Here is a 44,301-nt window from a genome sequence, read left to right on the forward strand (position 1 = left end):
CAACTCACTGGTTCGCGCCGGTCACCTGCGCGAAGGCGGCCTGATTAATGGTGGTCCCGATGTCGGTTTCAAGCTTGTTGACGTAGGAAGCGACCTGCTCCTCGGTCTGGGCGCGGTCGAGGCTCTCCTTCAGCTTCTTGACCGCGTCGGAGGCAAAGTCGACCGCGGGATCGACGATGTCGGTGACGCGGAAGACGATCACCTCGCCGCCGCCGCTCACGGCCGTCTGTCCGATGCCGTCCTTGGCGGTGCGGAAGGCCGCCGCCACGACGGTGCCGGGCACGCCGGCGGGCGAGTCGTCGCGCTTGAAGCCCGTCGCGGTCTCGACCTTGGCGCCGACAGCGGCGGCCTCGTCGGCGAGCTTGCCGCCCGCTTCGAGCTTCTGCACCATCTCGGTCGCCTTGGCCTTCAGCTTGGCCGCGATCTGGTCCTGGCGCCAGCGCCCCTCGACCTGGTCGCGGACCTCGTCGAGATTGCGGTCGCGCGAGGGCGTGATGGCGAGCACGTCGTACCAGACATAGCCACCCTTGAACGAGATCGCGTCGTTGTCGACGCCGACGTCGGTGTTGAAGGCCTGCGACACCACGTCGAGGCCCTGCGGGATGTTGGCGATCGGCTGGCCGTTCGGGGCGCGGCCGGAGCGGTCGACGGCCTCGATGGTCACGGCGGTGAGGCCGAGCTTCTGCGCCGCATCGATCACGCTGGAGCCGCCGCCGCGCTCGTCTTCCATCTTGTCGCGGAGGTCGGCGACCTTGACGCGCGCACGCTCAGTCGCGATCTCGCGCTTGATGTCGCCGACAAGCTTGGTGTAGTCGGCCTCGGCGCCCGGCTCGATCTTGTCGACCCTGACGATTGCGACGCCGAGTCCGCTCTGGATCGGCTGGCTGATCTCGCCGGCAGGCAGCGCGAACGCGGCATCGCCGACGGCGGGCGTGAGCGAAGACTTGGTCACCAGTCCCAGGTCGACGTCGGAGGCGCTCAGCCCGCGTTCCTTGCCGATGTCCTCGAACGACGTCCCGCCGACGAGGCGCTCGCGAGCGGCTTGCGCTTCGGCAACGTTCGGAAACACGATCTGCTGGATCTGGCGCTTTTCCGGCGTGCCCAGCCGATCCTTGCGCTGCTCGAACGCCTTCCGGGCATCCTCGTCCGAGACCTCGGTCCATTTGCCGATCTCTTCCGGCGAGACCACGACGAAGGAGATCTTGCGATATTCGGGCGCGCGGAACTGGACCTTGTGATCCTCGAAATAGGCGGCAAGCGCCTCGGGCGAGGGCGGGTCGATCGGACCGGCCTGCGCGGCGTCGAGCCGGACGAATTCAATCGAGCGTTGTTCGTTCTGGTAGCGCGTCAGGACGTCGACCATGGCCTTCGGGGGCTCGAGGCCGGCGCCGACCGTGCCGGTGATCTGCCGGCGCAGCGATACCTTGCGCTGTTCGGCGACATAGCGCTGCTCGGTGTAGCCGAAATTGCGGATCAAGGCTTGGAAGCGATTGGGGTCGAAATTGCCGCCGATACCCTTGAAGTTGGGGTCGTTCATGATGAGCTGGCGGATCTGCTCGTCGGATTGGCCGAGGCCGAGCCGGCGCGCCTCTTCGTCAAGCGCGGCCTCGGCAATGGTCTGCTGCAGCACCTGGCGGTCAAGGCCGAACGCGCGCGCCTGGTCGGACGTCAACGGACGGCCGAACTGGCGGCTGATCTGTTGCAGGCGGTCGGTGTAGATCTGGCGGAACTCGTTGAGCGAGATCTCGGTGCTGCCGATCTTGGCGACCGTGGACTGGCCGAAGCCCTTGAAGATGTCGGCAATGCCCCAAATGCCGAAACTGATGATCAACACGCCCATCACCACGGCCATAATGATCTTGCCGAGCCAGTTCGATGAGGCCTTGCGTATTCCTCGGAGCATTTGGTCCAACTTGTTTGGTCAGGAGGGGAACGGAGCGCGTCTTAATGCAGATTCCGCAAAAGCGCGTCACCAAATTGATAGATCATCATAAAGTGGCGGCTTTCCCCCCGCAACCTCGCCCCGGGCGACCACTTGAAGCTGCGGCGAAAGGGCCTCTGGTCTCTGGAACTGCAGGAGCACCTCTGCTAGCGCATGAACAAACCTCATTCTGCTGGACATTGACATGACCGACGCCATCCGACCGCTGATCGCGGGCAATTGGAAAATGAACGGCCTGAAAGCCCAGGCTGCTGAATTCGACGCCATGCTCAACGGCGCGGCAGACGCGGCTGGCAAGGCCGACCTGCTGGTCTGCCCGCCGGCGACCCTGGTTGCGGCGTTCGCCGAGAAGGCGCGCGGCAAGAAGGTCGCGGTCGGGGCCCAGGACTGCCACCCCAAGGCCTCCGGCGCCCACACTGGCGATATCGCCGCCGAAATGCTCGCCGATGCAGGCGCGACCGCCATCATCGTCGGCCATTCCGAGCGCCGCGCCGACCACGGCGAGGGCGACGCGCTGATCCGGCAGAAGGCCGAGGCGGCCTGGCGCGCCGGGACCGTTGCGATCGTCTGCATTGGCGAAACGCAGGGCCAGCGCGACGCCGGCCAGACCTTGGACATCCTGCGCGGCCAGCTCGACGGCTCGCTGCCGGATGGATCGACGGCGGCCAATCTGGTCGTGGCCTATGAGCCGGTCTGGGCGATCGGCACCGGGCTGACCCCCACAGCCAAGGATGTCGAGCAGATTCATGGCTTTATCCGGGAACTCCTGACCATCAGGTTCAAGGCTGAGGGCGCGAAGATGCGAATCCTCTACGGCGGCTCGGTCAAGCCCTCGAACGCGGCCGAACTGATGGCGGTGAAGAACGTCAATGGGGCTCTGGTCGGCGGTGCCAGCCTGAAGGCGGCCGATTTCCTTGCGATCGCCAAGGGCTGCCCCTAGCTAAGTCCAAACCGCGGGACCGGGCCCGATCGGGGGTGGCATTGCCACCTCCGATCGTGTAACACCGCGCAACTTCAGGAAAACCCGCGAAGCGCGATCGGCCGCCGTCAGGCGCCGCCCGCTTGTGACGGAAGGATATCATGCAGACCGTTGTCATCGTCATCCACCTCATGATCGTCGCCGTCATGATCGGTGCCGTCCTGCTCCAGAAGTCGGAAGGCGGCGGCCTCGGCATGGGCGGCGGCGCGGGCTTCATGTCGAGCCGCGGCACGGCGAACCTTCTGACGCGGACCACCGCGATCTTGGCCGTCGGCTTCTTCCTCACCAGCCTGTTCCTGTCCTGGTATGCCGGTTACGACCGCAAGCCGTCGTCGATCATCGGCCAGCCCTCGCAGACCCAGCCGGCCGGCGGGTCGCCGATCGCGCCGCCGACCTCGGGCGGCATCTTGGATTCGCTGAAGAAGGCTGACGAGCAGCAGCAGGCACCGGCTCCGACCGGTCCTCAGGTGCCGCGCTCGCAATAAAGCAGGGGGGCCATGCAGGGCGGTGGCTACCGTCCTGCATCAACAATCCCCATCAAGGCACTGTCATCACTCTTCGTTTCGGCTCACCCACAGGCCCGCAAAATCTTTGGGGCGGAATACGAATCGCTTTGGCGAATCGTATTTAGGGGATTAGAGGTTAAGTCCCATGGCGCGGTACATATTCATCACCGGCGGCGTGGTTTCTTCGCTCGGCAAGGGTCTGGCTTCGGCGGCACTGGGTGCCCTGCTGCAGGCCCGAGGCTACAAGGTCCGCCTCCGCAAGCTCGACCCCTATCTCAACCTCGATCCCGGAACGATGTCGCCGTATCAGCACGGCGAAGTGTTCGTGACCGATGACGGCGCGGAGACCGATCTCGATCTCGGTCACTACGAGCGCTTCACCGGCCGTCCCGCGACCAAGGCCGACAACATCACGACCGGGCGCATCTACCAGGACATCATCTCCAAGGAGCGCCGCGGCGATTATCTCGGCGCGACCATCCAGGTGGTTCCGCACGTCACCAACGCCATCAAGGAATTCGTCCTAGACGGCAACGACGATTACGACTTCGTGCTGGTCGAGATCGGCGGCACCGTGGGCGACATCGAGGGCCTGCCGTTCTTCGAGGCGATCCGCCAGCTCAAGAACGAGCTGCCGCGCGATCACGCCGTCTACATCCATCTGACGCTGCTGCCCTATATTCCCAGCGCCGGCGAATTGAAGACGAAGCCGACGCAGCACTCCGTGAAGGAACTGCGCTCGATCGGCATCCAGCCGGACATCCTGCTCTGCCGCACCGATCGCGAGATCCCGAAGGAAGAGCGGCGCAAGCTCGGGCTGTTCTGCAACGTGCGCGAAAGCGCCGTGATCGAGGCGCGCGACGTCGACAACATCTACGCGGTGCCCGAGGCCTATCACAATGCGGGCCTCGACGATGAGGTGCTCGCCGCCTTCGGCATCGGCTCGCGGATTCCGCCGGAGCTGCGCAGCTGGCAGCAGATCAACGAGCGCATCCGCAACCCCGAGGGCAACGTCACCATCGCCATCGTCGGCAAGTACACCGGCATGAAGGATGCGTACAAATCGCTGATCGAGGCGCTCTCGCATGGCGGCATCGCCAACAAGGTGAAGGTCAATCTCGACTGGATCGAGAGCGAGATCTTCGAGAAGGAGGATCCGGCGCCGTTCCTCGAGCACGTCAACGGCATCCTGGTGCCCGGCGGCTTCGGCCAGCGCGGCGCCGAAGGCAAGATCAAGGCGGCGCAGTTCGCGCGCGAGCGCGACGTGCCGTATTTCGGCATCTGCTTCGGCATGCAGATGGCGGTGATCGAGGCCGCGCGAAACCTCGTCGGCATCGAGGACGCCAACTCCACCGAGTTCGGCCCGACCAAGGAGCCGCTGGTCGGCCTGATGACGGAGTGGCTGCGCGGCAACGAGCTGGAGAAGCGCTCGCAGGCCGGCGACCTCGGCGGCACGATGCGGCTTGGCGCCTATCCGGCAACGCTCAACCGCGGCAGCCGCGTCTCGCAGGTCTATGGCGGTGCAACCGAAATCTCCGAGCGTCACCGCCATCGCTACGAGGTCAACACTGCCTACAAGGACCGCCTCGAGCAGCACGGCCTGAAGTTCTCAGGCCTCTCGCCCGACGGCGTGCTGCCTGAAATCGTCGAGTACGAGGACCACCCCTGGTTCATCGGCGTCCAGTTCCACCCCGAACTGAAGTCGCGCCCCTTCGAGCCGCATCCGCTGTTCGCTTCGTTCATCGAGGCAGCGGCGAAGCAGAGCCGGCTGGTGTAGCCGGCTCGGTCTGCCCTGACCAAAGTCTTGCTCGCACGTCCGGTTACGCGGCCGCGATGTCCATCCTGCGGCAGAAGCAAGATGCCTCGATCGGCACCTCCGCCCGCGACTGGGCGAGGTCAAGTCGCTGCTTGATCAGCGGCCTCTCGGCCTTGTCGCCACGCCGCATGAGACATTCGTGCAAACCGTGAAGCGACCACAGATTGTCGGGATGCTGGCAGGCCCGGCTCAGCTTTCCATCGAGGCCGAGATCGGAACGGTACACTGCCTCGGCTTCCTCGACCCGTCCCTGCTCCAGCAGCAGCGCGCCGAGTGCGTGACGCGGTGGCTGCATCCATCCCCACGGCTCGTCATAGGGCAAGGCGTCGCTGAGCGCGACCGATCTGCGCAGCTCAGCGAACGCGAAGTCGTAATTGGCTTTGCGATATTCCAGTTCGCCATTCAACATGGCTTCGGCCACGCCGAGCAGGGCGACGACCTTGTTGTTGTGCACGAGCCGGCTCTCCGGCACGCGCGTCTTCGCCTGTGCGAACAACGCTTTCTCGGTTTCGGCCTCAGTGACGTGGCCAAGCGCCGAATGAGCCACCGCCTTGGCGTAGTGGATCATCGCCGTCACAGAGCAGTATAGCTCGCGATCCTCCGGCAGCTGTTGGGCAATGATGTCGTGCCATTTGCCGAAACGCACGAGAACGTGCTGCTTCATCGTCAAATAGCCTTCCAGGAAGTCCGCCATGGGGGGCGATTGAATGCGCAGCACTGGCTCGGGCACGGTGGCAATGAGTTCCTCGGCCGCTGCGATAGCGGGGGCGTATTGACCCAGGAACATCGCGCCGTAGATGGCGAAGTGGAAGTTGTGGATGACATAGACCAGGTAGACACCCGGATCGTCCGAATAAGCGAGGAATCTGCGGTCGGTCGCCAGCGCCTTCTGATTGTAGAGCAGGACGTCGTTGTACTGCCCGCACAGCACGTCGAGATGCGTCGGCATGTGGATCAGATGGCCGCTATCGGGGGCGATCCCGCGCAGCCGGTCCCCAGCCCGCATCGCCCGTTGCGGGAAGGGCGACATCTCCATGAGGTGGACGTAGAGATGGAGCAGCCCCGGATGATTCCACGCAGCCGGCCATCCATCGAAAGCTTGTTCGAGCACGGCCCTGCATTCCTCGGTGCCAGCGCCCTTGGTGGGTTCTCCAGACTCAAGGTCCCACATCAGCCACGGCGTCTCATTCATGATCGATTCGGCAAAGATGGCTCGGACATCGAGATCTTCGGGATACGTGGCGAAGACCTTTCGCATCTCTCGCGTGAAGGCCTTGTCCCACGGCGCCATGTCCTCGATCGCTTCACGCTGCGGATAGCGCACCGACAAGGCGCGGATCAGCGCTTGCTCGACCGGGCTCGCCTTATCCGCCTGCGCGAGCGCGTCCTGCGTCGCATCGTATGATGCCGCCAGCGCCAATTGACGGCCTTGTGCGTCATAGCGGACCCAGGGCAGGTTGTAGTTGGGACCCGCGGCGTAGCCGATGCCCCAATGCGCCATGGCGCAGCTGCTATCGAACTCGAGCGCCTTGCGAAAACATTTGATTGCCTCGCCGTGGTTGAACCCGAACACCCAGTTGAGCCCTCGGTCGAACCAGAGCTGCGCATCGGGCGAGGTCGTCGTGATTTTGCGGCTGTAGGGTCCGAGATCAAAATAGGTCATTGCCTCTGCCCCCCTTTGATCGCTTCGGTCGTTTTGCCGATTGCTCGGGCCGTCGGCGGCTGATCCGTCCGGACCGAGCCTGCACATTATCAAGAGCGCCGGCTCCGCGCTATCGAGCTATGCGCGAAACGCCATGAGGTCGCCCGGGTGAGGCTCAAGACAGAGTTGTGGCCAGCGGGTATAACCGCCGCTCCTGCCAGGGAGGGAGCAAGAATGATTTACGAAATGCGTATCTATCGTTGCGTGCCCGGCCGCCTACCGGCATTGCTCAAGCGCTTCGAGACCGCCACGCTAAAAATCTGGGAGAAGCACGGCATCAAGCAGGCCGGGTTCTTCACCACCCTGATCGGCGAATCCAACCAGGACCTGACCTATTTCCTCGCCTGGGACTCGCTTGCCGAGCGCGAGAAGAAGTGGGGCGCGTTCATGACCGATCCGGACTGGATGAAGGCGCGCGCCGAGAGCGAAGCCGACGGCCAGATCGTCGCCAACATCGTCAGCCAGATCCTGACCCCGACCGCCTTCTCGGCGGTGAAGTAGCAGGCGGCGGGCAGGGAACCCTGGCGCAACCCTGATATTCGGACCGCCCGGGCGGAAGAGGGTTGATCCGACCCTCGTGGCGGCTATGGTCGCGCCGAAACGAGGGATTTGCCTTGAGCTCTTCGAATTCAGCGGCGCCGGTCGTCACCATCGGCAGGGTCAAATTCGGCAATGATTTGCCGATCTCGGTCATTGCCGGGCCCTGCCAGCTCGAGAGCCGCCAGCATGCGCTGGAGGTCGCCTCCGCGCTGAAGGAGATCGCCGCGCGGCTGAACTTGGGCCTCGTCTACAAGACCTCGTTCGACAAGGCCAACCGCACCAGCGCGGCGGCGGCGCGCGGGCTGGGCCTTGCGCAGTCGCTGCCGATCTTCGCCGAGATCCGATCCTCGCTCGGCCTGCCTGTCCTGACCGACGTGCACGAAGCCACGCAATGCGCCGAGGTGGCGCAGGCCGTGGACATCCTGCAGATTCCAGCCTTTCTGTGCCGGCAGACCGATCTGCTGCTGGCGGCGGCCGCGACCGGCAAGGTCGTCAACGTCAAGAAGGGCCAGTTCTTGGCACCCTGGGACATGGCCAACGTCGTGACCAAGATCACGAGCGCCGGCAATCCCAACGTGCTCGTCACCGAGCGCGGTGCCTCGTTCGGTTACAACACGCTCGTCTCCGACATGCGCGCGCTGCCGATCCTGGCGCGCACCACCGGCGCACCCGTCATCTTCGACGCCACCCATTCGGTGCAGCAGCCGGGCGGGAAGGGGACGTCCTCGGGCGGTGAGCGCGAATTCGTCCCGGTGCTGGCGCGTGCAGCTGTCGCGGTCGGCGTTGCCGGCGTCTTCATCGAGACCCATCCCGATCCCGATCGCGCGCCTTCCGACGGTCCTAACATGGTGCCGCTGCGCGAGTTCGAAGGGCTCATCGCCCGGCTGATCGCGTTCGACGCGCTGGCAAAGAATCCGCGCTGATGCAGCAGAGCGAGGCGCGGCCGCCAGATCCCGGCTTGCCGACGGCGCTCTACGTCATCTCAGGCGCAAGCTTCGCCGCTGCCTTGTCGGCCCGTGCACTCGATCCGGTGCTGCCGCACGTCGCCGAGGATTTTGGCGTCAGCATCGCGACCGCCGCGGGCTTTGCCGCGGTGTTCGCCTTCACCTTCTCGATCATCCAGCCGATTATCGGCGCCGCCGCCGATCTGTTCGGCAAGACGCGGCTGATGATCGGCTGCCTCGCGCTGCTCGGCCTCGCCAACATCCTGGGCGCATTCTCGACGTCGTTCTCGGTTCTGTTTGCGACCCGCATCCTCGCGGGCATCGGCTCCGGCGGCGTATTTCCGGTGGCGCTCAGCCTGACCAGCGATCTCGTCGGGTCCGAGAAACGCCAGGTTGCGATCAGCCGCACGCTCGCCGGCGCCATGACCGGCAATCTGCTCGGCGCCTCGGCCTCCGGCCTGATCGGCGATTTCCTCGGCTGGCGCGGCGTGCTGGCGGTGCTCGGTGTGCTCGTGATCGTCGCGTCTATCGCAGTCGCTGCCGGCTTTCGTGGCGCCAAGGTCAAGCATCCGCCGAAGACGAGCCTGTCGGCGCTGAAGGCCGGCTATCGCACCATCTTCACCAACCCGAATGCCTATGTCTGCTATTCGGCTGTGTTCATCGAAGGCTGCTGCGTGCTCGGCCTGTTTCCCTACATCGCTTCGTTCCTGTTCGAGCTCGGCCAGACCTCGTTGTCGATCGCCGGCATCGTCATCGCCGGCTTTGCGGTCGGCGGCCTGTTCTACACGCTCACGGTGTCGCGCCTGCTGCCTTGGCTCGGCGTGAAGGGCATGATGATCGCAGGGATGACGCTGGTCGCCTCACAGCTCATCGCCGTCGCCTTCGGTCCACGCTGGGAAGTGCAGGCGCTGAATCTCGTCGTGATGGGCTGGGGCTTCTACATCGCCCATGGCTGTCTCCAGGTCTTCGCCAGCGAGCTCTCGGTCGAGGCGCGCGCCACAGCAATGTCGCTGCATTCGTTCTTCTTCTTCATGGGGCAGACGGTGGGGCCGCTCGCCTACGGATTCGGGCTCCAGCATGCCGGCAAGATGGCGACCTTGTCTGCAAGCGCCGCGATCATGGTGCTGCTCGGCCTCGTCTGCGCGCGGCTGCTCAAGCAGCGGGCGCCGTCAGACGCCCGCGTCTGAGCGCGCGTCCGGAAGAAGCGCCCTCTCAAAAAGCTTCGCGAGCAGTCTTTGTGGTGCTCAGGCGCTCGCGTGGGCCTCCCGCCAGAGGTCAAGCACCTCGTGGCGCGTAATGCCACGGGTGATGAACACGATGCGTGAACGGCGGTCGGCATTGGGCCATTTTGCCAGCGCCACCGGCGGATGGAAGACGTGGTGGACGCCATGGACCGCGACCGGTGTGGCTTCATCGCGAAGATTCAAGATGCCCTTGACCCGCAAGAGGTCCTCGCCCCGGGTGGCACGCAGATGTGCGAGCCAGCGCGATACGGCCATCCAGTCAAGGGGATCGTCGAATGCGATCATGAAGCTGAGGATCGACGCGTCGTGGCTATGATGCTCGTGATGGGCATGACCGTCATCGTGATGATGGCCGCGCTCATGCGCAGCCTTGGCGATGTCGGCGAACGCCTGCTCGTTGAGCCAGCGCTCGATATCGGCTGTCTTCTTTTCGGGGTCAATGAGGGCGGCGCCGAACAGTTGAGCCGGATCGACCTCGCCATGCGCCACGTTCTCGATCCTGGCGCTGGGATTGAGCCGACGAAGCCGCAAGTCCAGTGCGTCAGTGTCATTGACCAAATCGCGCTTGGTGATCAGCAGCCGGTCAGCGAGCGCGACCTGCTTCACCGCCTCGTATTGGCGGTCGAGCTGCCGCGCTGCATTGACCGCGTCGACGGTGGTCACCACGGTGTCTAGCCGCAGGAAATGCGAGACCAAGGGGTTGTTCAGCAGCAGCTGAGCGATGGGAGCGGGGTCAGCCAACCCCGTCGTCTCAACCAAAATCCTGCGGAACGGCGGGACCTCGCCACGATCGCGGCGCACCAGCAGCGCGCGCAGGGTCTCTTCCAGATCGCTGCGAATAGTGCAGCAAATACAACCACTCGCAAGCACGGCGACTTCGCCGTCCACGCGTTCCACGAGGAGGTGGTCGAGGCTGACCTCGCCATATTCGTTGATGATGACGGCGCTGTCCTTCATCGCGTCGTGGCGCAGCAGGCGGTTGAGCAATGTGGTCTTGCCGCTGCCAAGAAAGCCGGTGATCAGTGACACCGGAGTCCGCTCGGCGGATTTGTCGCTCTCGAACAGGCTCATCGGCGTCCTCAACCCTGGTCTTATTTTTGTCGCTGGACAACAGCCTAATGGAGGACGAGCATTCCGAAAACAGGATCTTAAGCCCGATCTCAGCGGGCACACCCCGGGAGGAAGCGATGGACCATACCAAAGGCGATGAAGAGAAGGGCGGTGCGGCGACCGATCGGCGGACCTTGCTCCGCACGGCAGGTCTTGCTGGTGCGGCTGGGGCGGCGTTCGCAGGTGCGATGCACGGCAAGTTCTCACTCGCACCGATCACCGCGGCCCAAGCCCAAACCCCGGCGATGCCAAAGGGCGTGGACAAGCCTTGGTGGCCCTCGAAATGGGGCAAGGACGACGAGGCTGGCGCGTCGAACCACATCACGCCAGCGAAGGTTCTCGATGCCGTGAAGTGGATCAAGGATGGCAAGATCTACAAGATCGGCCGCGTTTACGAGCAAGGCATGCCGTTGTTCGGCGCCCGCGCATTCTCGTTGCGCATTCCCGGCGGGCCGACTGGCGGCCCGTTCGGCGACAACAAGCTCGTCTATCACGACGAGTTTCTCGCCACCGAAATCGGCCAGACCGGCACACAATTCGACGGACTCGGCCATATCGGTATCCAGCTGGGCAAGGACGGCGACAAGAGCGAGATGCGCTTCTACAACGGCTTCACTGCCGCTGAGATCGGCGACGCCTACGGCCTGAAGAAGCTTGGCACCGAGAAGCTCAAGCCGCTGTTCACACGCGCCCACCTGATCGATATGGTCGCGCTGAAGGGCGGCATGATGGATGCGGGCCAAGAGATCACCTCGGCCGATATCAAGGCGGCGCTGGCGAAGCAAAGCATCGCGGAGAGCGACATCAAGCCAGGCGATGCGATCATGTTCCACACCGGCTGGGGCTCCCTGTGGATGAAGAACAATGATCGCTACAATAGCGGCGAGCCCGGGATCGGCCTCGATGCCGCGAAGTGGATCATCGAGAAGGATCTCGCGCTGACTGCGGCCGACACCTGGGCGGTCGAAGTGGTGCCCAATCCCGACAAGTCGCTCGCTTTCGCGGTTCATTCCGAATTGCAGACCAAGCACGGCATTCTCAACCACGAGAACCTGATCTTCGACGAGTTGATTGCCGACAAGAAGTACCAGTTCGTCTACTGCTTCACGCCGTCGCCGATCAAAGGCGCGACCGGCAGCAATGGCTGTCCGATCGCGATCACCTGAGGCGGATAAAACGCGGGTGGGCGGGCTTCCCCGCGCACCCGCGAAAGGCCGCCCGATCTGCCCCGCCCGCGATAGGCGCGAGGCCGGGAGGCATTGCTCCCCATCCTGACCGCGCTCGGCAATGCCGGCCTCACCACCATCCTCTCCGGTTTCGAGACTACTTCCACGGTAGGGGAGCGCGATCGCCGTCCGGACCGACGAGCCGCGCCGGCTGCGCCGCTTCGCGCTGTTCCGGTGTCGCGGGTGCTCAGAAAATATGCAAATTTTTGTTGCTCGACAAACACATCGCGCCGAAAATCGTTCAGCCATGCGTGATGACACCGATCATCGATGGTTCGCGGGTGGCGAAGCAGCTAGATATTCGCTGTTTGAATTATCTGACAATCGAGGGCAGCTGCAGCGCAGGGCCCAGCGGAATTTTCAATGATCCGGGCGGACGGGGTTGGGCCCACGCGTGGGGCGCTCTTGAAGGCTTTTCTCGCCGGCACAGCTCTTGCGACGGTTGCCTTGGTGCCGTCCCTGGCGCGAGCGCAGGTCTGGCAGGACGGTGGCATCGACAACGGCAATTACAACGCGCCGTCCAATTGGTCGACTGGTACGGTCCCCGACACCGCGGGTGAAACCGCGACCTTTTCCTCGACTGGCACGACGGCCGTCACAGTCACCCTTGGCCCCATCGCGCCCCAGTCCTGGATTTTCGACGCTGCCTCACAAGGCTACACAATCAGCGGTCAGGCGGTGAATTTTGTCGCCGGCATCACCAACAATGCCGTCGGTGTCGGTACTTTCATCTCGATCAGCAACAACATGACGGGCGCGACGATCTCGCAGGCAGGGTCGAGCCGGTTGACGCTGTCCGGCACCAACTCGTTCACCACCACCAGCGTTACCGCCGGAACCTTCGTCAACACCGGCAGCCTGACGACGTCGCTGACCGTCAGTGCGATCGCGAGCAATCAAGGTACCCTGATCGGCGACATCACCACCACCACCGGTTTCTCCAATCTTCCAGCCGGCATCATCTCCGCGACGACGATTGCCAACAACGGTGGCACGTTCTTCAACAATGGCTCGATCACGACGACCGGAGGCACGACCAATGCCGCCGGCGCCACCTTCAACACGACGGGCACGGTCAACGGCGGACTGACGAATGCGGGCACGGCCAACGCGAGGGGCGTGTTCAATGACGGCATCACCAACCAGGGCAGCGGCGCCTTCGCGCTGAGCGGCGACCTGACCACCAATGGTGCGGTGACCAACAACGGGACATCGAGCCTGGCCGTGCAGTTCGGCAGCTTCACCGGCATCACGACGCTGACGAACAATTCGACCTCGGCCACGGCGGTCCAGGTGGCGGCAGGCCGGACGCTGAGCGCGACCAGCATCGTCAACAACGCCGGTTCCTTCACCAACGCAGGTACGGTGACGACGACCGCCGGGACGACGAACGCAGCCGCCGGTACCTTCACGACGACTGGAACGGTCAATGGCGGACTGACGAATTCCGGCACGACGAACGCAGCCGGCACGATCAACGGCAACGTCGACCATCAAGGCGGTACCTTCACGGTGACCGGTGCGCTCACCGTCAACGGGACCCTGACCACCGGTGCAATATCCGACCTTTTTGTCTCAGGCGGCGATCTCACCGTAACGACGCTGATCAACCAGGCCAGCGCGATGATTCACGCCACCTGGATCGACGCCGGCCGGACGGTCAATGCGACGACCGTGACCAACGACGGCAATCTTGGAGTCACGGGAACGCTGAATGCGACAAACACGATCAGCAACGCCATCGGCGCCAATATCGTCGTCGACCCCACCGGGACGATCAATGGATCGATCAACGCCGCCGGCGGATACACGCAGCTCTATGGGACGATCAACGGCAACGTGACACTGTCCGGCGGTCTCGCTTCGATGAACACCTATGGCGGCACCGTCACGGGGCGGGTGGACATGACGGCTGCCGGTGCGAATGTCTACTCGACCTCGGGCGGCGCGACCTACGGCTCACTCGCCGGCGTGGCGGGCACCCAGCTCAATACGGGCGCATTTGCCTTCACCGTCGGGGGCGACAATTCGACGTCTGTGTTCGCCGGATCCATCATTGGCACCGGCAGCTTCGTGAAGACCGGGTCCGGCGCCCTGATCCTGTCCGGCGATAGCAGCAGTTACACCGGCACCACCACGGTTGACGGCGGCACGCTCGTCGTGTCGGGATCGATGGCGTCGTCGGCTCTCACCACCGTCAATTCCGATGGATACCTGACCGGAAACGGTGCAGTCGGAGCCGCCCTGATCGCGGGAGGCTATTTCTCGCCGGGTGCGCCGGGTAGCCCGGGAACCTCGATGGCAGTGACAAGCCTCGTGATGCAACCTGGGGCGTACTTCAATGTCTTCGTCAATCCCACAACCTCCACCTTTGCCAATGTTGCCGGCAATGCATCGCTTGGCGGCGCCACCGTTAGTGCAAATTTTGCGGCCGGCTCTTACGTCGCCAAGCAGTACACGATCCTGAATGCGACCAGCATCACCGGCGCGTTCAGTCCTACGGTGACCAATATTGGCCTGCCGTCAGGTTTTCACACCAGCGTGAGCTATGACACCACACATGCTTATCTGGACCTCGCGCTGAACTTCGTGCCCCCGTCCGGCAACCTCAACGGCAATCAGCAGAACGTCGGCAACGCGATCATCAACTATTTCAACGCCAACGGCACCATCCCGATGGTGTTCGGTAGCCTGACGCCCGCCGGCTTGACCCAGCTCTCCGGCGAGGTCGGCAGCGCGCCGCAGCAGGCGACCTTCAACGCGATGAACCAGTTCATGGGCGTGATGACCGATCCATTCATCGCGGGCCGCGGCGATCCCATCAGTGCGGGCGGCACGCCGAATGCTTATGCGGATGAGACCGCCTTGGCGTACGCGCGCAAGCGCAAGCCGGACGACGCATTGGCTGCGATCTACACCAAGGCACCGGTTGCACCGTCGTTCGAGCAGCGCTGGAGCGTCTGGGCGGCAGGCTTCGGCGGCGCGCAGCAGACCGACGGCAACGCCATCGTCGGATCGAACACCACCACAAGCAACCTCTATGGCACCGCCGTCGGTGCGGATTATCGCATCTCGCCGGATACGCTGGTTGGCTTCGCGCTCGCCGGCGGCGGCACCAACTTTACCGTGGCGAACGCGCTCGGCGGCGGCCGGTCCGACCTGTTCCAGGCCGGCGCCTTCCTCCGGCACATCGTCGGCCCTGCCTACATCACCGGTGCGCTGGCCTATGGATGGCAGGACATCACCACAGATCGCACCGTGACGGTTGCCGGCGTCGATCGCCTGCGCGCTGAGTTCAACGCCAACGCCTATTCCGGCCGCCTCGAGGGCGGCTACCGCTTCGTCACGCAGGGCGTCGGCCTTACGCCTTACGCCGCAGCGCAGTTCACGACGTTCGACCTGCCGGCTTACGCCGAACAGGCCATCGTCGGCGGCAACCTGTTCGCGCTGGCCTATGGTGCCAAGAGCGTCACTAACACCCGCACCGAGCTCGGCCTGCGCACGGACAAATCCTTCGCCCAGGCCGACGGGATCGTCACCTTGCGCGGGCGGCTCGCCTGGGCGCACGACTTCAATCCCGACCGCGTCATCGGAGCCACGTTCCAAGCTCTGCCCGGCGCGAGCTTTGTCGTGAACGGCGCGGCGATGGCCGCCGATTCCGCGCTGGTGACGGGATCAGTCGAGAAGAAGTGGCTCACCGGCTGGTCGGCTGCCGGGACGTTCGAGGGTGAGTTCTCGAACGTCACGCGCTCCTACGCAGGCAAGGGCGTGGTGCGGTACGCGTGGTGAAACGGATCCTGTCGGGACAGGACCTGGACAGACGCACTGAGAGAGGCGTTATTTCGCCCCGCCGGTCGCGATGGGCTCCATCCCGCTCGCGATGATGGCGTCGTGCGCGGCGGGGGAGGCGAGGAAGTTTATCAAGGCGCGGCCAGCCTCCGGCTCCTTCGCGCCCGTCGCAATCCCAGCCGAGAAGATCGTGATCCTCTGCAATTCGTCCGGCAGGGGACCTACGATGTCGATGCCCTTGACGGGCTTCAACTCGCTGATCTGCTGAAAGCCGAGCTCGGCCTCGCCGTGCGCGACGATCTCGCCGACCGGCGTCGCCGGAATCTTGCGCGCCTTGTCCTTCATGGACTCAGTAATGCCGAGCTTGTCGAACATCTCGGTCGAGACGTAGACGCCACTGGCGCTATCGGAATAGGCGATCGTCTTCGCCGCCAGCAGCGCGCGCTTGACCGCATCGGCCGAGCTGATGTCCGGCTTCGGCGCGCCCGATTTCACCGCGATTCCGATCGGCGACTTCGTGAGATCGACCTGGCTGCCGGCGACGACCTTGCCTTTGCTCGCGAGGTCGCTGAGGGCATAGCCCACCATGATCAGGACGTCGGCCGGCTCGCCGCGCTCGAGCCGGACCGGAATCGCGTTCGCGGTCATTCCCATCGACGGCCCATATTCGGTGAGCACCTTGTGGCCACTGGTCTTTTCGAATTCCGGCACGAGCGCCTTGTAGGCCGCCGTCAGCCCGCCCGAAATCATCACCCGCACCTCAGCGGCATCTGATGTGCCGGTCAGCAAGAGGAGGCCGAAGAGGCCTAGCGCCAAATTACGGAATGTTGCCGAGATTGATGTCATCGTCTTCGCCTCTAACTAGCCCCGTCCGCGATAGGGCGCGACGCCTTGCTCGGGCACCCAAAGGCCCTTCGGCACGCGGCCGGTCTGCCAGAACACGTCGATCGGGATGCCGCCGCGCGGATACCAATAGCCGCCGATGCGCAGGAATTTCGGCTTGATCTCCGACGCGATACGCTTGCCGATCATCACGGTGCAGTCCTCGTGGAACGCGCCGTGATTGCGGAAGCTCGCGATGTAGAGCTTGAGCGATTTCGATTCCAGCAGCCAAGCGCCTGGCGCGTAGTCGATCATCAGATGCGCGAAATCCGGCTGGCCCGTGACCGGGCAGAGCGAGGTGAATTCCGGCACCGTGAAGCGGATCAGATAATCCGTGCCTTTCTGCGGATTGGGCACGCGGTCGAGTTGGGCCTCTTCCGGCGTGTGCGGCCATTCGACCGCGCGGCCGAGCTGGAGGGACTTTTTCGCCATCGTCGTCAACATCCTGTTTCGGATGCCGGGATGGACGCAAACGGGCTCGTCGTCAACCGGCGGCGATTGTCTGGATCATGACGATGCGATCGTTGCCGGACTCGCAGCCCCAAAGCTCGCCCGGCCGGCCGTCGAGCTGGCGGACATTGGCGTTGGCCTTGTCGCTGGCGAAGACGTTGAACTTCTCGGTGGCGGGATCGAAGCGCACAATGGCATTGGCGGAGAAATCGGTCAGCCAGACCTTGTCCTTGTCGTCGACGTACACGGCATAGGCGCGGGGACGTTCGCCCGGCAGCTTCCAGGTCCTCCACGAGCCGTCGGCGGGATCATGCACCGAGACGTGGCCGCTGTTCCACTCGCTGACCCAGATCCGGCCCCTCGAATCCGACCAGACGCGCCGCGACCCCTGGTTCGGGGTCGGCGGTTCGACCACGGTCGCATTGCCGCCCGCGCGGTCGATCTTCGCGATATGGCTGCCGCCGAGGGAGGCGTACCAGACATCACCGTTGGGCGTGACCGTGATGCCGTAGGGGCCGACCCCCTTCGGCGCCTTGAACACATTCATCTCGCCGGTCTTCGGAGACAGCCGCCCGTAATAGCCGGATTGGCCGGTGAACCAGTAGGTGCCATCCTTGTCGAACACGCCGGTGTTGAGATTGGCGGAGGCGAACCTTTCCGGCAGGCGGAACAACGTCACCTTGAGATCGGCAGGGTCGACCCGCGCAATCGCGTTCTGTCCGCCCTCGGTGATCCAGGGCGCGCCGTCGGGCCCGATGGTCACGCCGTGTGGGGCCGCGCCTTGGCCGAGGCTGACCGTCTTGAAGCGGCCATCGCGTGGATCGAGGCTGCCGAGCAGGCCCTTGCCCTGCGCCGTGAACCAGATCGTGCCGTCAGGGGCGGGCGTGAGATCGTGCAGGCCGATACCCGGGCTGATGGGGTAGTATCTCGTCCGGAACGCGCCTTCCTGCGCAAAACCTGGGCGGGCGGCGAGCAGCGCGGCGCTTGAGGCAAGAAATTGGCGGCGATTCATGGCGTTACCCCGACTGTTTGAGATTGAGGTTGGGCACGCGGACCAAATGCGGTCGAGCATATTCTGAGGCGCCTTGCGCGTCAGGCGGAGCGGTGCGTCCAAGCGTTCACATTTGCTTGCGGCCCGTGTAAGACCCGCGGCACCGATCAGCCCTAACGAACGGAAGTGGACATCATGACCGCCATCATCGACATCATCGGCCGCGAAATTCTCGATAGCCGGGGCAATCCCACCGTCGAGGTCGATGTCGTGCTGGAGGACGGGGCGCTTGGCCGCGCCGCGGTTCCGTCCGGCGCCTCCACCGGCGCCCATGAGGCCGTGGAACTGCGCGACGGCGACAAGACCCGCTATCTCGGCAAGGGCGTGACCAAAGCGGTCGGCGCCGTCAACGGCGAGATCTTCGAGGCCCTGAGCGGCCTCGACGTCGAGCAACAGGCCCAGATCGACCAGATCATGATCGACCTCGATGGCACGCCGAACAAGAGCCGGCTGGGCGCCAACGCCATTCTCGGCGTCTCGCTGGCCTGCGCCAAGGCGGCCGCGAACTCGCTCGACATGCCGCTCTATCGCTACGTCGGCGGCACCTCCGCGCGCCTGCTGCCGGTGCCGATGATGAACATCATCAATGGCGGCGTGCACGCCGACAACCCGATCGACTTCCAGGAATTCATGATCCTGCCGGTCGGCGCATCATCGTTCGCCGAAGGTCTCCGCTACGGCGCGGAAGTCTTCCATACGCTGAAGTCCGAATTGAAGAAGGCCGGCCACAACACCAATGTCGGCGACGAGGGCGGATTCGCCCCGAACCTGCCGTCGGCGGACGCCGCGCTCGACTTCGTCATGAACGCGATCGGCAAGGCCGGCTTCAAGGCGGGCACTGACATCATGCTCGGCCTCGACTGCGCCTCGACCGAGTTCTTCAAGGACGGCAAATACGTCTATGAGGGCGAGGGCAAGACCCGCTCGATCTCCGAGCAGGCGAAGTATCTTGCAGACCTCGTCGCGCGCTACCCGATCGTGACCATCGAGGACGGCATGTCGGAAGACGACATGGACGGCTGGAAGGAGCTCACCGACCTGATCGGCAAGAAGTGCCAGCTGGTCGGCGACGACCTCTTCGTCACCAACGTCAAGCGCCTCGCCGAAGGCATCAAGACCGGCCGCGCCAACTCGATCCTGATCAAGGTCAACCAGATCGGCACGCTGACCGAGACGCTCGCCGCGGTCGAGATGGCGCACAAGGCCGGCTACACCTCGGTGATGTCGCACCGTTCCGGCGAGACCGAGGATTCCACCATCGCCGACCTCGCGGTCGCCACCAATTGCGGTCAGATCAAGACCGGCTCCCTTGCAAGGTCCGACCGCACCGCCAAATACAACCAGCTCCTGCGCATCGAGCAGCAGCTCGGCAAGCAGGCGCTCTATGGCGGCAAGGCGGCACTGAAGGCGCTGGCGTAAGCCGGCGTCTCGATCCGCGCAAACGGAAGGACAGGGGAGGATCGACATGAGTGACGGCAAGACCGGACTGGAATTGCGTTCGCTGCTGAAGAAGAGCGGCGAGCTGGAATTGTCTCTCGTGACGGTCCCGACCGCGGAGCCGGCCGACGATGAGGTCGTGGTTCGCGTCGAGGCCACCCCGATCAATCCATCCGACCTCGGGCTCCTGATCGGTCCCGCCGACATGTCGGCCGCCAAGGCCTCCGGCACCAAGGAGATGCCGGTCATCACCGCCACGATGCCGGAGGCGGCGATGCGGATGATGGCGGCGAGATTCGATCAGTCGCTGCCGGTCGGCAACGAGGGCGCCGGCACGGTGATAAGGACCGGATCGTCGGATGCGGCCAAGGCCCTGATGGGCAAGACGGTGTCGATGATCGGCGGCGGGATGTACACGCAGTACCGCGTGCTCAAGGTCCGCGACGTCATGGAGCTGCCGCCGGGCACCACGGCGGCGGACGGCGCCTCCTGGTTCGTCAATCCGCTGACCGCACTCGGCATGACCGAGACGATGCGGCGGGAGAACCACAAGGCGCTCGTGCACACGGCCGCAGCCTCCAATCTCGGTCAGATGCTCAACAAGATCTGCATCAAGGACGGCATCGGCCTCGTCAACATCGTCAGGAACAAGGAGCAGGCCGACATCCTGCACAAGATCGGCGCGAAATACGTCGTGGATTCCAGCGCGCCCAGCTTCATGGACGATCTCACCAACGCGCTGGTCGAGACCGGCGCCACCATCGCCTTCGACGCCATCGGCGGCGGCAAGCTGGCGAGCCAGATCCTGACCGCGATGGAGATCGCGGCCAACAAGACCACGAAGGAATACAGCCGCTACGGCTCCAACGTGTACAAGCAGGTCTATATTTATGGCAGCCTCGACACCCGGCCCACGGAGCTGAACCGCTCGTTCGGGCTCAGCTGGGGCGTCGGCGGCTGGCTGCTCACGCCATTCCTTCAGAACATCGGCCCGGCCGAGATCGGCCGCCTGCGCCAGCGCGTGGCATCCGAGCTCAAGACCACCTTCGCCAGCCACTACACCAAGGTGGTGTCGCTCGCCGAGGCGCTCGATCCCGCCAACATCGCGGTCTACGCTAAGCGCGCAACCGGCGAAAAATTCCTGATCAACCCGAACAAGTGATCGGCTTGGACGGTTATCGTGACACATCGGGCCGCCGCTTGGCGGCCTGATTCCTTTTTGTATCGGCCCGGATGGAGGGCACGCGGACCCATTTCCAGAAACGCAGCGTTTCCAAATCGGACCAGTTCATGCACTTGCATCTATTGGCCCGGATGGCTTAAGTGCCGTCCCGGCATTCCCGCTCAAGCCTTCAAGGACACCCAATGGCCTACAACATCGTCACGATCGCTGGCAGCCTGCGCAAGGACAGCTTCTCGCTCAAGATCGCCAATGCGCTCGCCAAGCTCGCGCCTGCCTCGCTCAAGCTCGAGGTGATCACGCCGGCGGGCATCTCGTTCTTCAACCAGGACCTAGAGGGCGCGCCGCCCGCGGACTGGCTCGCCTTCCGCGAGAAGCTCAAGACGTCGAATGGCGTCCTGTTCGTCACGCCCGAATACAACCGCTCGATCCCGGGCGTTCTGAAGAATGCCATCGATGTCGCTTCGCGCCCCTATGGCAAGAGCTCGTTCCTCGGCAAACCGGTCGGCATCGTCTCCAATTCGCCGGGGCTGCTCGGCGGCGTCAGCGCGGCCAAGCATCTGCAGAACATTCTGCCGGGCATTTCTGGTCCGGTCCTCCAGCAGCCGGAAATCTACCTCAGTGGCGTCGGCGATGCCTTCGATGCGGAGGGCAACCTGACCAAGGACTCCCTCAAGACGGTGCTGCAGCAATATATCGACGCCTTCGCCGCGCATGTGGCGAAGAATCAGGGTTGAGCTTCCGGCCAAGCCGACGCTCCGTCAGGCCCGGGCTTGTCTCGGGCATCCACGTTCTTCGTTATCGCCGGCAAAGCACGTGGATGGCCGGGACAAGCCCGGCCATGACGCGTCGTGGGGATAGTGCCTCGTTCTGGCAATTAGCACTCCCTTAACCAACCTGTCCCATCTTCCGAAGATGGTCTCCCGCGCGCGCCTGAAATCGATCCTGACCGGTCTTGCCCTCTATGCGATGGCGGCGGCGATCGTCGGCTATTTCGGCGTCAACGCCTATACCGGCAAATACGGCCTCAACGCCCGCCAAGAGCTCGACCAGGAGATCATCGCGCTGACCAGTGAGCTGGCTCAGCTCAAGCGCGAGCGCGCCAGGAGCGAACAACGGGTGTCGCTGTTGCGGTCCGAGAAGATCGACCCGGACATGCTGGACGAGCGGGCGCGCTTCCAGCTCGACTATGTCCATCCGCGCGATCTCGTTCGGATGATCCCGGCGAATTAGCGCATCCGCAGCTTCCGAAAGCCGCTGCTGGGATCCGGCAACCTGCCTCCTCCTGCGAAGGTCGTAACTCCGGAACCGGGCGGTCGCCTTGACGGCGGCGCCGCGGCGGGCTCATGCCATTTGCAGGCGCTGGCTGAAGTTGACGTAGATCAACCGGGGAGCAGCGGCGCGTCCTACAATCGATATCCGGAGGAAACTGTGGTGAATGGGACAATGCCCCGGCATCACGCGGCCCGCGTCGAGGCCGCCATCGCGTCAGGCCAGGCGGCCCGGTCCGCGCTCGTGGCCTCGTGGCGCCGTTCCTCCCGATTGCATCATCTCGATCCCGGCGGCCACGCCGCGCCGATGCGGCTGACCGAAGCCGAGCTGCAGCAGGCGCGCGAGCGCATCGCGCCGCTTCTGGCGGCCGCCCAGGGCGCCATGGACCGGCTTTACCAGGCGGTCGGCGCAGCGGGCTGCTGCGTGCTGCTCGCCGATCGCGAGGGCGTGCCGGTCGATCGCCGCGGCACGGTGGCGGACGATGCGACGTTTCAGTCCTGGGGCCTTTGGACCGGTGCACTCTGGAGCGAGGAGCACGAGGGCACCAACGGTATCGGCACCTGCCTCGTCGAGCAGCGTCCGCTGACCATCGATCGCGACCAGCACTTCTTTGCGCGCAACACGCTTCTGAGCTGCACCGCCGTTCCGATCTACGATCACGAGGCGGCGCTCGCGGGCGTGCTCGACGTCTCCTCCTGCCGCGCCGACCGCACCGATGCCTTCGCCAGCCTGATCGCGCTCGCGGCAGGCGAGGCGGCCAGGCGGATCGAGGCCGACCTGTTTCGCAAGGTCTTCGCCCATGCCCGCATCGTGCTGACACAAGCGGCGGATGGAAGCTGCGGCGGCCTCGTTGCGGTCGATGCGGACGATCTGGTGATCGGCGCAACGCGCTCCGCGCGGGCAGCGCTCGGCATCGTGCCCGGCGGTGCGTTGCGGCCGGTGCCCGCGGCCGATCTTCTCGGCGGCGATGCCGCGCGCGATCATCTTGTCGGTGGCCAGCGTGCGGTGCTGCAGCGCGCGCTGCTGCGCGCTGGCGGCAATGTCTCCGCAGCCGCCAAGGCCCTCGGCGTCAGCCGCGCCACGCTGCACCGGAAGCTCAAGCGGTTCGAGCTGAACCACTGAGCGGCGCCGCGCCACGACTGTCGCAGAACTGCGACAGGTCCGCTCCGCGATCGCGTCCACCCGGGCTGACAGAAAACGCCTCCCGCATCATCGTCTGCGCAAGTCGCGAACAGGCGACGACAAGCGCAAACAGCAACATCGGGAGTGATCAATGAACAAGGTGGAATTCCTCAGCGTCACCAAAGTGCCCTTTGCCGAACGCTACGACAACTTCATCGGCGGCAAGTTCGTCGCGCCGATCTCCGGGAAATATTTCGACAATGCCTCGCCCCTGACTGGCCAGGTCGTCTGCAAGATCGCGCGGTCCGACGCGCAGGACATCGAGGCAGCGCTCGACGCGGCGCATGCCGCCAAGTCCGCCTGGGGCCGCACCAGCGTCGCCGAGCGCGCCGCGGTCCTGAACCGGATCGCCGACCGCATGGAAGAGAACCTCGAGCGCCTCGCGATTGCCGAGACCTGGGACAATGGCAAGCCGATCCGCGAGACGCGTGCCGCCGACCTGCCGCTCGCGATCGACCATTTCCGGTATTTCGCCGGTGTGGTGCGTGCGCAGGAAGGCTCGATCGGCGAGATCGACCACGACACCATCGCCTACCATTTCCATGAGCCGCTCGGCGTGGTCGGCCAGATCATACCCTGGAACTTCCCGCTTCTGATGGCCTGCTGGAAGCTGGCGCCGGCGCTGGCCGCCGGCAATTGCGTGGTGCTCAAGCCCGCCGAGCAGACCCCGGCCTCGATCATGGTCTTCGCCGAGATCATCGCCGACCTGCTGCCGGCAGGCGTGCTCAACATCGTCAACGGCTTTGGCCTCGAGGCCGGCAAGCCGCTGGCGTCGAGCCCGCGCATTGCCAAGATCGCCTTCACCGGCGAGACAACGACCGGCCGGCTGATCATGCAATATGCCAGCCAGAATCTGATTCCGGTCACGCTCGAGCTCGGCGGCAAGTCGCCGAACATCTTCTTCAAGGACGTCACTGCCGAGGACGACGATTTCTTCGACAAGGCGATCGAGGGCTTCGTCATGTTCGCGCTGAACCAGGGCGAGGTCTGCACCTGTCCGAGCCGGGCGCTAGTCCACGCCGACATTTATGACCGCTTCATGGAGCGGGCGCTCAAGCGCGTCGCCGCGATCAAGCAGGGCGATCCGCGCGATCCCACCACCATGATCGGCGCACAGGCTTCCAGCGAGCAACTCAGCAAGATCCTCTCCTATATCGACATCGGCAAGCAGGAGGGTGCCAAGGTGCTGGCCGGCGGCGGACGCGCCGATCTCGGTGGCGATCTCACCGGCGGCTTCTACGTCCAGCCGACCGTGTTCGAGGGCCACAACAAGATGCGAATCTTCCAGGAGGAGATTTTCGGCCCCGTCGTCTCGGTCACGACCTTCAAGACCGACGAAGAGGCGCTCGCGATCGCCAACGACACGCTCTACGGCCTGGGTGCCGGCGTCTGGAGCCGCGACGCCAATCGCTGCTACCGCTTCGGCCGGGAGATCCAGGCCGGCCGGGTCTGGACTAACTGCTACCACGCCTATCCCGCCCATGCGGCGTTCGGCGGCTACAAGCAGTCGGGCGTCGGGCGTGAGACCCACAAGATGATGCTCGATCATTACCAGCAGACCAAGAACCTCCTGGTCAGCTACAGCCCGAAGAAGCTCGGCTTCTTCTGATCGGGAAGCCGCACTCACGAGGTCGTCATGCCCGGGCTTGTCCCGGGCATCCACGTTCTTCGTGCGCGGGGCGAGGCGTGGATGGCCGGGACAAGCCCGGCCATGACGTCGTGGAAGCTGTAGCGCTCAATTTATGAGATTTGGCGGCAGGATGACTGCGCAGCACTTCTTGATCCGGTCACGAATCTGCGCGCACGTTGACGCGCATAGATTTGTTGCCCGATCAGCGCCAAAGATTTTGCAATATTTCGATCACGTTGCAGTGCGGCATAATGAAAGTCGTGCCATGCCGCCGCGGTGCTTTCCAAGGGCGTTTGACTTGGGTTAGAGAGGGCGAAAGTTTTCTCTGACCCGGAATTCCCATGGCCGCACCCAAGAAAGCCGCCGCAAGCGCTGCACAGGACAAGACCGACGGCGGTTCGCCCCCGGAATTCACGAAGGAGCAGGAACTCAAGGCGCTCCGCGACATGCTCCTGATCCGGCGCTTCGAGGAAAAGGCCGGCCAGCTCTACGGCATGGGCGCCATCGGCGGCTTCTGCCACCTCTATATCGGCCAGGAGGCCGTGGTGGTCGGCATGCAGATGGCCCTCAAGGAGGGCGATCAGGTCATCACCGGCTATCGCGACCACGGCCACATGCTCGCGACCGGCATGGATGCCAATGGCGTGATGGCCGAGCTGACGGGACGCCGCGGCGGCTATTCCAAGGGCAAGGGCGGCTCCATGCACATGTTCAGCAAGGAGAAGCACTTCTACGGCGGTCACGGAATCGTCGGCGCCCAGGTCTCGCTCGGCACGGGCCTCGCCTTTGCCAACAATTATCGCGGCAACGGCAATGTCAGCGTCACCTATTTCGGCGACGGTGCGGCCAACCAAGGCCAGGTCTATGAGAGCTTCAACATGGCGGAGCTCTGGAAGCTGCCGGTGATCTACGTCATCGAGAACAACCGCTACGCCATGGGCACCTCGGTCTCGCGCGCCTCGGCGCAGCAGGATTTTTCCAAGCGCGGGGCGTCATTCAACATCCCGGGCAAGCAGGTCGACGGCATGGACGTCCGCGCCGTGAAGGCGGCGGGCGAGGAGGCGGCGGCCTGGTGCCGTGGCGGCAAGGGTCCCTTCATCCTGGAGATGCAGACCTACCGCTATCGCGGCCACTCGATGTCCGATCCCGCAAAATATCGCACACGCGAGGAGGTCGAGAAGGTTCGCCACGACCAGGATCCGATCGAGCAGGTTCGCAATCGCCTGCTCGCCGCCAAGGTCAGCGAGGCCGATCTCAAGGCGATCGACGCCGAAGTGCGCGACATCGTCAACGCCTCCGCCGATTTCGCCCAGCATGATCCCGAGCCGGATGCCGCCGAGCTCTGGACCGACGTGTACCGCTGAACGCGCGCAAGCTTTCTTTGGAGAAGATATGCCAATTCAAGTGCTGATGCCCGCGTTGTCGCCCACGATGGAGAAGGGCAACCTCGCCAAATGGCTGAAGAAAGAGGGCGAGACGATCAAGTCCGGCGACGTCATCGCCGAGATCGAGACCGACAAGGCGACCATGGAGGTCGAGGCGACCGACGAGGGCACGCTCGGCAAGATCCTGATCCCCGAGGGCACCGCCGACGTCGCGGTGAACACCCCGATCGCGACCATCCTCGCCGACGGCGAGAGTGCGGCTGATCTCGCCAAGGCACCCGCAGCGGCGGCGAAGGCTGCGGAGTCCGCGCCGCCGGCCGCAGCAAAGGCCGAGGCGCCCGCGCCGAAAGCCGCGCCTGCTCCGCAGGCCGTCGCCGAGCCCGATCCGGAAGTCCCCGCCGGCACGGAAATGGTGACGCAGACCATCCGCGAAGCGCTGCGCGATGCCATGGCCGAAGAGATGCGCCGCGACGCGGACGTGTTCGTGATGGGCGAAGAAGTTGCCGAATATCAGGGCGCCTACAAGGTGACCCAGGGCCTGCTCCAGGAGTTCGGCGCCAAGCGCGTGATCGACACGCCGATCACCGAGCACGGCTTTGCCGGCGTCGGCGTCGGCGCCGCGATGACCGGCCTCAAGCCGATCGTCGAGTTCATGACCTTCAACTTCGCCATGCAGGCGATCGACCAGATCATCAACTCGGCGGCCAAGACGCTCTACATGTCCGGTGGCCAGATGGGCTGCTCGATCGTGTTCCGCGGACCGAACGGTGCGGCCGCGCGCGTCGCCGCCCAGCATAGCCAGGACTATTCGGCGTGGTATTCGCACGTCCCGGGCCTCAAGGTGGTGGCGCCGTATTCGGCCGCGGACGCCAAGGGCCTGCTCAAGGCTGCGATCCGCGATCCCAACCCGGTGATCTTCCTCGAGAACGAGGTGCTGTACGGTCACACCGGCGAAGTGCCGAAGCTCGACGATTTCATCATCCCGATCGGCAAGGCGCGCATCGTCCGCGCCGGCAGCCACGTTACCATCATCTCCTGGTCGAACGGCATGACCTATGCGCTGAAGGCCGCCGACGAACTCGCCAAGGACGGCATCGAGGCCGAGGTGATCGACCTGCGCACGCTGCGCCCGATGGATACCGAGACCATCATCAACTCGGTCAAGAAAACGGGCCGGGCCGTCACCGTGGAAGAGGGCTGGGCCCAGAGCGGCGTCGGCGCCGAGATCGCCGCGCGCATCATGGAGAACGCCTTCGACTATCTTGATGCGCCGGTGACGCGCGTGTCTGGCAAGGACGTACCGATGCCCTATGCCGCGAACCTGGAGAAGCTCGCGCTGCCCTCGGCGGCGGACGTCATCGAAGCCGCCAAAGCCGTCTGCTACAGGTAGACCATGGCAGGCCCCAAGGAGCAGCCACTGCCGCCAGACGTCATGACCCGCGACGACGCGGTCGAGATCCTGCGCGTGTTCGTGCTGGACGGCGGGCTGTCGATGGCGTTCCAGCGCGCCTTCGAGGAGCCGGACATGTGGGGTCTCCTGCTCGTCGATCTCGCCCGTCATGCCGCGCGCGCCTATGCGCGCGAGAGCGAATATACCGAGGAGGACGCGCTGAACCGGATCCTCGACATGTTCCAGGCCGAGATCGAGCGTCCCACCGACACCGGCACCACCACGCCGCGCGGCAAGGGGCACTGACCATGGCGATCGAAGCCCATCATTACGATTTCATGCTGGAGGCGATCCGCGAGGCGGAAGCCTCGATCGCGCAGGGCGGCCTGCCGATCGGCGCGGTGCTGACGCGCGACAACAAGATCATCGCCCGCGGCCACAACAACCGCGTGCAGGAGAACAATCCGATTCTGCATGGCGAGATGAGCTGCCTGCGCGAGGCCGGCGCGATCTCGTTCCATGACACCGTCATGTACACCACGCTGTCGCCTTGCTCGATGTGCGCCGGCGCGCTCGCGCTGTTCAAGGTCAAGCTGGTGGTGATCGGAGAGTCCATCACCTTCCCCGGCTCGAAGGACATCCTCGACAAGTTCGGCATCCCCTGGATCGACCTTGCCGACGACCGCTCCATAACCATGATGAAGAATTGGCGCTCCATCCCCGCCAATGAGCGCCTGTGGCAGGGCGACATCGGCAACTAAACCTGGTCTGTTCGTCTTCGCTGTCGAAAGACGACGTTTTGCAAAGTTCTTCTTGAGGTCAGCATGCCCATCAACATCCTGATGCCCGCTCTCTCGCCGACGATGGAGAAGGGCAACCTCGCCAAGTGGCTGAAGAAGGAGGGCGACAAGGTCAAGTCCGGCGACGTCATCGCCGAGATCGAGACCGACAAGGCGACCATGGAGGTCGAGGCGATCGACGAGGGCACGATCGCCAAGATCCTGGTGCCCGAGGGCACGCAGGACGTTCCGGTGAACGACGTGATCGCGGTGCTCGCCGGCGAGGGCGAGGATGTGAAGGCTGCAGGGAGCGCCAAGCCCAGCGCTTCGGCCGCGCCGCCGAAAGCTGCTGAAGCACCTGCTGCTGCGCCGGCGCCGGCGCCTGCTGCGCCCAAGGCCGCGGCGTCGCCGGCAGCTGCGCCCGCGCCGCAGCCCGCAGCTCCGGCCGCGCAGGCCAATGGCCACGGCGGTCGTGTGTTCTCATCGCCGCTGGCGCGGCGTCTCGCCAAGGAAGCCGGCATTGACGTCGGCATGGTCAACGGCACCGGCCCGCACGGCCGCGTGGTCGCGCGCGACGTCGAGCAGGCCAAGTCCGGCAAGGGTCTGAAAGCGCCCGCTGCTGCGCCGTCAGGCGCGCCCGCGATCGCGCCGACCATGTCGGACAAGCAGATCCTGTCGCTGTTCGAGCCTGGTTCCTACGACATCGTCCCGCATGACGGCATGCGCCGTACCATCGCGCAGCGCCTGACCGCGTCGATCCAGAACGTCCCGCACTTCTACCTCACCATCGACTGCGACATCGGCAAGCTGCTCACGGCCCGCGAGGAGATCAATGCCGCCGCGCCGAAGGACAAGGAGAAGAAGCCGCTCTACAAGATCTCGGTCAACGACTTCGTCATCAAGGCGATGGCGGTCGCGCTGCAGAAGATCCCGAACTGCAACGTCAGCTGGACCGAAAGCGGCATGGTCAAGCACCACCATTCCGACGTCGGCGTCGCCGTCGCGATGCCCGGCGGCCTGATCACGCCGATCATCCGGAAAGCGGAGACCAAGACGCTCTCGACCATCTCCAACGAGATGAAGGATTTTGCCGCGCGGGCCCGCTCGCGCAAGCTGAAGCCTGAGGAATATCAGGGCGGCACCACCGCCGTCTCCAACCTCGGCATGTACGGCATCAGCCACTTCACCGCGGTGATCAATCCACCGCATGCGACCATCCTTGCGGTCGGCACCAGCGAGGAACGTCCCGTGGTACGCGGCGGCAAGATCGAGATCGCGCACATGATGAGCGTGACCCTGTCCTGCGATCACCGCGCCATCGACGGCGCCCTCGGCGCCGAGCTGATCGGCGCGTTCAAGCAGCTGATCGAAAACCCCGTCATGATGATGGTCTGACGCGGCGGCAGAGGGGGCAACCTTGCATGTCCGGACCCGCTGGCCATGGATATCGCTATTGCTCGGAGCCATCGTCGCGCTCAACCCGGTCGAGCTCGATTTTCTTCACTCTGCGTTCTTTGCCGGCGAGCAGCTGGCACGAAACATCGCCCAGCCGATCGTGCTCACTGCGCTTGCCATCATAGTACTGGTGGTGCTGCTCGAATGGCTGGTGAGGTCTTTTCTGGTCAAGCGCCGCGCCCGCGGCGCTTCTTGAGTTGAACGGGAGCCGCTATGGCCGACACATCCTTCGACGTCATCATCATCGGCTCCGGCCCCGGCGGCTATGTCACCGCCATCCGCGCCGCGCAGCTCGGCTTCAAGACGGCGATCGTCGAAAAGTCATATCTCGGCGGCATCTGCCTGAACTGGGGTTGCATTCCGACCAAGGCGCTGCTGCGTTCAGCCGAGATCTACCACTACATGCAGCACGCCAAGGACTACGGGCTCTCCGCCGAGAAGGTCTCGTTTGATCCGAAGGCGGTGGTGCAGCGTTCGCGCGGCGTCTCCAAGCGCCTCAACGACGGCGTCGGCTTCCTGATGAAGAAGAACAAGGTCAGCGTGATCTGGGGCGCCGCCTCGATCGACGCGCCCGGCAAGGTCACGGTGAAGAAGTCCGACGTCGAGGGCCCGAAGGGCGCGCTAGGCGAGGGGACCTATCAGGCCAAGCACATCATCGTCGCCACCGGCGCGCGGCCGCGCGTGCTGCCGGGCCTCGAGCCGGACAAGAAGCTGGTCTGGACCTATTTCGAGGCGATGGTGCCGGAGCGGATGCCGAAGTCGCTGCTGGTGGTCGGCTCCGGCGCGATCGGCATCGAGTTCGCCTCGTTCTTCCACACCATGGGAAGCGACGTCACCGTGGTCGAGGTGCTGCCGCAGATCCTGCCCGTCGAGGACGCCGAGATCGCGGGCCTCGCCCGCAAGCGGCTGGAGAAGCAAGGCATCAGGATCATGTCCTCGACCAAGGTCACGAAGCTGGAGAAGAAGGCCGACAGCGTCCTCGCCACCATCGACGACGGCAAGGGCAAGCCCGTCACATCAGAGTTCGAGCGCGTGATCTCGGCGGTCGGCGTCGTCGGCAACATCGAGAATCTCGGCCTGGAAAAAGTCGGCGTGAAGACCGACCGCGGCATCATCGTGGTCGACGGTCTCGGCAAGACGAACGTCCCCGGCATCTACGCCATCGGCGACGTCGCCGGTCCGCCGATGCTGGCGCACAAGGCCGAGCATGAGGGCGTGATCTGCGTCGAGGCGATCAAGGGGCTCAATCCGCATCCCATGGACAAGAACATGATCCCGGGCTGCACCTATTGCCACCCCCAGGTCGCCTCGGTTGGCCTCACCGAAGCCAAAGCGAAAGAGAGCGGCCGCGAGATCCGCGTCGGCCGCTTTCCCTTCGTGGGCAACGGCAAGGCGATCGCGCTCGGCGAGGATCAGGGCCTGGTCAAGGTCATCTTTGACAAGAAGACCGGCCAACTGCTCGGGGCTCACATGGTCGGCGCGGAGGTCACCGAGCTGATCCAGGGCTACGTCGTCGCCATGAATTTGGAGACCACGGAAGAAGAGCTGATGCACACGGTCTTCCCGCATCCGACGCTGTCGGAGATGATGAAGGAAGCCGTGCTGGATGCGTATGGACGGGTGTTGAACATTTGAGAGGCGAGCGCGTCGCCCGCCGCCGTCATTGCGAGCGAAGCGAAGCAATCCAGACTGCTGCTGCGGAAAGATTCTGGATTGCTTCGCTTCGCTCGCAATGACGAGCAGAGAGAGCTGTTTGCAGAACAAGAAGGAAATCATCCCATGCACGACAACGACAATCTCACTATCGAACGCCCGACCTTCGTCACCCATCTCGAATGCGCGATGGAGGGCGATCATTACGCGGCCGACGAGGTCCACAACCTCTCCAAGGCCGGCAAGCCGCTCCTGGTGCGCTACGACCTCGCGGGCGTGAAGAAGGCGCTGACCAAGGATGCGCTCGCCCAGCGCCCCGGCGACATGTGGCGCTACCGCGAGCTCTTGCCCGTGCGCAAATGCAAGGACATCGTTTCGCTCGGCGAAGTCACGACGCCCCTGATCCGGCTGCCGAAGCTCGGTGCAAAACTCGGCGGCGGCGAGATCATCGTCAAGGACGAGGGACGGCTGCCGACCGGCTCATTCAAGGCGCGCGGCCTCGTGATGGCGGTGTCGATGGGCAAGGCGCTCGGCATCAAGCATATGGCGATGCCGACCAACGGCAATGCCGGCGCGGCGCTGGCGGCCTACGCCACGTCCTGCGGCATCAAGACCACGATCTTCTGCCCGGCCGATACGCCCGAGGTGAATGTCAGCGAGATCGAGCTGCAGGGCGCGACCGTCTACCGCGTCAACGGCTATATCGACGATTGCGGCAAGATCGTCGGCGAGGGTAAGGCGAAAGTCGGCTGGTTCGACACCTCGACCTTGAAGGAACCGTACCGCATCGAGGGCAAGAAGACGATGGGACTCGAGCTCGCCGAGCAGCTCGGCTGGGACGTGCCCGACGTGATCTTCTATCCGACCGGCGGCGGCACCGGCCTGATCGGTATGTGGAAGGCGTTCGACGAGCTCGAGAAGATCGGCTTCATCGGCTCAAAGCGCCCGCGCATGGTCGCGGTGCAGGCCTCCGGCTGCGCGCCGATGGTACGCGCCTATGAGGCCGGGACCGAGCATGCGACGCGCTGGGAGGACGCCCACACCATCGCCTCGGGCATCCGCGTGCCGCAAGCGATCGGCGATTTCCTGATTCTGCGCGCGGTGCGCGAGAGCAAGGGCTTTGCCATTGCGGTCGATGACGACAAGATCTCGGCGGCGCTGAGCGAGGTCGCGCGCGAGGAGGGGCTCTTGCTCTGCCCCGAGGGTGCCGCGACCTACGCCGCCTACAAGGAAAGTCTCGCCGACGGCCGGGTCAGCAAGACCGATCGTGTCATGCTGTTCAACTGCGCGACTGGCCTGAAATACCCGCTGCCGCCGGTCACCCGCACGCTCGATCGCCACAAGCCGATTGACTATTCGAAGTTCTAACTTGCTTCTCCCTCTCCCCGTTCTTACGGGGAGAGGGTCGGGGTGAGGGGCTGCTTCCGCAAACACAGTGAAAGTTGAGTTCGCGGAGACTCCCCCTCACCCGAATTGCTTCGCAATTCGACCTCTCCCCGCAAGCGGGGCGAGGTGAAGAAAAAAACACCTGGGGAGAAGACAATGAAGAAGGCCGTCTGGGCTGCGCTGATTGCTGTTCTCGCTGTTGCAGGCGCCGCGCGCGCCGACGATTTTCCCTCGCGTCCCATTACCATCATCGTGCCGTTCGCGGCGGGCGGGCCTTCGGACGCGATGGCGCGGGTGCTCGCCGAGCGCATGCGGGTGCCGCTCGGCCAGCCGGTCGTCGTCGAGAACGTGACCGGAGCCGGCGGCTCGATCGGTGTCGGCCGTGCCGTGCAATCGCCGCCCGACGGCTACACCATCTCGTTTGGCCATCTCGGCACCCATGTCGCCAACGGCGCCGTCTACAAGCTCAAATTCGACCTCGTTGCCGATCTCGAGCCGGTAGTGCTGCTGCCGAGCAACCCGATGATCGTGGTCAGCAAGAATGCGGTGCCCGCGACCTCGCTGAAGGAGTTGATCGACTGGCTGAAGTCGCGGCCATCGCCGCCGACCGCGGGCACGGCCGGCGCGGGCTCCGGCAGCCACATCGCCGGCGTCTATTTCGAGAGCGTCTCCGGCATCAAGCTGCAATACGTGCCGTATCGCGGCACTGCACCGGCATTGAACGATCTCATCGCCGGCCAGATCGACATCATCGTCGACCAGACCTCCAATTCCATCGGCCAGGTCCGCGCCGGCACCATCCGCGCCTACGCCGTCACCGACCACAAGCGCCTCGCCTCCGCGCCCGAGATCCCGACCGCGGACGAGGCGGGCCTGAAAGGCTTCAACATGACGCTGTGGTCGGGCATGTGGGTGCCGAAGGGCACACCGAGGGAGATCGTCGCAAAGCTCAACGCCGCGGCCGTGGAGGCGCTGAACGATCCGGCAGTGAGGAAGCAGCTCGAAAGCCAGGGTCTCGAGATGACACCCAAGGATCAGCTCACGCCCGAAGCGCTCGGCACGCGCCAAAGGGCCGAGATCGCCAAATGGTGGCCGATCATCAAGGCGGCGAACATCAAGGTAGATTGAACCGGGCGGCGCACTCCTCGCGGCGTCACCGCCGCGTTTGCTGGCGGCGGGCGCTCACGACGTGGTTTGGTGACCTGGTGCCAGCGCACGGTCCAGGCATTGCATCAGATCCGAGGCGGCGAACGGCTTACCGAGAAAACAGATTGCGCCCGCATCGAGCGCCCGCACACGCACGCCCTCATCCGGGAAAGCTGTGATGAATATGAACGGCGTAGCCGAACCCTGCGCCCGCATCTTCGTCAACAGATCGATTCCGCTCATCAGCGGCATCTGCACGTCGGCGATCACGCACGAGGTATCGCTCGAATCGGTCGAGCTCAGGAACTCTTCCGCCGAGGCGAATGTGTGGACGCTGTATCCGCGCGATTCCAGGAGATTGTTGATCGCGGCCCGAACGTAGGGGTCGTCGTCAAGCACCGAGATGACCGAAGCCACTGACAAGACGTCCGCTCCTCGCCGGGAATTACGCTTGCCGTCGCCACGGCTAGAACATAAAGGCGCAAGGTGGACCTGCCGGTCACGATTGGAAACTCATACTTAGGTTTGTGCATCGGGCTTGTTCGGGCCAATCCCGAGCGCCTCGCTCATTCTCACCAGATCGGCCAGCGACTTCGCGCCCATCTTCCGCATGATCTGGCCGCGGTAGATCTTGACGGTGATTTCGGCCAATCCGAGCTGGGCGGCGACCTGCTTGTTCATCAGGCCGGACGTCACCAGTGACAATACGTCTCGCTCCCGCGAGGACAGTGACTCGAAGCGTGATCTGACCGTCGAGACCGTCCTGTTGAGGTCGCGGCGCTTGCGGTCTCGCTCGATGGCGGCCTGGACTGCGTCGAGAATGTCCTGATCGCGGACCGGCTTGGTCAAGAAGTCGATCGCCCCGCTCTTCATGGCCCGAACCGTCATGGGAATATCGCCATGACCGGTAATAAAGATGATAGGCGTGTGGATATTTGCCTTGGCAAGGTCGGCCTGCAGCTCGAGGCCGCTCGTTCCGGGCAGTCGGATGTCGAGCACCAGGCAGCTCGGGACGTCTGGCGGCTTGGCCTGCAGGAGCTGCGGCGCCGAGCCGAATGCTTCGACCTTGAGACCGACCGACTCGAACAGATTGGTGAGCGCACGGCGCATGGACGCGTCGTCGTCGACGATGAGGACAAGGGGCTGATCGCCGTCCTTCTGCGGCGGCGAAGAGTCCGCGCGCTCGGTCACGATGCTTCCTCTCGGTGGAGGGGCAAGGCGATCTGAAAAGTCGCGCCGCGCTCCTGATTTGGTATGGCGGAAAGTCGCCCTCCATGGGCCTCGATGATCGATCGACAGATCGACAGGCCCATGCCCATGCCGGAGGACTTCGTGGTGAAGAACGGCGTGAACAGGCGGTCTATCGCCTGTTCGCTGATGCCGGTTCCGCAGTCGGAAACGCTCACCTGCATCGCGCCATCGCCGCTCGCCTGTGAGCGGATCGCCAGTTCGCGCGGGCGATCGTGGACGTCTGCCATGGCCTCGATCCCGTTCATGATCAGGTTGATCAGGACCTGCTGCAATTGGATGCGATCGCCAAAGATCTTCGGCAGCGCCGAGGACAGCTCCATGCGGACGGACACGCCGTGGCTGGCCATCTCGCGCTGAACGAGCGCGACGGCCTCCCGCACGACCGCATTGGCGTCGAGCGGTACCATCTCGATGTCAGAACGCTTGGCGAGTGCCCGAACGTGACGGATCACGTCGCCGGCACGCCTGCCGTCCTCGATGATCCACTCGACGGAGCGGCGGGCCGCTTTGAGGTCCGGTGGATTGCGCTGCAGCCAGGCGAGGCAGGCGTCGGCGTTTGCGATCACTGCAGCGAGCGGCTGATTGATTTCGTGGGCTATCGAAGCGGTCAGCTCACCCAGTGTCGTGACACGCGTCACATGGGCGAGCTCGGCCTGGGCCTTCCGTAGCGCGTCTTCGGCTTGATTGGCCCGGATGGCCGCGGTTACGTCCGTGCAAACGCCACGGTAGCCCAGGAAAGCGCCGTCCGCGTCGAAGAACGGCTTGCCGCTGGTCCGCACATAGATCGGCTGCCCGTTGCGGTCCTTGCTGCGATACACCAAGTCGCGGAACGGGACGTGGGCGTCGAGGGCCGCGCGATGTTGTCGCCATTTCTCGGGCTCAAGAGCGGCGTCGGGCGCAATGTCCCACCGCGTGAGCCCGATCAGGCCCGCGGGAACAGTGTTGGTATCCGAGTGTTCCGATACCTGGGTGACCCGGTGGTCCGGCCCGGTTTCCCAGAACCAGTCAGAGGCAGTTTCGGCATAATCGCGAAAGCGCTGCTCGCTGTCGCGGAGCCTGCGTTCTGCCTCTTTGGCCGCCGTGATGTCGCTGACTGATCCAACGAATTCGACGTAGCCGCTTGCATCTCGCGTCGCCCGTGCCACCGCCCGAACGTATTTGATGGAACCGTCGGGCATCACCAGCCGGTATTCGTGATCGTAGTCTTTCCCCTCGCGCGCCGCCTGGCCCGTCGTCTGCTGCACGGCGAGCCGGTCCTCCGGATGGATCCGCTGGAGCATGAACGGGATATTGGGCTTCGTCCCTTCTTCGCATTGGAAGATGCGATAAGTCTCCTTGGACCAGGTGATCTCGCGGGTTTTGGCCTTCCAGCCAAAACTGCCGGTGTGGCTCAATTCCTGCGCCTGGGCGAGATAAGCCTCGCTCTGTCGCAGCGCGTTCTCGGCCTCCTTGCGTTCGGTAATGTTCTCGCAGGCGACCAGCACGATCGGCCCGCCATTGGCTCGCAGCATGGCCTTGGCGTTCTCGCGCACCCATAACATCGAGCCGTCCTTGCGAACCTTCCGGATCTCCCAGGTGTGTGACTGATCAAGGGTCTTGAGGCACAACGCGACACAGGCGCGGACAGTGGCGCGATCTTCGGCGAGGAAGACATCCAGCACGGATCGGCCGATCAACTCCCCCGGCGTGTAGCCCAGCTGCTCGGCGCCGAAGGTGTTGACGTTGATCACGGTACCGGCCGGATCGACCATGAAGTACATGACCGGCGTGTGCTCGAAGACCTGCTGCCACTGCTTGACCGCCTCGAGCAAGTCGGCACCACTGGGCTCGGTGTGCTGCTTGGCGGGAACAGTTTGCCTCAGGCAGCCGACGAGGAATTGCGCGGCTGACTTCCCGAATGTCGCTGCCCGGCCAGGCTTCATCGCTGGCGCTCCCGGCACTCTCTGCGTGAACAGAAGTAGAGCACGTTGCGACGAGAGGAGCAATTCCAGCCAAAGTCGGATCGGCGGTCATGGTTCGCCTTTGGACTGTCCGCTCGCCGCCAAAGTCCATGGCGGCGCCTCAAGGACACCGTGCCGGCCAACGTTTCACGGTGACCGTGCAGCCAGAGGGTCATGCGCCATCACGTTGAACTCGGGCAGGGTGGGCCCCGGGCGAATACGGGACAAACCTAGGTATAGCTCCTCCATTCCTAGTCATGTCGGCCATTTACCTCCGTACAATTGAGCGTTTCGTGCCCGGCGGACTAGCCTCGCGACCATCGGAAGTCTCGAAGGCAACAACTGAGAAAAGCGCAAGCAACAGAGGGAGACAGCAATGTGTGATATGTCGGTACTTCCTGAGCGTCGCCTATCGGAGTCCGAAAGTTGCTCCTCAGGGAATGGCTGTGCGGTGTGCGGCGGCAAGTTTGGCCTGATCCGCTACTATTCCTGGCGCACGGCGCTCTGCTCCAAGAAGTGCGTTGATCGTTTCCGCACGCGAAGCGAACGCGACCGCCGGTGGTTGTTTCGGGCCCAGGTCGCATAAGGCTGGATTGGAGAGCTGATCCGGGAGGCCGTGCGTTGAACCGCTCATGCAAGCTCTTCTGCTGGATCGTTCTCATCGCCCCCATCGCGGCCGCCCACGGACAGGAGGCAGGACACGGTGCCGTTCATCGCCGGCATCCGCCCCAGGACCAGGCGCTGCACGAAAAATTCTATTCGACCTGGCGCATGCCGGACAATCCGGGCGTCAGTTGCTGCAACAGCGCCGACTGTTATCCGACCGACATCAAGTACATCGGCGACCAGATCTATGCACGGCGCCGGGAGGACGGGAGATACATTCTGATCCCACCGCAAAAGGTGGAGAGAAACAGGGATAATCCGGACGGCCGGAATCATCTGTGCGCTCCACCGCCCGCACTGTCTCCGCTCGACAGCGTTTACTGCTTCGCTTTGGGAGGTGCCACATGAGATTCGCGTTCGTGCTGGTCAACGGCCGGACCCCGTTCCGGCAGACCTCGTGTATGCAGTGCTGCGAGCCGATCAGCAGCAGTTATTTGCGCGAGATCGCGACCCGTCTGCCTTACTGCGATCATCAGTGCTACGCGCTGTTCTGCGAGACGCTCGCGAAAGATGGCGTGAGAGCGGCTTCATGAAATTCGTGGTGGTCAATCACGAGCCGCCGTTGCACGCGGCCGCGTGCAGCACATGCTCGCGGTCGCTCCGCTCCGGCTATGTCCGCCATGCGCGGACGCAGCGCCGTTACTGTGACGACGATTGTTACCGGCGCGGCGAATTCTCCACGCTGTTCATGCACTGGCCGGTGCCTGGGCGGACGGAACCAATTGCCGGCAAGGTCGAGCTCGCCGCTGGCAGCATGATCCAGACGTTGACGGTGATGAGTGCCGTCTGGTGCTGGAGCTGCACGATCACTGCCTGGACCTTCGCGAGAGCTTTGACCGCCGCATATTTGGACAGTCGCGACCCGATCACGATGGAAGGAGGTGACACCTAGAGCATGATCCGGAAAAGTGTAAAGCGGTTTTCCGAAACGATCATGCTCAAACAATAATCTAAAGCGCAATGACGATTCATCCTAATCGCATCGCGCTTTAGCTGCGCGACTGCACGCGCGTAGAAGCCGCAGCACCGTATCCTTGCAAGCGCCGCGTCCAGCCCCGGCGGCGTCGATCAGGGAATGGGTGCTGCGGCCGCCGCTGGCTCCGTTGCGCTGGCCTCGTGAGTCACCACGCGCTGGTCGCTCTTGCCGGCGATCATGCTGCTGCCCTCGAACCTTGCCCGGTAGACCAGCACGTTCTCCATCACGCGCTGGACGTAGTTGCGCGTCTCGGACAGCGGGATGCGCTCGACCCAGTCGACCGGATCAACGTTGGGGTCCCGGGGATCACCGCGCTTCTGCACCCATTCACGCACGCGGCCGCGGCCGGCATTGTATCCGGCGAAGGTCATGATCTGGTTACCGCGATATTCCGAGAACAGCGCGCTGAGCTCGGCGGCGCCCATCTGCGTGTTGTAGACGGGGTCGGAGACCATCCTGTCCCAGTCGTAAGTCAGGCCGAAGCGCTTCGCGGTGTCGCGTCCCGCTTCCGGCGTCACCTGCATCAGCCCGACCGCGTTGGCATGCGACTTGTCGCGCTGCTCGAACGAGCTCTCGGTGCGTGCCACCGAATAGATCACGCTGGTCTCGATCGCCGGTGCGACCTGCTTGTGCTCGGGGATGCCGATGGTCGGGAAGGCGTAATGGTCGAGCGCGAGCCCGCGCGCCAGCGCGGTCTTGCCGACCTCCAGCATCACGCGCGCATCGTTGCGCCGGCCCGCAAGCTCGCCGAGCGCTTCCAGCGCGGCGACGTCGGTGCTCTCTTTGGCGAAATCCTCGGCGTAATAGAACACCATGTCGCGCTCGCCGATGCCGTAGAGCATGTCGGCGGCGCGCACGCGCTCGTCCGCAAGCTGCGCATCGGTCGAGGCCAGCACCGGCGAGGGCGGACGCAGCTCGATGCCGTCGAGGCCGAGCCTGGCGCGGGCGAGCTGGCCGTAATAGGCGGTGTGATAGCGCGCCGCCGCCCGGTAGCTCATGCGCGCGTCGGCTGTCGCGCCCATGGCTTCGGCCGCGCGGCCGCGCCAGTAATGCGCCCGCGACAGCGCGATCGGATTGGACGAGCCAGCGTCGATCGAGGCGAAATGCACCATCGCCGTCTTGGGATCGTCGAGATAGCGTAGCGCGATCCAGCCGCACATGAAGTGATAGTCGACGCGGTAGACCTCCTTTTCCGGCACCGCGGCCGTGTGCACCACGTCATAGGCGGTCCTGGCCTTGCCCTGGTCGAGCAGCTTGCGCGCCAGCATGCGGCGCTCGCGCCACCAGGCGTCGGTGTCCTGGGCTGCCATCATGTCGGGCTTGGCAGCGAGGATCACCTCGGCCGCGTCGTCGATGCGGTCGTTCTGAAGATGCCACTGCGCGCGGCACAGCACGTAACCGAGATCGCGTCGCTCCTCGGCCGCGACATCCTCGAGCAGATCCTTGGCCTTGCTCGCCTTGCCGGTGACGGCGGCGCAGGCCTTCACGATCGCGAGCGCGTCCTCGCCGAGCCGCTTCGCCGCGCGCCGCGCACCTGCATAATCCTTGGCGCCGAGGCGCTTGTCCATGCGCGCGCGGTGATCGTCGGCGGACAGAAGGTCGCCGAACGCCGCATAGGAATCCTCTTCGCTCCGCTCGGACAGTTCCTCCGCGCGCCAGGTTTCCCGGACCAGCCGCGCAGCCCTGTCGGTCTCGCCTTCGGCGAGCAGGACGCGCGCGAGTGCGAATTTGCCCTTGGCGCTGGTCGGGCGATCCATCGTGAACTTGTGCACGATGGCCGCGTCGGCCTTCTCCTGCCACAGCCGTGCCTCGGCACGGCGGCGGAGCAGGGCGCTGCTCGGCCAACCGGGATTGGCGGCGAGGAAGGCGGCGTAGCGCTTGAAATTCGCGGTACTGTCGGGATGGCGCAGCATGAACCAGTCGGCGAGCTTCTGTCCGGCAGGGTCCGTGATGCGGTCGCGCGCAGCGCTCGCGTCTTCGGTCTTGCCCTTGCGCGTCAGGTCGATGGCGTCCTTCAGCGCGGCGAGATCGCCGGTCAGCGCCGGCTTGGCCGCGGGCTCCTCGACCGCCTTCTTCGATTTGCGCTTGGCCTCGGCGTGCTTGCCGTGTCGCGCTTTGCCGGCGGAAGCGTGGCGGTGCTTGCCCGCTTTCGCCTCATGCGTCTTCTTCGGTGCGGATGATTTTTGACTGCTCTTCGCCGCCAGCTCGGTGGGAAGGAGGGCCATCGCGGCCACGGCAACGACACACGCGAGCGAGCGTAGGCACTGGTTCATTGGATGGTCCCCCCTGCGAAAACCACTACAAACCAAGGTCCGCGACATGCGGCTTGCGAATCAAAACACCGAACGATGCGTCGGGATCGTGTCGCATCCTCAAGCTGTCGCAACAATGCGGCAAAATACGGATAGGAGCTGGGGAACTTCCGAAAGGACGGAAGAGGCAGCGGTTTTAACCTTTTGTTAACGACCAGGCTTCGCGCGACGATTGCGCGCGGTACAGGACGCCAGAACGGCCAGATTGCACGTGTTGCCTCGGCCAAATCCGGTGTATGAGTTCCCTCGCTTCATCCTTTCAGCCTTTGCCCTGTACCTATGCCGATTTTCAACCAGTCGATCCGGCGCAAGATCGTCGGCATCGCGCTCGGATTGATCGTCCTGATGCTGGTCACCTCGATCCTGTCGATGGTGATGTCCAGCCAGGTCGGCATTTTGCTCGACGAGCTGACCAACCGCTACATCCCGGCCTATAGCCACCTGGCGCGCGCGAACATCCGCTCGCTGGAACGGGCGCTGGCGCAGCGGCGGATGGTGATGACCAGGATGGAGGCGCCGTCTGACGAGGAGGCCTACGCGGCGCGGCTTCGCGACTTCGAGGCCTTGGACCGCAATTTCGAGCGGGAGGCCGAGGCCGCTCGCAAGCTCATCAACGCGATCATCGACGACCCCAGGACGTATTCCGACAACGCCGCGCTGGCACGGCTCGACGTCCGGATCGAAAGCTCCGTCACCGAGCTGCGGCGCGATCTCGACGAGGGCAATGCGAAACTGCTCAAGCAGGTCGAGGCCAAGGATATGGCCGCGGCCCGCGGCACGCTGGAACACCTCGACACGCTGCGCGATGCGTTCAACCGGAAGGTCGATGCGATCCGCGCCGACATGCTGGCGCAGGTCTATTTCTCGACGTCTCAGGTGATCGGTCGCCAGCACCAGACGATCATCGTCTCTGGGGTCGTAACCCTGCTCGCGGCGATCGTCGGCTTCGTGTTTGCGCTGCTGGTGAGTAGCGGCATCACGCGACCGGTGCGCCTGCTGCTGGCCGGCGCCCGCGAGGTCGAAGCGGGCCGGTTCGACAAGCCCATCACCGTCTCGACACAGGACGAGATCGGCGAGCTCGCTGCCGCCTTCAACCGCATGATCGAGCAGCTCAGGCACAACGAGCGCATTCGCGAGACCTTCGGCCGTTACATCGACCCGAAGGTGGTGCAGGGCCTGATCGACCGGCCGGAGGTCGCCATCGACGGTGAGCGCCGGGTGATGACCATCTTGTTCTGCGACATGAGCGGCTTCACCTCGATGAGCGAGGGCATGACGCCGCGCGGCCTCGTCAAGGTGATGAACCACTACTTCACCGTGATGTCCGCTCCCATCAGGAACAATCGCGGGATCATCGACAAATATATCGGCGACGCCATCATGTCCTATTGGGGGCCGCCCTTCATCGAGGAGGATGAGCAGGGTCTGCTCGCAGGGCTCGCCGCCGTCGAGATGACCGATCAGGTGCCCGCGCTGCAGAAGCAGCTGCCGGACCTGCTCGGCATCCGCGCCATGCCGGCGCCGTGCGATCTTCGCGTCGGCATCGCCACGGGCGAGGTCCTGACCGGCAGTATCGGTTCCGAGCTGATGATGAGCTTCACCGTGATGGGCGATGCCGTGAATCTCGCCTCGCGGCTGGAGGCCGTCAACAAGGTCTACGGCACCCGCATCCTGATCTCGCAGGCGACCGCGGACGGGATCGGATCGCGCCTGGAATTGCGCGAGATCGATCGTCTGGCGGTCGCGGGCCAAAGCGCGCCGCAGGCGATCTTCGAGCTGATGGCGAGACCAGGCGCGCTCAGCAATGCGCAAGTGAGCTTGCGCACGCATTATGCCGATGGTCTCGCCGCCTATCGTGCGCGGCGCTTCGACGAGGCCCGCGCCGCCTTCAACGCGGCGCTCGAGGCAGTCCCCGGCGACGGCCCCTCGCGCACGATGCTCGGCCGCATCGCTCAATTTGTGGCCAATCCGCCGGATCCCGATTGGGACGGCGTCTGGCGGCTGGAGCAGAAATAGCCGTGCTTTGCGGTCGGGCGCGCCGCGCCGGAAAAAAGATGCTACTCCATAACGATGTTCGCCGTGACCTATTTCCCGGGCTTAGGTTGGATGTCCATGAGGCGTCTGATGGGGACACGCCGATGACACATCTCGAAGACAGGTTGGAACGGTTCGAGACGCTCACCGCCGAATGCGAGCTGATCGCCAAGCTCGCCACCGACAGCAGCAAGCGCGAGTTCTATTTGAAGCTCGGGGAACAGTACCGTCAGCTGGCCGTCGATATCCGGCAGGCGATCGCGACGACGGCTGCGGCCTGAGCCGGCTGAAATCCGTTCTTAACGTTTGGCGCGCATCCTTGGAGCAAGCGAGCACCGCCGGTCGGCGACACTCGTTGGTGGGAAGGCCGGGGTTCGCTGCAATGCAGCGCGCCTCGTGAGTGTGATTTGCCATGTCTGACAGGGCAATCCCATGCGCCTCGTTGCAGTGATCATATTCGCGCTCATGACGGCGGCCTGCGATCAGGAGCAGGACATCACCGGCTCGACGACGCCGGCCTGTCCGTTGCGCAACTACAGCTACAATCCACGCGACATGAACCAGTGCGTCAGCGCCTGCAAAACGTGCGACCGCGGCACGACGGTCACCTGCACGACCTCCTGCACCCTCAAGGGCGCTCGCTGAGCATTTTGCGGATGCGCGGAACCGGTAGGGCCCTCGAGCCAATGCCGGCGGTGCTGGAGCACCGGAACGATTCACATGCATTAATCATTGAAGGAGGCGGCAGGACGCGGAGTCCAATGGAATGGGTATGCTCGATCCCGGTCGATTTCTGGTGTCGTGCTCGCATTGCGATGCCTGGCCGATGGCGGCCAATGTGAAACGGTCGAACTGGTCGGCGTCGCCGCACGAGGTCCGCTTCGTCTGCACGCGTTGCCGCCGCGAAGAAACGGCGATCGTCTCGGCCTCCGGCGAATTGACCCCCATCAAGCGCGTGGATGCCCCGCCACGCGATGTCGCTGTCGCCTGGGCCCAGGCGCAACGCTCGCGCGGGCGGTCCTGATGTTCGGCGTCGTCGTCTCGTC

At 64.4% G+C, this 44,301-nt stretch carries 40 protein-coding genes; 30 read left to right on the top strand and 10 right to left on the bottom strand.

The window, feature by feature from the left end; genetic code table 11:
- Positions 1–4: 4 nt before the first annotated feature.
- Positions 5–1,903 carry a SurA N-terminal domain-containing protein gene (locus ACM43_RS01940; RefSeq protein WP_271537742.1) on the bottom strand — a complete coding sequence of 633 codons (1,899 nt, stop codon included), beginning with the start codon at positions 1,901–1,903 and terminating at the stop codon, positions 5–7.
- A 223-nt stretch (positions 1,904–2,126) separates the two neighbouring features.
- Between ACM43_RS01940 and tpiA the strand changes: the two genes are divergently transcribed.
- From tpiA to ACM43_RS01955, 3 genes are all read left to right on the top strand, one after another.
- Positions 2,127–2,882 carry a triose-phosphate isomerase gene (gene tpiA / locus ACM43_RS01945; protein WP_271537744.1) on the top strand — a complete coding sequence of 252 codons (756 nt, stop codon included), beginning with the start codon at positions 2,127–2,129 and terminating at the stop codon, positions 2,880–2,882.
- A gap of 140 nt (positions 2,883–3,022) precedes the next feature.
- Entirely contained in the window at positions 3,023–3,406 is a 384-nt protein-coding gene (gene secG / locus ACM43_RS01950) for a preprotein translocase subunit SecG (RefSeq protein WP_036009912.1), read from the top strand.
- 166 nt (positions 3,407–3,572) lie between these two features.
- On the top strand, positions 3,573–5,204 hold the full coding sequence (locus ACM43_RS01955) for a CTP synthase (protein WP_157283627.1): 1,632 nt from the start codon (positions 3,573–3,575) through the stop codon (positions 5,202–5,204).
- Positions 5,205–5,247: 43 nt separating this feature from the next.
- Here the strand turns inward: ACM43_RS01955 and ACM43_RS01960 are convergent, their stop codons facing one another.
- Entirely contained in the window at positions 5,248–6,906 is a 1,659-nt protein-coding gene (locus ACM43_RS01960) for a hypothetical protein (RefSeq protein ID WP_271537748.1), read from the bottom strand.
- A gap of 213 nt (positions 6,907–7,119) precedes the next feature.
- Between ACM43_RS01960 and ACM43_RS01965 the strand changes: the two genes are divergently transcribed.
- From ACM43_RS01965 to ACM43_RS01975, 3 genes are all read left to right on the top strand, one after another.
- A complete protein-coding gene (locus ACM43_RS01965; RefSeq protein ID WP_271537750.1) occupies positions 7,120–7,446 on the top strand; it encodes an NIPSNAP family protein in 327 nt (108 codons plus the stop codon).
- A 113-nt stretch (positions 7,447–7,559) separates the two neighbouring features.
- Entirely contained in the window at positions 7,560–8,408 is an 849-nt protein-coding gene (kdsA, locus tag ACM43_RS01970) for a 3-deoxy-8-phosphooctulonate synthase (RefSeq protein ID WP_271537752.1), read from the top strand.
- Positions 8,408–9,616, top strand: a complete 1,209-nt coding sequence (locus ACM43_RS01975) for an MFS transporter (protein ID WP_271537754.1) — start codon at positions 8,408–8,410, stop codon at positions 9,614–9,616. The genes kdsA and ACM43_RS01975 overlap by 1 nt, the downstream gene beginning before the upstream one ends.
- A gap of 57 nt (positions 9,617–9,673) precedes the next feature.
- Here ACM43_RS01975 and ACM43_RS01980 read toward each other — a convergent pair whose 3' ends face one another.
- Positions 9,674–10,744: a CobW family GTP-binding protein gene (locus ACM43_RS01980; protein WP_271537756.1), complete on the bottom strand. Its 1,071-nt coding sequence runs from the start codon at positions 10,742–10,744 to the stop codon at positions 9,674–9,676.
- A 116-nt stretch (positions 10,745–10,860) separates the two neighbouring features.
- Between ACM43_RS01980 and ACM43_RS01985 the strand changes: the two genes are divergently transcribed.
- Both ACM43_RS01985 and ACM43_RS01990 read left to right on the top strand, forming a co-directional pair.
- Positions 10,861–11,949, top strand: coding sequence for a cyclase family protein (locus tag ACM43_RS01985; RefSeq protein WP_271537758.1), 1,089 nt, complete (start codon positions 10,861–10,863; stop codon positions 11,947–11,949).
- A 465-nt stretch (positions 11,950–12,414) separates the two neighbouring features.
- Positions 12,415–15,798 (top strand): autotransporter domain-containing protein, encoded by a 3,384-nt coding sequence (locus tag ACM43_RS01990; protein ID WP_271537760.1) that lies wholly within the window; start codon positions 12,415–12,417, stop codon positions 15,796–15,798.
- 48 nt (positions 15,799–15,846) lie between these two features.
- Here the strand turns inward: ACM43_RS01990 and ACM43_RS01995 are convergent, their stop codons facing one another.
- From ACM43_RS01995 to ACM43_RS02005, 3 genes are read right to left on the bottom strand one after another with little or no spacing between them, the layout of a single operon-like run.
- Positions 15,847–16,644: a substrate-binding domain-containing protein gene (locus tag ACM43_RS01995; protein ID WP_271537762.1), complete on the bottom strand. Its 798-nt coding sequence runs from the start codon at positions 16,642–16,644 to the stop codon at positions 15,847–15,849.
- A gap of 15 nt (positions 16,645–16,659) precedes the next feature.
- A complete protein-coding gene (queF, locus tag ACM43_RS02000; protein ID WP_271537764.1) occupies positions 16,660–17,124 on the bottom strand; it encodes a preQ(1) synthase in 465 nt (154 codons plus the stop codon).
- A 40-nt stretch (positions 17,125–17,164) separates the two neighbouring features.
- Complete coding sequence (locus ACM43_RS02005; RefSeq protein ID WP_271537766.1) at positions 17,165–18,142, bottom strand: Vgb family protein; 978 nt, start codon at positions 18,140–18,142, stop codon at positions 17,165–17,167.
- A gap of 174 nt (positions 18,143–18,316) precedes the next feature.
- Between ACM43_RS02005 and eno the strand changes: the two genes are divergently transcribed.
- The 15 genes from eno (at position 18,317) to ACM43_RS02080 (ending at position 34,058) form a co-directional block, all read left to right on the top strand.
- Entirely contained in the window at positions 18,317–19,600 is a 1,284-nt protein-coding gene (gene eno / locus ACM43_RS02010) for a phosphopyruvate hydratase (RefSeq protein WP_157283638.1), read from the top strand.
- A gap of 46 nt (positions 19,601–19,646) precedes the next feature.
- Positions 19,647–20,780, top strand: a complete 1,134-nt coding sequence (locus ACM43_RS02015) for a zinc-binding dehydrogenase (RefSeq protein ID WP_271537768.1) — start codon at positions 19,647–19,649, stop codon at positions 20,778–20,780.
- Between the two features lie 203 nt (positions 20,781–20,983).
- Positions 20,984–21,535 carry an NADPH-dependent FMN reductase gene (locus ACM43_RS02020; protein WP_271537770.1) on the top strand — a complete coding sequence of 184 codons (552 nt, stop codon included), beginning with the start codon at positions 20,984–20,986 and terminating at the stop codon, positions 21,533–21,535.
- A 178-nt stretch (positions 21,536–21,713) separates the two neighbouring features.
- Positions 21,714–22,031: an FtsB family cell division protein gene (locus ACM43_RS02025; protein WP_025036496.1), complete on the top strand. Its 318-nt coding sequence runs from the start codon at positions 21,714–21,716 to the stop codon at positions 22,029–22,031.
- 201 nt (positions 22,032–22,232) lie between these two features.
- Positions 22,233–23,192 carry a GAF domain-containing protein gene (locus ACM43_RS02030; protein ID WP_404540936.1) on the top strand — a complete coding sequence of 320 codons (960 nt, stop codon included), beginning with the start codon at positions 22,233–22,235 and terminating at the stop codon, positions 23,190–23,192.
- Between the two features lie 151 nt (positions 23,193–23,343).
- Positions 23,344–24,861, top strand: coding sequence for an aldehyde dehydrogenase (adh, locus tag ACM43_RS02035; RefSeq protein ID WP_036009864.1), 1,518 nt, complete (start codon positions 23,344–23,346; stop codon positions 24,859–24,861).
- A 362-nt stretch (positions 24,862–25,223) separates the two neighbouring features.
- Positions 25,224–26,246, top strand: coding sequence for a pyruvate dehydrogenase (acetyl-transferring) E1 component subunit alpha (gene pdhA, locus ACM43_RS02040; protein ID WP_271537777.1), 1,023 nt, complete (start codon positions 25,224–25,226; stop codon positions 26,244–26,246).
- 28 nt (positions 26,247–26,274) lie between these two features.
- Entirely contained in the window at positions 26,275–27,657 is a 1,383-nt protein-coding gene (locus tag ACM43_RS02045; RefSeq protein ID WP_271537779.1) for a pyruvate dehydrogenase complex E1 component subunit beta, read from the top strand.
- Between the two features lie 3 nt (positions 27,658–27,660).
- Positions 27,661–27,963 carry a DUF5076 domain-containing protein gene (locus ACM43_RS02050; RefSeq protein WP_008547332.1) on the top strand — a complete coding sequence of 101 codons (303 nt, stop codon included), beginning with the start codon at positions 27,661–27,663 and terminating at the stop codon, positions 27,961–27,963.
- Between the two features lie 2 nt (positions 27,964–27,965).
- Positions 27,966–28,418, top strand: a complete 453-nt coding sequence (locus ACM43_RS02055; RefSeq protein WP_157283646.1) for a nucleoside deaminase — start codon at positions 27,966–27,968, stop codon at positions 28,416–28,418.
- Positions 28,419–28,481: 63 nt separating this feature from the next.
- Positions 28,482–29,831 (top strand): pyruvate dehydrogenase complex dihydrolipoamide acetyltransferase, encoded by a 1,350-nt coding sequence (locus ACM43_RS02060; RefSeq protein WP_271537784.1) that lies wholly within the window; start codon positions 28,482–28,484, stop codon positions 29,829–29,831.
- 49 nt (positions 29,832–29,880) lie between these two features.
- Positions 29,881–30,087: a hypothetical protein gene (locus tag ACM43_RS02065; RefSeq protein ID WP_271537987.1), complete on the top strand. Its 207-nt coding sequence runs from the start codon at positions 29,881–29,883 to the stop codon at positions 30,085–30,087.
- Positions 30,088–30,104: 17 nt separating this feature from the next.
- On the top strand, positions 30,105–31,526 hold the full coding sequence (gene lpdA / locus ACM43_RS02070) for a dihydrolipoyl dehydrogenase (protein WP_271537787.1): 1,422 nt from the start codon (positions 30,105–30,107) through the stop codon (positions 31,524–31,526).
- A 144-nt stretch (positions 31,527–31,670) separates the two neighbouring features.
- The gene (locus ACM43_RS02075; protein ID WP_271537789.1) at positions 31,671–32,912 is read left to right on the top strand and encodes a threonine synthase; all 1,242 of its coding nucleotides are present in this window, start codon (positions 31,671–31,673) and stop codon (positions 32,910–32,912) included.
- A gap of 174 nt (positions 32,913–33,086) precedes the next feature.
- Complete coding sequence (locus tag ACM43_RS02080) at positions 33,087–34,058, top strand: tripartite tricarboxylate transporter substrate binding protein BugD (RefSeq protein WP_271537791.1); 972 nt, start codon at positions 33,087–33,089, stop codon at positions 34,056–34,058.
- 54 nt (positions 34,059–34,112) lie between these two features.
- Here the strand turns inward: ACM43_RS02080 and ACM43_RS02085 are convergent, their stop codons facing one another.
- The 3 genes from ACM43_RS02085 to ACM43_RS02095 all read right to left on the bottom strand — a co-directional run bounded on the left by ACM43_RS02085 (position 34,113) and on the right by ACM43_RS02095 (position 37,249).
- Entirely contained in the window at positions 34,113–34,499 is a 387-nt protein-coding gene (locus ACM43_RS02085; protein ID WP_271537793.1) for a response regulator transcription factor, read from the bottom strand.
- 96 nt (positions 34,500–34,595) lie between these two features.
- A complete protein-coding gene (locus tag ACM43_RS02090) occupies positions 34,596–35,267 on the bottom strand; it encodes a response regulator transcription factor (protein ID WP_271537795.1) in 672 nt (223 codons plus the stop codon).
- The gene (locus ACM43_RS02095; RefSeq protein ID WP_271537797.1) at positions 35,264–37,249 is read right to left on the bottom strand and encodes a PAS domain S-box protein; all 1,986 of its coding nucleotides are present in this window, start codon (positions 37,247–37,249) and stop codon (positions 35,264–35,266) included. Before ACM43_RS02095 ends, ACM43_RS02090 begins: the two co-directional genes overlap by 4 nt.
- A 639-nt stretch (positions 37,250–37,888) precedes the next feature.
- On the opposite strand from ACM43_RS02095, the gene ACM43_RS02100 reads away from it, so the two are divergent.
- From ACM43_RS02100 to ACM43_RS02110, 3 genes are read left to right on the top strand one after another with little or no spacing between them, the layout of a single operon-like run.
- The gene (locus ACM43_RS02100) at positions 37,889–38,281 is read left to right on the top strand and encodes a hypothetical protein (RefSeq protein WP_244941489.1); all 393 of its coding nucleotides are present in this window, start codon (positions 37,889–37,891) and stop codon (positions 38,279–38,281) included.
- Positions 38,278–38,466, top strand: coding sequence for a hypothetical protein (locus ACM43_RS02105; RefSeq protein WP_271537802.1), 189 nt, complete (start codon positions 38,278–38,280; stop codon positions 38,464–38,466). The genes ACM43_RS02100 and ACM43_RS02105 overlap by 4 nt, the downstream gene beginning before the upstream one ends.
- On the top strand, positions 38,463–38,825 hold the full coding sequence (locus ACM43_RS02110) for a hypothetical protein (protein ID WP_157283653.1): 363 nt from the start codon (positions 38,463–38,465) through the stop codon (positions 38,823–38,825). Before ACM43_RS02105 ends, ACM43_RS02110 begins: the two co-directional genes overlap by 4 nt.
- A gap of 176 nt (positions 38,826–39,001) precedes the next feature.
- Here ACM43_RS02110 and ACM43_RS02115 read toward each other — a convergent pair whose 3' ends face one another.
- Positions 39,002–41,182: a lytic transglycosylase domain-containing protein gene (locus tag ACM43_RS02115; RefSeq protein ID WP_271537806.1), complete on the bottom strand. Its 2,181-nt coding sequence runs from the start codon at positions 41,180–41,182 to the stop codon at positions 39,002–39,004.
- Between the two features lie 318 nt (positions 41,183–41,500).
- On the opposite strand from ACM43_RS02115, the gene ACM43_RS02120 reads away from it, so the two are divergent.
- The 4 genes from ACM43_RS02120 (at position 41,501) to ACM43_RS02135 (ending at position 44,279) form a co-directional block, all read left to right on the top strand.
- A complete protein-coding gene (locus ACM43_RS02120) occupies positions 41,501–43,237 on the top strand; it encodes an adenylate/guanylate cyclase domain-containing protein (protein ID WP_271537808.1) in 1,737 nt (578 codons plus the stop codon).
- A 122-nt stretch (positions 43,238–43,359) separates the two neighbouring features.
- On the top strand, positions 43,360–43,536 hold the full coding sequence (locus ACM43_RS02125; protein ID WP_167361664.1) for a hypothetical protein: 177 nt from the start codon (positions 43,360–43,362) through the stop codon (positions 43,534–43,536).
- A 151-nt stretch (positions 43,537–43,687) separates the two neighbouring features.
- On the top strand, positions 43,688–43,900 hold the full coding sequence (locus ACM43_RS02130) for a hypothetical protein (RefSeq protein ID WP_036044357.1): 213 nt from the start codon (positions 43,688–43,690) through the stop codon (positions 43,898–43,900).
- Positions 43,901–44,021: 121 nt separating this feature from the next.
- Positions 44,022–44,279, top strand: coding sequence for a hypothetical protein (locus ACM43_RS02135; protein ID WP_271537812.1), 258 nt, complete (start codon positions 44,022–44,024; stop codon positions 44,277–44,279).
- Positions 44,280–44,301 lie beyond the last annotated feature (22 nt).

The sequence above is a fragment of the Bradyrhizobium sp. CCBAU 45321 genome, from assembly GCF_028128975.1.
GTDB lineage: Bacteria > Pseudomonadota > Alphaproteobacteria > Rhizobiales > Xanthobacteraceae > Bradyrhizobium > Bradyrhizobium yuanmingense.

What these genes read in the sequence shown, in the direction of transcription:
- ACM43_RS01940 (WP_271537742.1), bottom strand. Translation starts at nt 1,903, where the DNA reads ATGCTCCGAGGAATACGCAAGGCCTCATCGAACTGGCTCGGCAAGATC.
- tpiA (WP_271537744.1), top strand. Translation starts at nt 2,127, where the DNA reads ATGACCGACGCCATCCGACCGCTGATCGCGGGCAATTGGAAAATGAAC.
- secG (WP_036009912.1), top strand. Translation starts at nt 3,023, where the DNA reads ATGCAGACCGTTGTCATCGTCATCCACCTCATGATCGTCGCCGTCATG.
- ACM43_RS01955 (WP_157283627.1), top strand. Translation starts at nt 3,573, where the DNA reads ATGGCGCGGTACATATTCATCACCGGCGGCGTGGTTTCTTCGCTCGGC.
- ACM43_RS01960 (WP_271537748.1), bottom strand. Translation starts at nt 6,906, where the DNA reads ATGACCTATTTTGATCTCGGACCCTACAGCCGCAAAATCACGACGACC.
- ACM43_RS01965 (WP_271537750.1), top strand. Translation starts at nt 7,120, where the DNA reads ATGATTTACGAAATGCGTATCTATCGTTGCGTGCCCGGCCGCCTACCG.
- ACM43_RS01975 (WP_271537754.1), top strand. Translation starts at nt 8,408, where the DNA reads ATGCAGCAGAGCGAGGCGCGGCCGCCAGATCCCGGCTTGCCGACGGCG.
- ACM43_RS01980 (WP_271537756.1), bottom strand. Translation starts at nt 10,744, where the DNA reads ATGAGCCTGTTCGAGAGCGACAAATCCGCCGAGCGGACTCCGGTGTCA.
- ACM43_RS01985 (WP_271537758.1), top strand. Translation starts at nt 10,861, where the DNA reads ATGGACCATACCAAAGGCGATGAAGAGAAGGGCGGTGCGGCGACCGAT.
- ACM43_RS01995 (WP_271537762.1), bottom strand. Translation starts at nt 16,644, where the DNA reads ATGACATCAATCTCGGCAACATTCCGTAATTTGGCGCTAGGCCTCTTC.
- queF (WP_271537764.1), bottom strand. Translation starts at nt 17,124, where the DNA reads ATGTTGACGACGATGGCGAAAAAGTCCCTCCAGCTCGGCCGCGCGGTC.
- ACM43_RS02005 (WP_271537766.1), bottom strand. Translation starts at nt 18,142, where the DNA reads ATGAATCGCCGCCAATTTCTTGCCTCAAGCGCCGCGCTGCTCGCCGCC.
- eno (WP_157283638.1), top strand. Translation starts at nt 18,317, where the DNA reads ATGACCGCCATCATCGACATCATCGGCCGCGAAATTCTCGATAGCCGG.
- ACM43_RS02015 (WP_271537768.1), top strand. Translation starts at nt 19,647, where the DNA reads ATGAGTGACGGCAAGACCGGACTGGAATTGCGTTCGCTGCTGAAGAAG.
- ACM43_RS02020 (WP_271537770.1), top strand. Translation starts at nt 20,984, where the DNA reads ATGGCCTACAACATCGTCACGATCGCTGGCAGCCTGCGCAAGGACAGC.
- ACM43_RS02025 (WP_025036496.1), top strand. Translation starts at nt 21,714, where the DNA reads ATGGTCTCCCGCGCGCGCCTGAAATCGATCCTGACCGGTCTTGCCCTC.
- adh (WP_036009864.1), top strand. Translation starts at nt 23,344, where the DNA reads ATGAACAAGGTGGAATTCCTCAGCGTCACCAAAGTGCCCTTTGCCGAA.
- pdhA (WP_271537777.1), top strand. Translation starts at nt 25,224, where the DNA reads ATGGCCGCACCCAAGAAAGCCGCCGCAAGCGCTGCACAGGACAAGACC.
- ACM43_RS02045 (WP_271537779.1), top strand. Translation starts at nt 26,275, where the DNA reads ATGCCAATTCAAGTGCTGATGCCCGCGTTGTCGCCCACGATGGAGAAG.
- ACM43_RS02050 (WP_008547332.1), top strand. Translation starts at nt 27,661, where the DNA reads ATGGCAGGCCCCAAGGAGCAGCCACTGCCGCCAGACGTCATGACCCGC.
- ACM43_RS02055 (WP_157283646.1), top strand. Translation starts at nt 27,966, where the DNA reads ATGGCGATCGAAGCCCATCATTACGATTTCATGCTGGAGGCGATCCGC.
- ACM43_RS02060 (WP_271537784.1), top strand. Translation starts at nt 28,482, where the DNA reads ATGCCCATCAACATCCTGATGCCCGCTCTCTCGCCGACGATGGAGAAG.
- lpdA (WP_271537787.1), top strand. Translation starts at nt 30,105, where the DNA reads ATGGCCGACACATCCTTCGACGTCATCATCATCGGCTCCGGCCCCGGC.
- ACM43_RS02075 (WP_271537789.1), top strand. Translation starts at nt 31,671, where the DNA reads ATGCACGACAACGACAATCTCACTATCGAACGCCCGACCTTCGTCACC.
- ACM43_RS02080 (WP_271537791.1), top strand. Translation starts at nt 33,087, where the DNA reads ATGAAGAAGGCCGTCTGGGCTGCGCTGATTGCTGTTCTCGCTGTTGCA.
- ACM43_RS02095 (WP_271537797.1), bottom strand. Translation starts at nt 37,249, where the DNA reads ATGAAGCCTGGCCGGGCAGCGACATTCGGGAAGTCAGCCGCGCAATTC.
- ACM43_RS02105 (WP_271537802.1), top strand. Translation starts at nt 38,278, where the DNA reads ATGAGATTCGCGTTCGTGCTGGTCAACGGCCGGACCCCGTTCCGGCAG.
- ACM43_RS02110 (WP_157283653.1), top strand. Translation starts at nt 38,463, where the DNA reads ATGAAATTCGTGGTGGTCAATCACGAGCCGCCGTTGCACGCGGCCGCG.
- ACM43_RS02115 (WP_271537806.1), bottom strand. Translation starts at nt 41,182, where the DNA reads ATGAACCAGTGCCTACGCTCGCTCGCGTGTGTCGTTGCCGTGGCCGCG.
- ACM43_RS02120 (WP_271537808.1), top strand. Translation starts at nt 41,501, where the DNA reads ATGCCGATTTTCAACCAGTCGATCCGGCGCAAGATCGTCGGCATCGCG.
- ACM43_RS02125 (WP_167361664.1), top strand. Translation starts at nt 43,360, where the DNA reads ATGACACATCTCGAAGACAGGTTGGAACGGTTCGAGACGCTCACCGCC.
- ACM43_RS02130 (WP_036044357.1), top strand. Translation starts at nt 43,688, where the DNA reads ATGCGCCTCGTTGCAGTGATCATATTCGCGCTCATGACGGCGGCCTGC.
- ACM43_RS02135 (WP_271537812.1), top strand. Translation starts at nt 44,022, where the DNA reads ATGGGTATGCTCGATCCCGGTCGATTTCTGGTGTCGTGCTCGCATTGC.